Source organism: Mobiluncus mulieris ATCC 35243 (assembly GCF_000160615.1).
GTDB lineage: Bacteria > Actinomycetota > Actinomycetes > Actinomycetales > Actinomycetaceae > Mobiluncus > Mobiluncus mulieris.
The window spans coordinates 108,854-166,524 of sequence record NZ_GG668519.1; the positions used below are offsets into that span (position 1 = coordinate 108,854).

General features: G+C 55.8%; 49 protein-coding genes and 1 pseudogene (1 of these 50 cut by a window edge). 18 read left to right on the plus strand and 32 right to left on the minus strand.

Annotation, left to right across the window (positions count from 1 at the left end):
* Positions 1–80: 80 nt before the first annotated feature.
* The 4 genes from HMPREF0577_RS05520 to HMPREF0577_RS05535 all read right to left on the minus strand — a co-directional run bounded on the left by HMPREF0577_RS05520 (position 81) and on the right by HMPREF0577_RS05535 (position 2,698).
* Positions 81–728: an ABC-2 transporter permease gene (locus HMPREF0577_RS05520; RefSeq protein WP_004012744.1), complete on the minus strand. Its 648-nt coding sequence runs from the start codon at positions 726–728 to the stop codon at positions 81–83.
* Positions 725–1,111, minus strand: a complete 387-nt coding sequence (locus HMPREF0577_RS05525; protein ID WP_004012745.1) for a GntR family transcriptional regulator — start codon at positions 1,109–1,111, stop codon at positions 725–727. The genes HMPREF0577_RS05520 and HMPREF0577_RS05525 overlap by 4 nt, the downstream gene beginning before the upstream one ends.
* Before the next feature lie 70 nt (positions 1,112–1,181).
* Positions 1,182–1,838, minus strand: coding sequence for an ABC-2 transporter permease (locus tag HMPREF0577_RS05530; protein WP_004012746.1), 657 nt, complete (start codon positions 1,836–1,838; stop codon positions 1,182–1,184).
* Complete coding sequence (locus tag HMPREF0577_RS05535) at positions 1,835–2,698, minus strand: ABC transporter ATP-binding protein (RefSeq protein ID WP_004012747.1); 864 nt, start codon at positions 2,696–2,698, stop codon at positions 1,835–1,837. The genes HMPREF0577_RS05530 and HMPREF0577_RS05535 overlap by 4 nt, the downstream gene beginning before the upstream one ends.
* A 193-nt stretch (positions 2,699–2,891) precedes the next feature.
* On the opposite strand from HMPREF0577_RS05535, the pseudogene HMPREF0577_RS12050 reads away from it, so the two are divergent.
* Positions 2,892–3,292, plus strand: a pseudogene (locus tag HMPREF0577_RS12050) (IS1634 family transposase); the annotation flags it as partial.
* Here HMPREF0577_RS12050 and HMPREF0577_RS05540 read toward each other — a convergent pair.
* The 4 genes from HMPREF0577_RS05540 to HMPREF0577_RS05550 form a co-directional block, all read right to left on the minus strand.
* Entirely contained in the window at positions 3,272–3,574 is a 303-nt protein-coding gene (locus HMPREF0577_RS05540; RefSeq protein WP_004012748.1) for a hypothetical protein, read from the minus strand. The pseudogene HMPREF0577_RS12050 and the gene HMPREF0577_RS05540 overlap by 21 nt on opposite strands.
* A gap of 35 nt (positions 3,575–3,609) precedes the next feature.
* Positions 3,610–3,933 carry a hypothetical protein gene (locus tag HMPREF0577_RS11380; RefSeq protein WP_155812128.1) on the minus strand — a complete coding sequence of 108 codons (324 nt, stop codon included), beginning with the start codon at positions 3,931–3,933 and terminating at the stop codon, positions 3,610–3,612.
* Between the two features lie 69 nt (positions 3,934–4,002).
* Positions 4,003–5,217: an NADP-dependent isocitrate dehydrogenase gene (locus HMPREF0577_RS05545; protein WP_004017019.1), complete on the minus strand. Its 1,215-nt coding sequence runs from the start codon at positions 5,215–5,217 to the stop codon at positions 4,003–4,005.
* Positions 5,218–5,382: 165 nt separating this feature from the next.
* Complete coding sequence (locus tag HMPREF0577_RS05550) at positions 5,383–5,880, minus strand: ArsR/SmtB family transcription factor (RefSeq protein ID WP_004015118.1); 498 nt, start codon at positions 5,878–5,880, stop codon at positions 5,383–5,385.
* Positions 5,881–6,076: 196 nt separating this feature from the next.
* Between HMPREF0577_RS05550 and HMPREF0577_RS05555 the strand changes: the two genes are divergently transcribed.
* The 5 genes from HMPREF0577_RS05555 to HMPREF0577_RS05575 all read left to right on the plus strand — a co-directional run bounded on the left by HMPREF0577_RS05555 (position 6,077) and on the right by HMPREF0577_RS05575 (position 12,661).
* Positions 6,077–7,720, plus strand: coding sequence for an ABC transporter substrate-binding protein (locus HMPREF0577_RS05555; RefSeq protein WP_036342513.1), 1,644 nt, complete (start codon positions 6,077–6,079; stop codon positions 7,718–7,720).
* On the plus strand, positions 7,708–8,859 hold the full coding sequence (locus HMPREF0577_RS05560) for an ABC transporter permease (RefSeq protein ID WP_004012753.1): 1,152 nt from the start codon (positions 7,708–7,710) through the stop codon (positions 8,857–8,859). The genes HMPREF0577_RS05555 and HMPREF0577_RS05560 overlap by 13 nt, the downstream gene beginning before the upstream one ends.
* A gap of 55 nt (positions 8,860–8,914) precedes the next feature.
* Positions 8,915–11,551, plus strand: coding sequence for an ABC transporter ATP-binding protein/permease (locus tag HMPREF0577_RS05565; protein WP_248613712.1), 2,637 nt, complete (start codon positions 8,915–8,917; stop codon positions 11,549–11,551).
* Positions 11,552–11,838: 287 nt separating this feature from the next.
* Positions 11,839–12,339 carry a hypothetical protein gene (locus HMPREF0577_RS05570; protein ID WP_004012755.1) on the plus strand — a complete coding sequence of 167 codons (501 nt, stop codon included), beginning with the start codon at positions 11,839–11,841 and terminating at the stop codon, positions 12,337–12,339.
* 94 nt (positions 12,340–12,433) lie between these two features.
* Positions 12,434–12,661 carry a sigma factor-like helix-turn-helix DNA-binding protein gene (locus HMPREF0577_RS05575; protein WP_169305149.1) on the plus strand — a complete coding sequence of 76 codons (228 nt, stop codon included), beginning with the start codon at positions 12,434–12,436 and terminating at the stop codon, positions 12,659–12,661.
* A 206-nt stretch (positions 12,662–12,867) separates the two neighbouring features.
* Here HMPREF0577_RS05575 and HMPREF0577_RS05580 read toward each other — a convergent pair whose 3' ends face one another.
* A complete protein-coding gene (locus HMPREF0577_RS05580; protein ID WP_004012756.1) occupies positions 12,868–13,278 on the minus strand; it encodes an ArsR/SmtB family transcription factor in 411 nt (136 codons plus the stop codon).
* A 281-nt stretch (positions 13,279–13,559) separates the two neighbouring features.
* Here HMPREF0577_RS05580 and HMPREF0577_RS05585 point away from each other — a divergent pair, with 281 nt between their 5' ends.
* Positions 13,560–14,798: an ATP-binding protein gene (locus tag HMPREF0577_RS05585; protein WP_004012757.1), complete on the plus strand. Its 1,239-nt coding sequence runs from the start codon at positions 13,560–13,562 to the stop codon at positions 14,796–14,798.
* Between the two features lie 357 nt (positions 14,799–15,155).
* Here HMPREF0577_RS05585 and HMPREF0577_RS12055 read toward each other — a convergent pair whose 3' ends face one another.
* The 6 genes from HMPREF0577_RS12055 to HMPREF0577_RS05615 form a co-directional block, all read right to left on the minus strand.
* Positions 15,156–15,365, minus strand: a complete 210-nt coding sequence (locus HMPREF0577_RS12055) for a hypothetical protein (protein WP_004012758.1) — start codon at positions 15,363–15,365, stop codon at positions 15,156–15,158.
* 242 nt (positions 15,366–15,607) lie between these two features.
* Entirely contained in the window at positions 15,608–16,033 is a 426-nt protein-coding gene (locus HMPREF0577_RS05595) for an exonuclease domain-containing protein (RefSeq protein ID WP_004017599.1), read from the minus strand.
* 217 nt (positions 16,034–16,250) lie between these two features.
* Positions 16,251–16,544: an addiction module antidote protein gene (locus HMPREF0577_RS05600; RefSeq protein ID WP_004012761.1), complete on the minus strand. Its 294-nt coding sequence runs from the start codon at positions 16,542–16,544 to the stop codon at positions 16,251–16,253.
* The gene (locus HMPREF0577_RS05605; RefSeq protein WP_004012762.1) at positions 16,538–16,849 is read right to left on the minus strand and encodes a type II toxin-antitoxin system RelE/ParE family toxin; all 312 of its coding nucleotides are present in this window, start codon (positions 16,847–16,849) and stop codon (positions 16,538–16,540) included. The genes HMPREF0577_RS05600 and HMPREF0577_RS05605 overlap by 7 nt, the downstream gene beginning before the upstream one ends.
* Positions 16,850–16,972: 123 nt before the next feature.
* Positions 16,973–17,575 carry an alpha/beta fold hydrolase gene (locus tag HMPREF0577_RS05610; protein ID WP_004012763.1) on the minus strand — a complete coding sequence of 201 codons (603 nt, stop codon included), beginning with the start codon at positions 17,573–17,575 and terminating at the stop codon, positions 16,973–16,975.
* Positions 17,576–17,789: 214 nt separating this feature from the next.
* The gene (locus HMPREF0577_RS05615; RefSeq protein WP_004012764.1) at positions 17,790–20,024 is read right to left on the minus strand and encodes an AAA family ATPase; all 2,235 of its coding nucleotides are present in this window, start codon (positions 20,022–20,024) and stop codon (positions 17,790–17,792) included.
* Between the two features lie 279 nt (positions 20,025–20,303).
* Here HMPREF0577_RS05615 and HMPREF0577_RS05620 point away from each other — a divergent pair, with 279 nt between their 5' ends.
* From HMPREF0577_RS05620 to HMPREF0577_RS05640, 5 genes are all read left to right on the plus strand, one after another.
* Entirely contained in the window at positions 20,304–21,875 is a 1,572-nt protein-coding gene (locus HMPREF0577_RS05620) for a xylulokinase (RefSeq protein ID WP_004015132.1), read from the plus strand.
* A 30-nt stretch (positions 21,876–21,905) separates the two neighbouring features.
* Positions 21,906–22,955, plus strand: a complete 1,050-nt coding sequence (locus tag HMPREF0577_RS05625; protein ID WP_004012766.1) for an NAD(P)H-dependent glycerol-3-phosphate dehydrogenase — start codon at positions 21,906–21,908, stop codon at positions 22,953–22,955.
* 44 nt (positions 22,956–22,999) lie between these two features.
* Positions 23,000–23,794, plus strand: a complete 795-nt coding sequence (locus tag HMPREF0577_RS05630; RefSeq protein ID WP_248613713.1) for a DeoR/GlpR family DNA-binding transcription regulator — start codon at positions 23,000–23,002, stop codon at positions 23,792–23,794.
* Between the two features lie 201 nt (positions 23,795–23,995).
* The gene (locus HMPREF0577_RS05635) at positions 23,996–24,895 is read left to right on the plus strand and encodes an ABC transporter ATP-binding protein (RefSeq protein ID WP_004012768.1); all 900 of its coding nucleotides are present in this window, start codon (positions 23,996–23,998) and stop codon (positions 24,893–24,895) included.
* Positions 24,896–27,496, plus strand: a complete 2,601-nt coding sequence (locus tag HMPREF0577_RS05640; RefSeq protein WP_004012769.1) for an FtsX-like permease family protein — start codon at positions 24,896–24,898, stop codon at positions 27,494–27,496.
* A 90-nt stretch (positions 27,497–27,586) separates the two neighbouring features.
* On the opposite strand, the gene HMPREF0577_RS05645 is transcribed toward HMPREF0577_RS05640, so the two are convergent.
* From HMPREF0577_RS05645 to sucC, 5 genes are all read right to left on the minus strand, one after another.
* Complete coding sequence (locus tag HMPREF0577_RS05645) at positions 27,587–28,063, minus strand: hypothetical protein (protein WP_036342519.1); 477 nt, start codon at positions 28,061–28,063, stop codon at positions 27,587–27,589.
* Positions 28,064–28,092: 29 nt separating this feature from the next.
* On the minus strand, positions 28,093–29,937 hold the full coding sequence (locus tag HMPREF0577_RS05650; protein ID WP_004012771.1) for a bifunctional phosphoribosylaminoimidazolecarboxamide formyltransferase/inosine monophosphate cyclohydrolase: 1,845 nt from the start codon (positions 29,935–29,937) through the stop codon (positions 28,093–28,095).
* A 73-nt stretch (positions 29,938–30,010) separates the two neighbouring features.
* Entirely contained in the window at positions 30,011–31,447 is a 1,437-nt protein-coding gene (locus HMPREF0577_RS05655; RefSeq protein ID WP_112664848.1) for a cell division protein PerM, read from the minus strand.
* 92 nt (positions 31,448–31,539) lie between these two features.
* Positions 31,540–32,463 (minus strand): succinate--CoA ligase subunit alpha, encoded by a 924-nt coding sequence (sucD, locus tag HMPREF0577_RS05660; protein WP_004012773.1) that lies wholly within the window; start codon positions 32,461–32,463, stop codon positions 31,540–31,542.
* Positions 32,464–32,480: 17 nt separating this feature from the next.
* The gene (gene sucC / locus HMPREF0577_RS05665) at positions 32,481–33,641 is read right to left on the minus strand and encodes an ADP-forming succinate--CoA ligase subunit beta (RefSeq protein WP_004012774.1); all 1,161 of its coding nucleotides are present in this window, start codon (positions 33,639–33,641) and stop codon (positions 32,481–32,483) included.
* Positions 33,642–33,806: 165 nt separating this feature from the next.
* On the opposite strand from sucC, the gene ppk2 reads away from it, so the two are divergent.
* Positions 33,807–34,742: a polyphosphate kinase 2 gene (ppk2, locus tag HMPREF0577_RS05670; protein ID WP_004015140.1), complete on the plus strand. Its 936-nt coding sequence runs from the start codon at positions 33,807–33,809 to the stop codon at positions 34,740–34,742.
* 3 nt (positions 34,743–34,745) lie between these two features.
* On the opposite strand, the gene HMPREF0577_RS05675 is transcribed toward ppk2, so the two are convergent.
* The 3 genes from HMPREF0577_RS05675 to HMPREF0577_RS05685 form a co-directional block, all read right to left on the minus strand.
* On the minus strand, positions 34,746–37,448 hold the full coding sequence (locus HMPREF0577_RS05675; RefSeq protein WP_004012776.1) for an ATP-dependent helicase: 2,703 nt from the start codon (positions 37,446–37,448) through the stop codon (positions 34,746–34,748).
* Positions 37,449–37,582: 134 nt separating this feature from the next.
* Positions 37,583–38,272 (minus strand): LuxR C-terminal-related transcriptional regulator, encoded by a 690-nt coding sequence (locus tag HMPREF0577_RS05680; protein ID WP_004012777.1) that lies wholly within the window; start codon positions 38,270–38,272, stop codon positions 37,583–37,585.
* Positions 38,269–39,558: an ATP-binding protein gene (locus tag HMPREF0577_RS05685; protein WP_004012778.1), complete on the minus strand. Its 1,290-nt coding sequence runs from the start codon at positions 39,556–39,558 to the stop codon at positions 38,269–38,271. Before HMPREF0577_RS05685 ends, HMPREF0577_RS05680 begins: the two co-directional genes overlap by 4 nt.
* A gap of 114 nt (positions 39,559–39,672) precedes the next feature.
* Here HMPREF0577_RS05685 and HMPREF0577_RS05690 point away from each other — a divergent pair, with 114 nt between their 5' ends.
* Entirely contained in the window at positions 39,673–42,339 is a 2,667-nt protein-coding gene (locus HMPREF0577_RS05690; RefSeq protein WP_248613715.1) for a PspC domain-containing protein, read from the plus strand.
* On the plus strand, positions 42,336–42,749 hold the full coding sequence (locus HMPREF0577_RS05695; protein ID WP_004012782.1) for a hypothetical protein: 414 nt from the start codon (positions 42,336–42,338) through the stop codon (positions 42,747–42,749). Before HMPREF0577_RS05690 ends, HMPREF0577_RS05695 begins: the two co-directional genes overlap by 4 nt.
* A 41-nt stretch (positions 42,750–42,790) precedes the next feature.
* On the opposite strand, the gene cuyB is transcribed toward HMPREF0577_RS05695, so the two are convergent.
* Positions 42,791–43,504, minus strand: a complete 714-nt coding sequence (cuyB, locus tag HMPREF0577_RS05700) for a cysteate racemase (protein WP_004015146.1) — start codon at positions 43,502–43,504, stop codon at positions 42,791–42,793.
* Between the two features lie 133 nt (positions 43,505–43,637).
* Between cuyB and HMPREF0577_RS05705 the strand changes: the two genes are divergently transcribed.
* The gene (locus HMPREF0577_RS05705; RefSeq protein ID WP_004012784.1) at positions 43,638–44,882 is read left to right on the plus strand and encodes a carboxylate--amine ligase; all 1,245 of its coding nucleotides are present in this window, start codon (positions 43,638–43,640) and stop codon (positions 44,880–44,882) included.
* Between the two features lie 184 nt (positions 44,883–45,066).
* On the opposite strand, the gene HMPREF0577_RS05710 is transcribed toward HMPREF0577_RS05705, so the two are convergent.
* A complete protein-coding gene (locus HMPREF0577_RS05710) occupies positions 45,067–47,451 on the minus strand; it encodes a polyribonucleotide nucleotidyltransferase (RefSeq protein WP_004012785.1) in 2,385 nt (794 codons plus the stop codon).
* Positions 47,452–47,677: 226 nt separating this feature from the next.
* A complete protein-coding gene (rpsO, locus tag HMPREF0577_RS05715; RefSeq protein ID WP_004012786.1) occupies positions 47,678–47,947 on the minus strand; it encodes a 30S ribosomal protein S15 in 270 nt (89 codons plus the stop codon).
* Positions 47,948–48,163: 216 nt separating this feature from the next.
* Here rpsO and HMPREF0577_RS05720 point away from each other — a divergent pair, with 216 nt between their 5' ends.
* Both HMPREF0577_RS05720 and HMPREF0577_RS11830 read left to right on the plus strand, forming a co-directional pair.
* Positions 48,164–49,162 (plus strand): bifunctional riboflavin kinase/FAD synthetase, encoded by a 999-nt coding sequence (locus HMPREF0577_RS05720; protein WP_004012787.1) that lies wholly within the window; start codon positions 48,164–48,166, stop codon positions 49,160–49,162.
* A gap of 35 nt (positions 49,163–49,197) precedes the next feature.
* On the plus strand, positions 49,198–49,707 hold the full coding sequence (locus HMPREF0577_RS11830) for an ATP-binding protein (protein WP_004012788.1): 510 nt from the start codon (positions 49,198–49,200) through the stop codon (positions 49,705–49,707).
* Here the strand turns inward: HMPREF0577_RS11830 and HMPREF0577_RS05725 are convergent.
* From HMPREF0577_RS05725 to HMPREF0577_RS05750, 6 genes are all read right to left on the minus strand, one after another.
* Positions 49,637–51,523, minus strand: a complete 1,887-nt coding sequence (locus HMPREF0577_RS05725) for a cell wall-binding repeat-containing protein (RefSeq protein ID WP_004012789.1) — start codon at positions 51,521–51,523, stop codon at positions 49,637–49,639. The two genes, HMPREF0577_RS11830 and HMPREF0577_RS05725, sit on opposite strands and share 71 nt — an antisense overlap.
* 107 nt (positions 51,524–51,630) lie before the next feature.
* A complete protein-coding gene (truB, locus tag HMPREF0577_RS05730; protein WP_004012790.1) occupies positions 51,631–52,746 on the minus strand; it encodes a tRNA pseudouridine(55) synthase TruB in 1,116 nt (371 codons plus the stop codon).
* On the minus strand, positions 52,743–53,174 hold the full coding sequence (gene rbfA, locus HMPREF0577_RS05735; protein ID WP_004012791.1) for a 30S ribosome-binding factor RbfA: 432 nt from the start codon (positions 53,172–53,174) through the stop codon (positions 52,743–52,745). Before rbfA ends, truB begins: the two co-directional genes overlap by 4 nt.
* Positions 53,175–53,193: 19 nt before the next feature.
* Positions 53,194–55,953 carry a translation initiation factor IF-2 gene (infB, locus tag HMPREF0577_RS05740; RefSeq protein ID WP_004012792.1) on the minus strand — a complete coding sequence of 920 codons (2,760 nt, stop codon included), beginning with the start codon at positions 55,951–55,953 and terminating at the stop codon, positions 53,194–53,196.
* A 336-nt stretch (positions 55,954–56,289) separates the two neighbouring features.
* The gene (gene nusA, locus HMPREF0577_RS05745) at positions 56,290–57,273 is read right to left on the minus strand and encodes a transcription termination factor NusA (RefSeq protein ID WP_004012793.1); all 984 of its coding nucleotides are present in this window, start codon (positions 57,271–57,273) and stop codon (positions 56,290–56,292) included.
* Positions 57,274–57,287: 14 nt separating this feature from the next.
* A protein-coding gene (locus HMPREF0577_RS05750; RefSeq protein WP_004012794.1) for a ribosome maturation factor RimP crosses the window boundary here: on the minus strand, positions 57,288–57,671 show its 3' portion. 153 nt of this gene lie beyond the right edge of the window; the window shows 384 of its 537 coding nt (coding positions 154–537); its start codon lies off the right edge, out of view; the stop codon is at positions 57,288–57,290.

Consider the following 57,671-nt stretch of genomic DNA (forward strand, 5'->3'; position numbering starts at 1 on the left):
CTATAAAGCCCAGATTTTCCCCGCAAGTTTTCCCCGGTCACACCGCTTTCCGGGTGGTTTTTCAAGCCACCCAGGTTGACCTAGTTCACTTTGTGCCGGTAAATGGCCAAAGACGCAAAGTAAGAGCCCACATTCAAGGCAATAGTCAACACTAGTAAGCCCCCGGCAATCAGGTTGATTTTACCCGCCAAAACGGCCAGGAGTTGCGCTTTTCCCGCATCGCTTAGCGAGTTGGATCCTATTGACATACCAAATCCCAAAATCATAAAAATAATCACTAAAGGAATGAAGGCTTTTTCCGGCCCCAATAAATAGATACAGGGAGTCAGTAAAGTGGGGAAAAAGGTAGTCGCAAACAAGCAGCCAGCAGCCACCAGTGATACGGTCAACGTCGGTGCGCCCCCAAAATGTAGCGCCACGGAAATCAGTACACTTGCTATCACGCCGATAATCCAAAACCACAGGTAGCGTTCCAGCATCACCAGTGTTTTCTTTATGGGTGCGGATTGCAGATACCGATCTACCTGGAATCTCATATCGGTAATTTGCGTTCCAATCCCTGAAAAAATACCAGTAACGACCAGCACCACCGTGGGCATTCCCAAAATATACTCTAGTTTCCAGCCGACTCGTGGTACTAGCAGCGCAATCTGCAGGACTAGAAAGACTGGGACAATCAAAAATACCCACCGAAACACTATCCAATCCTTGTACAGTAGGGCTTTCATTCATTTCCTCCCGGTTCTTCATCTAGTAGGTCAATCATTTCTAACAGTTCGGCGCGGCTCAGCTGGGCTAATGCCGCGTATTTCAACGCGTCACGCAGCACGGCTTCGAGCTTGCGCAGGTATTCCTCGCGTAGCAGCTCGGAGTTTTGGGCGGCTACGAAACTGCCTTTGCCCACCACCGAGTTGGTAAAACCCTCTTTTTCTAACTCGTCATAGGCACGTTTAGTGGTGATAACACTGACGCGCAGTTCCTTGGCCAGCAGGCGGATTGAGGGAAGTTGCTCCCCCGCCGCCAGTTCGCCGGTAACGATGGCACGTTTTAGCTGGTTTTTGATTTGCAAATAAATCGGGTCATCACTGAAGTTACGGATTTGAATGTCCACTACTCACCTCCGGGGATACCGCAAAGTATTCTTTAACAATGACTTGCAAGCACATCCTCGCCGCCCTTACCTAGTTAGATTTATGCCGGTAGATAGCAAGAGAAGCATAATAAGAAACCACATTCAAGACAATAGCCCCAACTAACAGCACCCACGCGATTAGGTCAGCGTTATTGACCATACTCAGGATAAACAGTTTTGCGGCCTGTTCAATTTCCTTGCTATTTATGGTACCAACAGCGAAGCCGGCACCCGTAGACACCAAGAGCATTACCAGGATTATCAGAGGCACCAAGGCTTTTTCGGGGCCAAGTAGATGCGCAAAAGGAATAGTCAGCGCATTTATCTCGGCCACAGCAAAGAAAAACATGGCAGCTATCAACAACTTAGGTACTTTCAGTTCCGTGAAATACATAGAACCCGCCAGCAGCAAAGTAGCAGCCACTGACCAAATCCAACCGGATAAATAACGTTGAGTGATGATAGTGCTTTTCTTTACGGTTGCTGCCAAAATATAGCGGTCACTGTGTGTCTTTAGGTCGTAGAATTGTGCCCCTGCTCCCATCGTAACTCCGGCAATGAAGAACATGGCAGCTACTATTCTCATCACATAATCCACCCCAACCCCAACAGCGGGAAGCAGCAGCATCTCGAACATCGCCAGACCACCAAGAAAGAGATATGCCCAGCGGTAGCAAATCCAATCTTTATACATCAGGGCTTTCATTTTTCCTCCCCTTTAATCAGATAAACCATGATGTCCTCAATGCTGGGGCGCTCCAGAGTGAAACCGGCGGGAACCCGGTCACGTTCAACCAGCACGGTGTCACCAAACTCGGTGTGACGCCGCCCCAAAATCGCACCAGGAGCAAGTGATGCTAGTTGCTCAGCGTTGGCTTGCAGCAGAGCGTATTTTTCGCTCAGTTCGTCTTTCGCTTCCATCATGAGTAGTTTCCCCTTGTGTATGAAAGCAACATAATCAGCGGCTTTTTGCAAATCCGAAATAATGTGCGAGGAAAACAGCACACTGTGGCTTTCATCCTGCATGAAATCCATAATGATGTCCAACACGTCGTCGCGCACCACCGGGTCAAGCCCCGAGGTGGGTTCGTCCAAGATTAGCAATTCCGCGTGGTGGGACAGGGCGCAAACCATTCCCAGTTTCATTTTCATACCCCGAGAGTATTTCTTTATCCATTTCTTAGGTGGCAGGTCAAAACGCTCGGCCAATCCCCAGAAGGTTTGCGGATGCCAAGCCTCGCCGTAAAGCAGATGGTTAAAGTGTTCCACGTGTTTGAGTTTGAAGTTTTCCGGCAGATACAGGTCGTCAAAAACGAATCCTACCCTTGCCTTGTAAGCTGGGCTGTCCGTGGCGGGGTTATTTCCCAACACCCGGATATTTCCCGCGCTGGGTTCCAAAATTCCGTGCAAAAGCTTCATCGTGGTGCTTTTGCCGGCACCGTTTTCCCCAATCAGCCCCACAAAGCAGCCTCGGGGAATATTTAGAGTTAATGGTCCGAGTTCAAAGGTGCCAAGTTTTTTGACCAGCCCCTCAATCTCGATAGCGTTGGTCGTTGGCGTGTTCATAACCTGACTCCTCTCTTAGTTCGTCTGGTTTTATTCCTACCCGAAGTATACATACCGTTCATGGTGTACATATCTATTATATACACCATGAACGCGGCTTGTCAAGCCCCTAATGAGACCCCCTAGAACTGGCTAAAAAACGCGCAAAACCACTTGCGCTACGCTCGCAGAAAAAACCTGCACTTGACACCATGAGAAAGGCTTCCACCGCGCCGAGCAGTTAGCCAGGTTGAAGGGCTACGTCACCAACATCCCGGTTGCGCTCATGCCCGCTAGTGAGGCCATCGACAACCACGAACTACGGCACGTAGAACATTTGACGCACGTCCAAAACCGATTTACGCGCCCGCCCAATATTCCATCGGCAACACGAGGCCATAGAAACCCACCTGACCATCGTTATAACCGCCATCGTTATAACCGCCCTCGCCGTATCCCGCTATTTGCAACAAAAGACTGGTATCACAGCAAAAAACTCGTCCGCATGCTACGACCAATCCAGAAACAAACCATCCCCTACCAAAGCCACGAAATCCAATCTAGCGACCCCATCACCCCGCAAACCCAAAAAACCTAGACAAACTGGGTCACTAAAGCTGCACGAAACAGGTTGAAATAACTTACTGCATACGTGTCCAAAAATGAGGCCATTAACTCCCCTGGATAATCACCCATTTCTGAAGTTGCTTTTGCATATTGTGTCCAGTTTGATGAATTAATATCGTTTAGATTACCAAAATTTTTAACTGCTTGGGTAATATCAGGATGTTTTTTAACGAAGTCATTAAGAGCTATAATATTATCTTGGAATTCATCACCTCCATATAAAGTAATTACTGACTCTTCTAGCCTAATTTGAAACGAGGGTTTAATCAAGGAAGTCTTCGCCTCAGCAGCTTGATTATTTATTCTTATAGTTGAATCTTCCGCCCGTTTATGTATTCATATTTATCAGTAGAAGTTTTTGAAGGAAATCCACTTTCTAAAGAATAAGCACGAATTCCACCTGCCTGCACCGCTAGTAGCGCCGTTGCACCAGTACCTAGCAGGAATACGGCAACTTTTCCAGTAGTACGTTCGTATTCCATGAAATCTCCTTTGAACTCGGCTCGGTACTGCACGGCACCAACAACGATTTTCGCCGCTCTTCTCAGTGAATCACACCCGCAACCGTCGGCGCTACCGTCAGGTGTCGGTATTTTTATACCGACTTTGAACACAGGTAAATCACGCAATAAATAAGTTTATTTTTGATATTTCCCCAAACAAAGCGCTCTACGTGTGCTTTAGGTGTCATTGTTGGTTTACAGGCGCACACGCAGGTTGTGGTCGAGTACGCTCATGAACTCATCCGTGGTCAGCCACGGCGTATCGTGGCCTACCAGCAGTGCCAAGTCCTTGGTCATCTGGCCGCCCTCCACGGTTTTCACGATCACGTCCTCCAGGGTGCTCGCGAACTCGACCACTTCCGGGGTGCCATCCAGTTTCCCGCGGTGCGCCAGCCCTCGCGTCCAGGCGTAGATGGAGGCAATCGGGTTGGTAGAGGTTTTTTCCCCCCGCTGCCAAGCGCGAAAATGCCGGGTCACCGTGCCGTGAGCCGCCTCGGCCTCTACCGTGCGCCCATCCGGAGTCATCAACACCGAGGTCATCAAACCCAGGGAGCCGAAACCCTGGGCCACCGTGTCGGACTGCACGTCACCGTCGTAGTTCTTGCACGCCCAAATATAGCCGCCCTCCCACTTTAAAGAACTGGCCACCATGTCGTCTATCAGGCGGTGTTCATAGCTCAAGCCCGCAGCCGCGAAACGTTCGCGGAACTCACCGTCGAAAACCGCCGCGAAAATATCCTTAAACTGACCATCGTAGGCCTTTAAAATCGTGTTCTTCGTGGACAGATATACCGGATATCCCCGGTCAAGCCCGTAGGTGAAACATGCCCGGGCGAAATCGCGAATCGAATCATTGAAGTTGTACATTCCCAAAGCCACTCCCCCACCCTCGGGCATATGGATAAGCTCGTGGCGGATAGGTTCACCGCCGTCATCGGGAGTCCAAGAAATCATCACCGTGCCCGCCCCGGGAACCTTGAAATCCGTGGCCTTGTACTGATCGCCAAAAGCGTGGCGCGCCACGACAATCGGTTTATTCCATCCCGGCACCAGACGGGGCACGTTTTGCATAATAATCGGTTCGCGGAAAATCACGCCGCCCAGGATATTGCGAATCGTCCCGTTGGGGCTCTTCCACATATGTTTGAGTCCAAATTCCTTGACCCGCGCCTCGTCTGGGGTAATAGTCGCGCACTTTACCCCCACCCCGTATTCTTTGATGGCGTTCGCCGCGTCAACGGTAACTTGATCGTCAGTGGCATCGCGGTTTTCAATCCCCAGGTCGAAGTACTTCAAATCCACGTCCACATAGGGCAAAATCAGTTTTTCACGAATCTCTCGCCAAATAATCCGGGTCATTTCGTCGCCGTCGAGCTCCACCACCGGGTTTTTCACCTTGATTTTCGCCATATTTTTGCTCCTTTTCGCACCGTTGCCCCCGTCAGGATTTTTCCAGGGTTCTTTCTTGAATGCGATTTTACTCGACATCAAGATAAATTGCGAAGTTTGGGGCTGGCACCTCATGAAAATGGCACCTCATGCAACCAAGCACCCCCAGCGAGACACCACTACCCGCTACACGTGAGTGTGCCCAATAAAATGCAGCATCTGGTGGGCGGCCGTGTCCTTCAAGGTGTAGCGCATCAAGCGTCCAGCGCGTTGCGCACTGACCCAACCTTCGTCACGTAACACCCGCAGGGCTTGCGAGGCCGCTGTCTGGGTAATACCCGCCGCCTTGGCTAAGTCTTGCACGCAAGAACCGGGGTAAATATGCATATAGGACAGCAGTTTCAGCCGGGTCAAGTCGGCCAGCAGCTCGAATCGCGGAGCCCAGGTGGTAGCGATTTGATCAATGTCCACCGGTTGCATCGGGGTTTTCGCGGGTCGCCCGTGGTGGGTGTGGTAGTCGTCGTGGTGGGTGGCGAGGGTGGCCTCGGGTTCATGAGGGGCTGGTTCGGATTCATGAGGCGTTATCTCGATATCCGCCGCGCATTGACGCCCCGACCCGGTTCCGTGTGGATGAGTTAAGGCTTCGCGCAGGGCACGAATCTCGGAGGCGGGCAGATTAGTCATGAAACCTTCCTTTCTGGCACCCTCCAATTGTGTCATTATTCACACAGTTTTGGCACGTTATGCCCAGAATTCAGTGCCGCTTGGATAATTGCCCCAATACTGACCGCATGGTAATATCTTTGCTAACTAACATATGTCCATTCAGACATTATTAGAAAAAGCACTAGAGACAATACGTTACACACAAGGAGCAGCTATGCCTCACCCCGGACACCCCGGAAAAAACACCCTAAAAACCCTCGCAGCCAGCGGTGCCGTCCTGGCGCTAGCGTTGAGCCTCACCGCCTGTCAAGAAGGAGCCCCCGCGAAAAAAACTGCCACCGATGCCGGCCAAACGACTGCTGCGGATGAAATCACCTTGGCGGATGCCTATGAACTTGGTGGATACAATCCCACCAACGGCTACGCGGAACTGGGCGTATCCCCCATGTATGAAGGCCTACTGGGCTTGGAAAGCAAAGACCCGCATAAGCTGCCGCAACTGCGCCCGGTTTTGGCCACCGCTATGCCAACCTCTAATGCCGATAAGACCGAGTGGACCGTGGAAGTACGCAGCGGCGTGAAATTCTCGGACGGCAGCGACTTCGACGCTCAAGACGTGGTGGCAAACTACAAAGAAGTTATGAATCCCGCCACCGCCTCCGAAATCGGGGCTTCGTACGAGATGGTCGATCAGATCAACGCGGACGGAAACAAAGTCACTTTCAAACTAAAGTACCCCTATCCGGATTTCCCTTCTCGCCTGCTGCTGGGACTGGCACCTAGTGAATACATGAAAGGCGGGCTGGCCAGTGAATCCCCGCTGAACACCAAACCCGTGGGCACCGGACCGTACGTCCTGGAAAAACTCGACAGCCAGAAAGCCGTGTGGGCAGCCAACCCCAATTATTGGGGAAAGGCACCGCAGGTCAAGAAACTGACCACGGTTTATGTGCCCGACGACGCCGCTCGCGTCTCTCGGATTCGCACCAAGGAATTCGCCGGGTCGATTATCCCCCCAGCCTTGGCGAACAGCTTGAAAAACCTGGAAGGATACAAAGTAGTACACGCGGATTCAGCGGACTGGCGCGGGGTCAGCTTCCCCGGTTCCAATGCATTTTGCGCCGATCCGCAAGCCCGGATCGCCCTGAACGAAGCCGTAAACCGCAAAGAAATCATTGAAAAAGTCCTGTTCGGGGCGGGTAAACCGGCTTCCACCCCGGTTTCTGCAGTTTACGAGGCTTACGACCCCGAAGCCCAGTTCAAATTCGACCTGGAAGGCGCCAAGAAACGCCTGGATGCGGCCGGCTGGAAACCCGGCGCAGACGGGATTCGCGAAAAAGACGGCCAGCGTGCCGCTTTCACCCTGGCCTATACCTCTAACGACACGGTACGCCGCGATTTGTCGGTAGCTTTCGCCGCCGCGATGAAACCACTGGGCGTAGACGTGAAACTGGAAGGCACCACTTGGGATGCCCTAGAAGGACGCCTGGACAAAGTCGGAATCCTGCTGGGTGGCGGCGACAAGCCGTACTCCATCGACACCCAGGTATACTCGATTCTGCACACCCGCGAAGCAAACACCTCGCAATACGACAACCCCGGCAACTACGGCTCGCCGGAAATGGATAAAATCCTGGAACAGGCACGCCAATCCGGGGATGAATCCGAACGCGTGAAGCTCTACCAACAAGCCCAAAAGCAGTATTTGGCAGCCCCAAACCACGTATTCCTGGCATTCTTGCAGCACACCTATGTCACCCGTGACGATGGTTGGAAAACCGGGAATCTGACGGTAGAGCCGCACTCCCACGGCGTAAACTGGGGTCCGTGGTGGAACCTGGGACAATGGGAGAAATAAAACCAAGTTACAACGTGGCCGCTGCGTCCGAGTCGTACCACGATTCGGACGCGTCCCGCGTGTCGGAAACACTCAGGAAAGCCCCTCATGAACCGTCAAAAATAACCGACAAGGCCACCGAAGCAACCGAAGCAACCACCACCGGAGCCTCGCTGCGCCAGGCTCGCCGCCGGGAGCGCCGCCACCAGGTACTGGTTTTGGTGCGCAACCGCCTGTTGGTGCTGCCGGTGTTACTGGTAGCCATTTCATTAGGGGTTTTCCTGCTCGCCGCCGTTTCCCCCCTAAACCCACTGGTGGCGTACCTAGGCGATCGCTACCAGTTCCTCAGCGCCACCCAACGGGAATCCATCGCGAAGGCCCTAAATCTGAATCAATCCTGGCACGGAGCCTGGCTGGCTTGGACGAGCGACCTGGTACACGGCAATTTGGGGTTTTCCCGCACCTATAACCAGCCGGTTGCCCAAGTTCTGGCCGAGCGTTTCGAAGCCACCCTGGTGCTGTCCGGCGTAGGGCTGGCCTTGGCTTTTGTGCTGAGTATCCTGCTGGGAATGCTGGGCTTGCGCTGGAACTGGCTGGGTCGCGTGTTCCAAATCCTTATGCTGTTTATCCAGGCCATCCCGCCATTTGTGCTGGCGCTCGGAGCCATGCTGTTCCTGGCTTTGGGCACCGGGTGGTTCCCCGCCGGGGGGCGCAGCGCCCCAGACGCGGCGACTCCCTGGGAGTGGTCGTATCTGATTTTGCCGGCCAGCGTGTTGGCGCTAAGCCAAATGCCGTGGATGTTGTTAACCTTGTGGGAACGCGCCCAAGAAAATCTGCATTCCGACTGGTGGAAGGCCGGGATTGGGCGCGGGATTCCCAAAGGCACTCTAATCCGCCGCTACGTCCTGCCCCTGTCGCTGGCTCCCACCATCACCATGGTGGGAATGCGCCTGCCGGAACTGATTGTCGGCGCGGTGCTGGTCGAAGAAGTGTTTTCTTGGGGTGGGCTGGCGGCAGCGCTGGTGGCCTCCGCCAAGGGACTGGATTTACCGCTGTTGACCTTCCTGACTTTAGCCTCGGCGGCGCTGGTGATTATCGGCAACCTGGTGGCCGATGTCTTGTATCTCTATTTCGATCCGCGGGTGCGATATGTTTCATAAATCTTGGTTAAAAGCGTTTGTTCCCCACCGGCTAGCGCTTTATGGACTGGTAGTAATGGTGGTCTACGCAGTAGTGCTGCCATTTTTTGCCACTGCGGATTCCCACGAGGCCAATCTCGCCCAGGCGCGCCTGGCACCCAGTGCCTCTCACTGGTTTGGAACCGATGCCGCCGGGCATGATTTGTTGGTGCGCGTGGCACTGGGGCTTCGGGTAAGCCTGATTGTGGCGGCCGCTTGCGCCGTGATTTCCACTGTTATCGGAGTGCTGATAGGTGCCGTGGCGGCGGCGTGGGGCGGGAAAACCGACTCGCTCCTCATGCGCTTTACCGATACCATTAACGCCTTGCCCCAGCTGCTGCTGGGCATTGCGATTGTGGCGTTTTACCCCGGTTCTCTCGTGGCTATTATCGCCTCGATTGCCTTGGTGCATTGGTCGCCGGTGGCGCGTATTGTGCGCTCGATTGCGCTGTCTACCCGCGAATTGGAATATGTAGAGGCCGCGTATCTGGCGGGCGCGAGCCACTGGCAAGTGGCGCGGCGCCACCTGTTACCCTCGGTGTTCGGCCAGATGAAAGTCAGCGTCGTATTGCTGTTCCCCCACGCGATTTGGCATGAATCCACCCTGTCTTTCCTGGGGTTGGGGATTTCCCCCGACCAGCCTTCGCTGGGGACCCTGCTGGAGGTGGCGCGCACCGAAATCCTGATTGGGTGCTGGTGGGAGCTGGTGTTTCCGGCGGGAGCTTTAGTGTTGTTGAGCCTGCTGATTTTCGGGTGGGCTTCCGGTTTGGGCAAGCCCGCGCGGGGCAAGTCGGAACGCCCCACGCAGACCGCGCAGTTGCCGGGTGATTTGAGCGCTACCGTCACCGAACCGCCGTTTCATGAGGTGCCAGCCGGGGATTCGGACGAAATCACAACCCCGCCCGCCCTGGAATTCCGGGATTTGAGCGTGATTATCCCCAGCTCTGGTCGAAACTGCGACCAGCAAACTCATGAAACCCCAGCAGAGGCAGGCACCGATGAAACAGAACCGGGAGCCACCCCCGACACGCGGTGCGACCTGGTTTTAGAAAACCACGTGAACCTGCAGGTCAGCCCCGGCGAGCTGCACGTACTGCTGGGACAATCCGGGGCGGGGAAATCGATTCTGGCCAAGGCCGCCACGGGAATGTTGCCCGGAAGAATGCAGGTCAGCGGGGAAATCAGCGTGGCCGGGATACGGCTGTATGGCAAAAACTGCCCGTGGCAACAAGTGCGCGGGCACCTGATTGCCGTGGCCGCCCAATCCAGTGCCACCGCTTTTGCCCCGAACCATACCATTGGCAACCAACTAGGGGAAGCCGTAAAGATATTGCGTCGCCGCGATGTGACGGGGGCGCTTCATGAGGTGCCAACCGCAGAACCGGGCTCAATGGTAGCAAGCGGCTCGTCTCTCCGAGGGGAACCCACGCTTTCTCAACCGGGGCAAGGCTCACTTACGGATGCTGCATCCGCATCCAAATCCGCGTCCAATACTGTGGCTGAATTGTGCGAAATGACGGGATTCCCCCCGGATTCTCTGTCGGCTTATCCCCACGAGTTATCCGGTGGCATGTTGACCCGCGCCAACTTGGCACTGGCCTTGGCGGGGAACCCCACAGTTTTAATTGCCGACGAGGTTACGGCTGGCCTGGACGAGGCACGCCGCAACCAGATTTGGCAGCTGTTACGTGTTTTGGCAGACCGGGGTATTGCGGTGCTGACCATCACCCACGATTTGGCTATGCTGCTGGATTTGCCGCTGGCAGACCAGATAACTGTGCTGGGCGCGGGTCGGGTTTTGGAGCAAGGCTCAGCCACGCAGGTGCTGGGCAGCCCGCGCCACGTTTATACCCAGGAGTTATTGGCGGCTTTGCCGAGGAATTTGGCGCGGGTCGGGGTTGCTGTTTCCGGGAAGACTCCGGATTCAGGCTCCCGGGGTGAATCCGGGCTGGCACCTCGTGAACCCGACACGAACCGCGAAACCGTATTGGAAGTAAACGACCTGGCGGCCGGATACCACGGGGTTCCGGTGGTCAGTGGATTCAACCTGTGCCTGCACCGGGGCGAAACCGTGGGGTGGTTCGGGGACTCGGGCTGCGGCAAGACCACGACGGCTCGAGCGATTGCCGGGCGCCTTGCTCCCCTGGCGGGACAGATTCGCTGGGGGACACGGACGGAAAATGCGGTGTCAGCGGCAGCGGGCGAAAATCTCGTGCCCGGAAAACGCACTCACACGGCGGCGCGTCCTGAAGCGGCAAGGCATCCCGGAGTGGCGATGCTGTTCCAGTCGCCTCGACGCTCGGTGAATCCGCGTTGGACACTGCGCCAAATCATAGAGGAGCCGTTGCTTTACGCGGGTATTCCGCAAGACGTGCAGCATCGGCGTTGCGCAGAGATTTGTGGGGAACTGGGGATTCCACCCGGATTCATGAGGCGCTTCCCGGCGGAAGTGTCCGAGGGTCAGTTGCAACGCATTGCCTTGGCCAGGTGTTTGTTGACCGAGCCAACGGTGCTGATTTGTGACGAAGCCACCGCCATGCTCGATGCCTTTAGTACCGCCAGCCTGGTGCGAGCGATTCAACGGCGCTCAGCGCGGGGACTCGCGGTTATCGCGATTAGCCACGACCGGGAACTGCTGGATTACTGGGCCGACCGCAGCCTAAACCTGGGTTGAACAGCTTGCGGGCAACCCCATACCGGCTCTTCGCATGTAAGTGTGAAGTCGGCGTTTCGGCATATTGTAAACATTGAATGTACTGGTATGTCGGTATCAAACGTCGAGCCATCACACAAAGTCAACATGTGCTAATGAGGTAAAAGTGCGGGTCATCCACGGTTACTGTCATGGGATCCCAATTTTGGGACTGGTCGTGCCCTGTACAAACTGGATGAGTATTGTATAGAATTAAATTGCTGTATAGCACAGTTAATAAGCTATCCCAAATTTACAGAGGGATAAAAATGAGAAAGAAATTTGTTTTAACCTTGTTGTTTGCATCCATGCCACGCTGTTTCCCATGGCTGTCAGTAGCCTCGGACGCATCTGTGGCACCCGAAATCAAGGAGTTACAAGATAAGGATACAGGAGTGGTTCTTAAAGTTTGGAGCGAAGGGAACTGTGAAAAATTCGGAGTACAAGAATTTGTTCCAGGTAGTGACGAACATAGAATTAACGTAAAGTACGACATTAGTACAAAATGTGAGGTTTTGAATTTTAAGGTTCAGAAATTACCGAAATCACAGAGTAAGAATAACATAAAAGGTATCAGTAAAGCCTCTGATAGCTGCAAAACTGTTTACTCGGAACAAATGCTGAAAGACCCCGTCAATTTGGTGATATCTAAGCTGACAACATCTAGCGTTATGTGTTGGAACGGTCATACGTCTTATTTTAGCGCACCAAGAAGCGCTGAGGCAACTGCCCCACTGGCTTGGAACCATGTCTCGGACTCTGCCTGTTGACTTTTGTTGCATTCAGGGATACCCTAGAGCTCTATAGCATAAGGAGATCACAAGAGCTGCAGATGCAATGCATGACATCTTGATAAGGACTGCCATGGCTTCAGATATAGCTGCAAATAAGGCAAAATCTGCCAAAGTGCGTGATACAAGTATCCATGCCTCACAATCACAAGAAAATCTGCCTGACCCAAACGATTTTCTCGCTAAAGTTGAGTCTCTTCCACCACGATACAGAAAGGTAATGCTTGGTATGGCTCAAGGTTCCACAAACCGTGAGATTGCACGACAGCTTGGCATTACCGAATCAAGCGCAGCCACCTAGGCCAAAGAGGTGATCAAAGTCATGGGACTTCGTCGCATTGAGCTTGCTGCAAACGCTACGAAGTTTGGATTGTTGTAGCTCTAAATAGTAGTTTGAGGGAACGGGACTGCGGTGGGATTCTTGGACTGGATTTGGACTGGGAAGGAGTATCGCATGTTTAGTGCCGAGCAGCGTCGTGTGGCTATCGAGTTGTTCATTAAGTATGATTACAGCGCTATGGCTATTATCCGGGAGTTGGGTTGCCCTTCTCCGAACTCGCGGCGGGAGTGTGGACACCTGGGATGGGTGGGGATTTCTCCCATCATTCGACTGGCTTGAAATACTGCTAATGAAACCAGTTCCCGAGCGTCTTCACTGGTCAGGCTATAGAAGACTTTGTTGCCTTCCTGGCGGGGACTCACGATTTTGCCCCACCGCAGTTTTGCCAGGTGCTGGGATACCGCTGTGGGGGTTTTATGCACCAGTTCTGCCAGGTCGTTTACCGATTTTTCGCCTTCCCGCAGTACCAAAATCAGCCGTACCCGGGTACTGTCGGACAGGAGCCGAAATACCTCGGCGGCGAATTCCACATAGTCGCTGTCTAGGCTAGAAGTACATCTCTTAGTATCTTCATTCATACGAAGATACTAAGAGATCTGGAACCGCTTCTGTAAGAGAATTCCCGAAATTATTTCAAAACGCTACGTACAGAACTCCGGGAAAGGCGGCTGATAAAAAGAAAAACGGGTACCGCAGTCGGGAGAAAATGCACCGGGAGGCTCGAAATCCAGGGTTTTTGGGCAAAATCTCTCGACTCCGGTACACCTAGGCCGGTATAGCCCACCAGAGCCCCGCCAGATAGCTATAATCTGTTTTAGGAAAGTGCCCAAAATGGCAAAATTCTAAAATAGGAGGGCTTGTGGAGTTTCAGCGTGACGCATACTTGCGGCGGCTCATTGCCCGCCAACACAACGGCTTAGTCAAGGTAATAACCGGAGCTAGGCGCTGCGGCAAGTCCTACCTGTTGTTTAAACTGTTCCAGCGTCACCTGTTGGAATCGGGGGTGCAAGAATCCCAAATTATTCCCGTACAGTTGGACGATTTTCAAAACCGTGAACTGCGCGTCCCCGAGTCCTGCAACGACTACGTACGCCACCGGATCAAAGGCCAGAATCAGTATTACCTGCTGTTGGACGAGGTACAATTGATGGCGGATTTCGAGGACGTACTCAACGGGTTTTTACACATTCCGAATCTGGATGTCTATGTCACTGGTTCCAACTCGCGATTTCTTTCCACCGATGTGATTACCGAGTTTCGCGGACGCGGCGATGAAGTTCGCGTCCATCCGCTCTCGTTTAGTGAATACCACCAAACTCTGGGCGGAGACTGGGAAGATAACTGGAATGACTACATGACTTTCGGGGGAATGCCCTACGTGGCGACGCTGGTCGAAGAAAAAGAAAAAACGGCTTATCTGCAAAGATTATTTCAAGAAATCTATCTGCGCGATATTGTGGAACGATACCAGATTCGCAACGAAGCGGAGTTCTCTGAACTGGTGGATGTGGTGGCTTCCAGCGTGGGCTCACTGACGAATCCCGCCAAGTTGGCACGCACTTTCGCCAGCGAAAAACATGTCGAGCTCAGCGCCCCCAGTATCAAGAAATACCTTGACTATCTGGAGGATGCTTTTATTATCACGCCCGCCAAACGCTATGATGTGAAGGGTCGTAAACATATTGGGTCTCCCCTGAAGTATTACTTCGAGGACGTGGGTTTGCGCAACGCCCGGCTTAACTTCCGCCAACAAGAACCTACGCACCTGATGGAAAATACCATCTATAACGAGCTGATTATCCGGGGTTTTTCCGTGGACGTAGGCATCGTGAAGATGCGCGAGAGTGGGACACATAAACAGGTGGAAATTGATTTCATAGCCAACGAAGGCAGCAAGCGCTACTACCTGCAATCTGCTTTTGCCTTGCCAGATGCGGCAAAACGCGAACAAGAAAAACGGCCCCTCATGAACACCGCCGATTCATTCAAAAAAATCATCGTGGTGGGCGGAAACCCCCGCCTGACCCGCGACGAAAAAGGCATCGTCACTATCGGACTCAAAGAATTCCTGCTCGCCCCCAACAGCCTCGATCTCTAGCCCGGCTGGCTTTCTTTCGCGCGCGTTCATGAGGTGCCAGTCGGGATTCCCGATGTAAGCTTGAGTGCTGTCCCAGCCAAAATCCCAGTCTTCATACTCAAACAAACTGAGGCACCACACCCGTTTCACGCTCAATATATGTAAGGTACGCCGCCGGTTTGAAACACCATATTTTATGGTGTAAAACCAGGTCATTACGACCTTTCCGGAGCAGTCCAGGGTCGGTCTTCGCTTACCACCATCGCTCCCAGAGGTCACCCGTGGATTTGGGGTAACCGGCAGAATTATGTGTCTTTTCCCGGGCGCGTTGTTATCGGGGTTAAGTAACATTTTGTGTGTCTTTTCCCGGGCGTGTCGTTATTGTATGGTTCCTTTGCGGATGGAGATGTCGAGGTGGTAGTCGGTTTGGGTGAGGTTGATGCCGACATCCCATAGTGCGGGTTCGGGTTTAGGTTCTCTGGTTTGTGGTTTGGCCTGGGGGTTTAGGTGTTCGGGCTTGATGAGCAGGTGCGGGATAACGGGATTTTCACTGTGTAGGTAGCACCACCACTCGACGGCGCGTCTCATATGGTTTTCGGACAAGCCTCGGTGGCTGCGGATTAGCGCCTTGATTTGGGCGTTTATGCCGCCTTCCAGCGCGTTTGTAGTTGATGGTAGCGGCAGAAGTGGCTTGGGCTTGCAGATGAGGGTTCAGGAAAGCGAACAGGGTGCCTCTACGGGTCTGGCTTGCTAAGAGGTTGTAGGCTTTACGGGCGTTTTGATGTGTGTACCACCACTCCTGGTTTGATCTAACCCAGGAGGGGACATCATCAGGGAGTATTTCGCTGCGGCGTTTTCCCTTTGGCCAACTTGTCAGCCAGAATCTTTCTCGCCAGACGAACCGTACAGAAACGCCGATTAGGAATCTCCTCCGTGCCGTACAAACTAGCCAAGTCAGAGAGCACATAGCCATCAAAAGCCATGTTGTGAGCCACAATCGGCCTATCACCAATGAAAGTCATCACTTGGTCTGCGATGTCTGACCACTGCGGCGCATCTTGGACGTCCTCCGAAGTAATACCGTGTACCCACACATTAGCAGGATTGAAATAATCAACTTCTGGGTGAGGACGTAGCAATTTGTAGTAGCTGTCCGAAAGCTTCCCTTCACCATCAAAGGAAACCAATCCCACCGCACAGGCAGAACGACGCTGTTCATTGGCAGTCTCAAAATCGATAGCAACAAATTCACGCATAGGCATCCTCCAACTCTGGCAACAGCCAATTACTGTGGCAATTCTAAATGACCAACAATCCGAAAATAGGCGCTTCGCATCCAGAAAAGTCAAGATTCAATGTCGAAGGGGATCGAATCGTTACGGAACGTGGCTCGAATTCCCGGCTGGCACCTCATGAAATCTAAGCCTCGGGAGTCAGAGGAGGGTGCCCCAGCAGGAAAATCACCGGCGCGAGTCAGACCACGACCGGAGATTTGATTTCTAGCTGCAAGCCCATCGCGGCGAGTACTTTGGTGACGGTTCGCCAAGAAGGATTGCCATCCGCAGCCAGCGACTTATACAAGGACTCACGTCCTACACCTGCCTGGAGGGCAACCGCAGCCACCCCCCGCGCCTTCGCCACATCACCCAGCGCCGCTTGCAATACTGCGGGATTCCCGTCCTCAAGTGCCGCATTAAGATACGCCACGACATCAGCCTCGGTCTCTAAGTATTCACTGGCATCCCAGTCACTGATTTTCACTACCATGAATCCTCCCTAATAATTTCTGCCACCAAATCCTTGGCTTTATCGATATCACGCTGTTGTGTTGATTTGTCGCCACCCACTACCAGCAACATAATCTTGCTACCCTTGGTCACGTAATAAACCCGGTAACTCGGACCGACATGTATTCGCAGCTCAAAGATGCCGCTACCAACCGGCTTAGTGTCGCCCACAACCTCGTCAGACAGCCGACACCGCTGCAAAGCAATGTTGATTCGTGCTCTAGCCTGGACATCCTTGAGACGACGGAACCAACGCTGATACACGTCAGTCTGTTTGATTTCCACCAAATTAGTGTATCCCAGAGGATACAAAATAGCAACGACGGGTGCACCTCAACCAATCTAGCCTAAACCACGCCCGGAAAAGGCGCGTTCGCCCACTAAAGAGGCCTGATGAAATCCCAAAACCTAAAGGGCAAGATGCCTCTTTAGCCCGGCCGCAAAGCAACCGGGATTGTCTTGATGCCACTGGTGGCGGGCACCGGGGACTATCACCAGTCGCGCCCCCGGAATTGCCGCTGCAATATCCCGAGCGGCCGCCAGGTTCGCCCAGTCTTTCGCCCCGCAAGCCACTGTGGTGGGAACCGCGATATTCCCCAGTCCAGCAGTCAAATCCAGGTTCGCAACCGTCCGTAACACAGCTAGTAGTTCTGCTTTACTAACCCCCGGTGGGCACACCGTTTTCGCCGGTAGTACCCGCATCAGTGCAGATTGCACCCGCATCAACACCTGCGGAGGTTTTGCTTGCGGCGCCGACACAAACAGCGAAGCAACTTTGTCGGGGTACTGACAAGTTAGGTTCAGCGCGACGATAGCACCCAGCGATAAACCCACCAGGTGAACAGGCCTCTCCAACGATGCAGCCACGCGCTGTGTGACTGCCTCCAGCGACCAGTCCGCTGTTTCCGCCCCCACGCCGAACACTGCCGCAGTTCGCCCTTCGATTTCAGGTAGTAGCTCAATCACAGGGCGCCAGGCGGCCTCGGTTTCACCCAGACCGGGCAAAAACATCACACGCGGCCTGCCGCCAGTATTACTAGACGCAAAGAATCCGTTGCGTTTCCCCCGTTTTCCATACATGCAATTTATCCTTCTATGGTCACTTCCCGTTGAGCTTCCACAACTCCGTTTAATGGATTCCTGATAGTTGCCAGTGTCATTCGTTAATTTTTGAATCTAAATGATGGATTCTGTGACAGACTCGGATCCGGAGGGTTGTGGCAACTTATCTGCCGTTTACAAAATGCAGGAAATCCTCGGCGCTAATTACGGGTTTTCCCCAGCGCGCCGCGTTCTTTGCCTTATTAGACATAGTCGCCACGTCAGCGGCCACCAAGCAGTCACAACGGGTTTTCGTGACATTATTCACGGGATGGAACCCGGCAGCCCACGCGATTTCTTCCATTTCTTCACGTTCATAAACCACGCCGTCCAGCATCGCCGTGCCAGTGAAACATATTCGCACCCCAGGGCTCAACACGGCTGCGGCCGGGGGCGCGTCACCGGCGCGAACTCGTTTCACACTCACCCCGTAAGCCCGCTCGAAATCGGCCAGCGCCGTCTCGGTTTCCACGCAAACCGGGTGCCCCGCGAATTTTTCTTCCAACATCGCCGCCACGTCAGCAGCCTCGCCGTAAGGCATAATCATCAAATCATCCGTCATCTGATAGCCCGTATAAGACACTTCCAGCGGCTGATATTCCACCGCTGGTTGCGTCGTGCCGCCCTCCAACGCCGCCGTAAGAGTCAACTGGGCTCGCTCTCCCGCGCGCATCCCGGCGCGAAACTCCCGCCCACCACCGGAACCATCGGCCGGGGTAACAATTTTTTCCAAACCACTGACCATTCCGTTGCGTTTCAGCTCGGTGTCCAAAATCCCCAGCATTGCCTCGGCATCACTGGAAACCAAGCCGTAGCCGCTGATGGCATCCTCTAAGAACGGCCACGCCTGTGCCAGGGTCGGAGCCGACTGCAGCTGGCTGGCTCCCAGACCGTAAACTGCGGCGGAATCCCCCACATCTCGGGTGGGGTTCACCAGGGTGCTGGTCACAGATCCGTCGGGGAAGGCGACGGCGACCTCGATGGGACGCACAAATCCGTCGGATTGTCCCACCAACACGGCTTCTATCGCACACAGCCGGGTGGTTTCGCGACGAGTGGAACCACTCAAAAACTCCCTGACACGGTGGTCAATCTTCAGGTCTTTAGCGTAAATCCGCCGGTGTAACACCAGGCCTTCCAGCGAGGTGCAACGCGACAAGGCCACATAGAGTTGCCCCGTGGCGCGCGTCCCACCCGTCAGGTCAATCACGGCACGATCCAGGGTTTGACCTTGGGATTTGTGAATCGTCACCGCCCAGGCCAGTTTGAAGGGAAACTGGGTGAACGACCCCACCAGGTGATGTTGAATATCGCGACCAATCACTTCGGGACGGGTAATCTCCCAAGTGTAGGGCTCGACCGCAACCGTATTCCCGTTGCGCAACCGCACGTAGACGCATCCCCCCAGGCCACCAGGATCGGCGGGGTCAATGTCGATATCCACAATCACGCCCATTGACCCGTTGACCCAACGCCCGGCCGCATCGTTGTTCAACAGCATGATTTGTGCCCCGATTTTGAAATACAGGGTTTCTTCAGTGGCGCGGGCACTGCGGTCTATTTCGCCACTAATTTCCGCATTGGCCACAAAAATCTGGCCGTCCAGGCATTCCAAAGCACGGCGATTACGTGCGCTAACAATATTGTTGGTCGTCGCCAACGTAAGCCAAAATTCGTCTTTCGGGGGTTCAAAATCCCGGTCGAAATGGGCATTTAGTGCCGCCTGCACGCCTTTGGTCATCCGTCCTTCGCGAATAGCATTGAGGATATCCACCAAAACGGTGTCTCCGATCTGGCGAAACACTGTCTCCAAGGACACCACGTTGAAAAGGTCAAGATTGAAGTTTTCGGCGGAAAAGAAGTACGGGGTGTGGTATACCGTCTGGAAATACTCGGTTTCCGCTTCGGTGACCACCGGCGGCAGTTGATATAAATCCCCCACCAGCACCAGTTGGATTCCCCCGAAAGGCCGCCCCGGGTGTGGGCCGTATTGTTGCAAGGCCAGGGCTATCGAGTCAAACAGGTCGGCTCGCACCATCGAGGCTTCGTCAATAATCAAGGTTTCCAGTTTTGCGATGGTTTTCACGAATTTTCCGGGTTTGGCTCGTCCGCTGGCGACATCACTCGGGGTGACGTTGGGACCGAAGGAAAACAGCCGGTGCAGGGTGTATCCGCCGACGTTTAGCGCCGCCACGCCGGTTGGTGCCGCGACAACGGTACGTCGCTTTTCATGAGTCGCCATGAAGTGGCGAATCAAAGTCGATTTCCCCGTTCCCGCCTTGCCGGTTAGGAACAGGTTTTCCCCTCGATCCAGGCAGTCTAACGCCCGAGCGAAGTCCTCGGTAATAGTAAGAGCCATGTACCAAATTATATGTTTCGCGTGACCGTGGTGGAGTCATGGACACATCAGACCACATTTCCGATATCTCGACATCGAGATAAGCCTGTGACCTGGGTTTCACCCAGCCTTATATATTAACAAAGTGCTTATGGGTCCATCGAACCTGACCTAACATGTTTTCTGTTATTTTTCACAAAAAAATCGTTAAGTTGTGATACACTGGCTGTTAGCCGCGTCAAAACCGGCACGACTCCCCCTATAAATCGATTGCTTTTCAACGACGAGAAGAGGAAAAATATGAGTGAAAAAAAGCATCTAACAGACGGCCCCTTGGTACTGGCTCTGGATTCTTCCACCACCTCCACCAAGGCGATAGTGGTGGATGCGGCTGGAAACGTCTGGTACACCGCCAAGGAAAACATCCAACTCCACACCCCCGCCATGGATTACTATGAGCACAACCCAATTCGATGGTGGGAAACCAGCCGTGCAGTGTTGGCACAGGTAACCAGCCAGCTCAGCCCGGCGCAACGCGAACGCGTAGCAGCTATCGGATTAACCCACCAACGCGAAACTTTTGCCCCCTTTGACAAGAATGGACAGCCGCTTCGCAACGGAATTTTGTGGCTAGACGGGCGTGCCACCGAACAAATCCGACGCTACGGTAACGACCACATCCACGAGCTATCAGGCAAACCTGCCGGAGTGACCCCGGGAATCTACAAGATGGCCTGGGTCAAAGAGCACGAACCCGAAATCTTCCAGAATGCTTACAAGGTAATGGACGTACACGGATACATTGCCTGGCAGCTGACCGGAAAGCCCGTGTCCTCCCAAGCCGCAGCCGATTCCCTGGGACTGTTTGACATTCAAAAACGCGACTGGGCACCGGAATTGTTGGAAATCGCCGGGGTGAAACGCGAACAAATGCCTGATTTGGTGGTTCCATCTCATGAAATGGGAACCCTCAAACGTGAGCTGGCCGAAGAATGGGGCATCAAACCTGTACCCATCATCGCCGGCTTGGGCGATGGACAGGCCGCCGGCATCGGCGCAGCGGCGGTCACTCCCGATGTCGGATTCCTGAACCTGGGCACGGCGGTAAACGCCGGCGTAGAATCCCCGATTTACAAGTACGACAAAGTCTTCCGCACTCACGTATCGGGCATCCCCGACAACTACGTCTTCGAAGTGCTACAGTCTTCCGGCTCCTACTTGGCGGGTTGGTTCCGTGAAACCCTGGGTGATCCGAAACTGTTGGGTGAACCTGACCCCGCTCTCGACGAAGCCGCCGCGAAAATTCCACCCGGCTGCGAAGGCTTGGTCACCTTACCGTATTGGAATGCGGTGCAATCCCCGTATTGGGACTCGGTGGCACGTGGAGCTGTCGTGGGATGGCGCGGCACGCACTCCCGCGCACATATGTACCGCTCGATTTTGGAATCCATCGGTTTCGAGATGCGCTTCAACCTGGACTCACTGGAGCGCGGCACCGGTACCAAGATTACCTCACTGCGAGCCATGGGCGGAGGCACCCGTTCGAAACTGTGGCGTCAAATCATGGCTGACACTACGGCTTTGCCGATAACCATCTGCCTCGAAGATGAAATCTCGGCTTTGGGTGCGGCCGTACTAGCCATGGCCTCCACGGGAGTTTATGGCGATAACGATGTCGCCAACGCGGCACGGCACATGGCTCAATACGGCGAGACTATTGAGCCCGATATGGATAAACACGAACAATACCGAGACGTAGCCAAGATACAACGCACTTTGTACCCCAAGCTTAAGGATACTTTTGAAAGCCTCTATGAACTGGCTCAGAAATACCCTTCAACCAGGCCAAAGTCCCCCGCTGCGGAATTATAGATTGCAACTCATGAAAAGAAAGGAAAACTGATGTCCACAATAACGATTTTAGGAGCCGGAGCCATGGGCTCGGCGCTGTGCACCCCGATGATTGATGCCGGATGGGAGGTGCGATTGTGGGGCACCTGGCTAGACGACCATCTGTTAGACGCGGTCAAAGCAGGCAAAAACCATCCCCGTACCAACGAGCCCTTGGCGCAAGGTGTTAAGCTCTACCGCAGCGACGAACTGGAAAAAGCCTTGGACAGCGCGAATGTGGTGGTCATGTCTGTCGCCTCGGTGGGGGTAGCGAAAGTCACCGAATTGGCACTACCTGGCATTGTCAAGGCTGATGCTCTATGGCTAACTTCCAAGGGCTTTTGTGCCAAAGAAGACGGCGAGATTCAACTGCTGCCCGACGCGATTCGCCGCATCGCTGCCACACAAGGTTACGACCAGCTCCCTCCGATAGTGGCGATTGCGGGTCCGGTGAAAGCCAATGAATGCGCCGCTCGTGAACCTACCGCCACGATTTTCGGGTGCCGCGATGGACAGGTGTCGCTGCGATATGCCCGGCAGGCACGCAGCCAGACCTATGCCATCGAAGCTAGTGACGACGAAGTTGGGGTAGAGATTTGCGCTCCGATGAAGAATGTTTACGCCATCGCGCTGGGGATTGCTGACGGTTTACAAGAAGCCACCGGGGTACCACATCACAATCTGAAAGCCGCGACTTTCTCTCAGGCGGTGCGTGAGATGTCGTTGTTGGGGGCTGCATTAGGTGCCAAGGAATCCACCGCATTCGGCTTGGCGGGCGTGGGAGATTTGGAGGTCACCGGCCTGTCAGGACGTAACAAGTTCTACGGGGTACGCCTGGGACGCGGAGAGAATCCACAAGAAGCTCTGGACGAGATGGCTCGCTTGGAACAAACTGTCGAAGGCGTACCGGCAGCTGCTTTGGCGCAGAAATTCGTGTCCCAAAAAGCCCCGAATCTGGTTGAAAAACTACCATTGCTACAAGCGGTGGTACGGATTTTGGATGGTAAAGTCGAGGATGTCAAGAGCTTGGTCGGCCAGGCGGTGCTGCCCGTGAAACCTTAAAAGTCAATTTTGTCTATGGTATTTTCTAGAAGGTAATTCCCTTTTTGAAAACTGTAGAGGTGGCAATGCCGGTAACGAACCTAGATCCCGAGTCACGGCGACGAAAAATAGTCGCCGTCGTGACTCGGGAAGGTTCTTGTCACATTGACGACTTGGCTCAAATGTTCCAGGTGTCCGCGATGACGGTTTACCGTGATATAGCGGATTTGGAGCATCTGCAGCTGGTAACGCTCCGACGCGGCGAGGTGCAAGCCGCCCAGACTTCGCTGAGTGAGGCCGCTGCAACGGTACGCCTGGGTGCAAAATCGGATTTGAAGCACCGCCTCAGTGACAGGGCACGTAGCTATCTGCGGCGGGGACAGTCAATTATGGTTGACGACTCGTCCTCTACAGTGCCACTGATTTCGGATTTAGCGGATTTGTGCCCAATTACCGTGGCGACGAATGCCGAATTTGTGGCGCAAAGGTTGCGGCTGCAAGAAGGGGTAAAGCTATTACTGTTAGGGGGCGAATACGAGAGTTGGGCCGAGGCGTATTTCGGGGAGTTGACCGAGGCTTCGATTTCTCGGTTGCAGGTGGATTGGCTAATAATGTCGGTTTCCGCTATCACCGACGGGTATTGTTATCACCCCCAAGAGAACGTAGCGCGCACTAAACGCCAGATGATTGCGGCCGCACGCCAGCGTATTCTAGTGGCAGATTGCTCTAAGTTCTCTCGAGCCGCGCTCTACAAGATTGGCTCTTTGACCGACTTTGACATTGTTATCACCGATGCACAAACTCCCCCGGAAATCGTGGCGGCCATGCGGAAATCTGGCCTGCAGGTGGATGTTGTGTAGCGGTTCGCCGCAGTCGGTTGCGTGTGTCCATCTTGGCGGCTTCATGAGGTGCCATCCCCGATTTTGAGCGTCAATCGGAAACCATGCCAGTCCCTTGTTTCAGGGATGCCTAGGGTTTTTTCAGGGGTGTCCCCGATAGCGCGCCGCGATGCGGCGCGCTTAGTCTGGAATTACTTGATTCGAACGAAGGAGTAATTACCAATGAACGCTTCCACCCCGCAAACACCTCATGAAAACGGCTTCGCGCCCCTAAACGCAACCGCACCAGTCAGCCCCGTCGCTAACCCAGCCGGCAACTCAATCGGCGACCCAGCAGGGCTCGGGGCAAGCAACGCTAGCCCTTCGGGATTCGCCGCGCCCGTGCCAACTCCCGATGTGACCGAAACGCCCCGCTCCGCTATTGCGACCCTGGCCGATGTAACCAAGGTGTATGGGAAGGGCCAAAACGCCGTCACAGCGTTGAACCACGTGAACCTGGGGATTCGTGCCCAAGAATGCACCGTGATTATGGGACCATCCGGGTCGGGTAAATCCACGCTGCTGCACGTTTTAGCCGGGCTGGATGCGGTTACTTCCGGCACTATTACCGTGGGTGGTACCGAGATTACACGCTTGCCGGACAAGCCACTGACGAAGTGGCGTCGCGAACAGATTGGCTTCGTGTTCCAGTCTTTTAACCTGGTGCCCACCTTAGATGCGCGGGCAAATATCGAGCTGCCGCTGCGTCTGGCCGGGAAAACTGTTGACCCAGATTGGTTCCAGGCTATTGTCGAATCCTTGAATCTTGGTCAGCGCCTGCGCCACAAGCCCTGGGAGCTCTCCGGGGGTCAGGTGCAGCGCGTGGCGGTGGCGCGAGCCTTGTTGTCGCGACCGGCAATCTTGGTGGCCGACGAGCCGACGGGTAACTTGGATTCGGTTTCCTCAGCGGAGGTTTTGGGACTGCTGGGCAAGGCCGTAAAGGACTTTGGGCAAACCGTGGTGATGGTGACTCATGACCGGCGAGCGGCGGCGATTGGCGACCGGGTGCTGGTGGTTAAAGACGGCCAGATTGTCCACGACCTCGCCCATCCCAGTGCTGACCAGATTGCGCAGGTGGCCTAAATGCGCGGATTACTCTCAGCGAATTTACGAGCCGCGAAGTCCAGTTACGTGGCCACCGCCCTGGCGATTGCCCTGGCAGTAGCATTTTTGCTGACCTGCCTGGGACTCGCGGGCGGCATGAAAGTGAAAATGGCGCACAATCTGGCACACAATGTGACCGGTGCCGAAATCGTGGCCAGTATTAAACCCAATAGCTCTGTGGACGTAAAGGAAGGCCAACCCGGCCCCCTCGACCTGGTGGCTAAGGATTTGTCTGTCGCTCACCGGGAGTGGGAAATCCTCACCCGCTCCCGTTTTGCCGCACAAATCAGCAAGCAAAACCATTCCAACCACAGCGAGGTGCTGGGATTAGCCCAGCCACGCTTTGATTCCGGCGAACTAGCCAAAGGCACTCGCCCCAAAGCTGACACAGAAATCGGCTTGGATGCTTCGATTGCGAAAACCCTGGGAGTTGGGATTCAAGACCAGGTAAACGTGGAAACTTATGACCCGAAAACAGAGCAAACCGTGACCCAAAACTTCACGGTGGCGGGGATTTACAAGGCTTTACCGGGGGCTTTCCCGACCTCTTATGTCACCAGTGCGCGACTGCAAGAGTGGCAAGGGAAAAATCCAATCAGCAATTTGCTGCTCGTGGCCTCCCCGAACGGAGAACTGGGCGGCGGCGCTTCCCAGGCGCAAGCATTAAACGAAATCCGCAATCTCCTCGCAAAACACCACGCCACCGAAGCAATCGATGTCGCCACCTTTAACCAATATCTCTCTGACCAGGTAGATCGCATGATTGGCGGAAACGGGCTGCTGGTGATTCTGTTGGTGTTCCCGCTCTTGGCCGGGGTAACCGCGATTATCGTGGTGTCGGTTACCTACAGTGTGCTGCTGACACGGCGGCGCCGCACCCTCGCCCTGCTACGCGCGGTCGGAGCCACCAAAGGACAGCTGCGTCGTCTATTTTTGAAAGAAACCCTGCTGGTCGGAGCGATTTCCTCGCTGTTGGGGATAGGCATCGGCACCCTTGCCACCGGGATAATAAACCACGAAAGTGACCTGACTCGCACCTGGGGCGAATCTTTCGGGGTGATTGACTGGCCAATGCTCCTAGCCTGTTTCCTCAGTGGCCTGATTATTTCAGTTTTGGCCGGATACGCCCCGGCACGCCAAGTCTCTAAGGTCACCCCGATGCAGGCTTTGGCCGAGGAAGACCCCTATGCGGTGGTGCAAAAACGCCGAATTGTGAAAACCGGCTGTGGCGCGTTCCTGTTCCTGGCCGGCACGGCAATCATGGTGTGGGCCACGATGCAGTCCTATCACCTCATGCATCCCGGCGAGACCAGCGACACTTTCAATAATTCGGCGGCCACAATGTTTTTCCTACTGGCTATGTTTAGTGGGGCGCTGTCGTTTCTCGGCCTGCTGTTGCTCACCGCTGTGGTACTGCCCTATCTCACCGCCGCTTTGGGGCGGCTTTCCCCCAAAAACGCTATGATTTGGCGGCTCGCAGCGGAAAATACCCGGCGCAATCCTCGCCGCACCGGCGCCACCGGCGCGGCGCTGACCTTGGGGGTAACCCTGGTGGTGATGATGCTCACCGGAGCCGCCTCGATGGAAGCCACCGCCCAATACACAATAAATACCAAGAAACCCCTGGATTTCACGCTGTATTCCGTGGATGCTCCCTTGACCGAGGACACTATCGCTCGCGCCGAGCAAGTGAAAAACATCGAGAAAGTCGCGCCGGTTCCGGCCTTGAAAGGCCAGGTTACCTTGAATAAGCCAAGCGATAAATACTATTTCCCCTATGAGCCGAACACCACAGTGCTCCTGGCCGAAGACGTGGCGGCGGACGATATTTCTCGCGCTCCCTTGACCCACCCGCAACCGGGTCAGATTGTAATCCCCAATCTCGATAAACACCTGGTGGGTAAAACCGTCACCGTGACCTGCGGGGACAAGACCCTCAAATTCAAAACCCTAAGTGGCAACTTGAGTTTTGTACAACTGCATCCCGCTGACCTCGCGAAACTGCGTAGCGCGGATAATCTACCCTATACTCAGGCGTTTTACGCCAAAATCAAGGACGGCATAACTTCTGCCGAGGTGGAGCAAATCGCCAGCGACCTGATGGCGCTAAACCCCGAGTTGCGACTGGAAAGTGAGGCTTTTATGCGCGTCATGTTCACCGAGATGTTGCAGGCCATCATGTGGGGTGCCGTAGCGATGCTGGGAGTATCGGTGGTGGTGTCCCTGGTGGGGGTGGCAAACACGCTGGGCTTGTCCGTGTTAGAGCGGCGGCGCGAAAACGGTTTGCTGCGCGCCCTGGGTCTGACCCGGTCGATGATGCGGCTGATGTTGACCTTCGAGGCATTCCTGCTGGGTGTCGGTGGGGTCGTTATCGGTCTGTTGGCCGGGATAGGTTACGCTGTGGCCGGGATTTATGCCCTGCCCATTGGGTTCGAGGACGACGCCCCGCTGGTACTGGTGGTTCCTGGACTGGCTTGGGGTGCGGTCGCTGTGGTTTTGGTGGTGGCAGTGCTGGCCTCGGTGTGGCCGGCCCGCAGTGCCGCGAAAGTCAGTCCCGTAGAGGCTTTGGCACACGACTAAGCCGGAATTGCAGTGGCACCTCGTGAAACGGTTCACGTTTCACGAGGTGCCATCCGGGTTTAAGCCGTATATTTCTAAAATCGCCCTTCCCTAGTGGCTGAGCGTCAAGTACACCACTAGCGTTGCAATCAATCCGCCGGCTAGAATCAACACCGTCACGTCAAACACCGTGCCACGCGCCCGAATCCAGGAGCGGCGATTACTAATCCGCCAGGACACTACCAGCAGCATCAACACCACCAGTCCTCCGCTGGCAATTTGCCACCAACCCGCGACCGCAGCCGCAAACACCGCGATGATGCCCAAGCCTAACACCCACACTTGCCAGTGGGCGTGGGCATCGAAGGGGTGGGGGGTGTCTTCATGAGGTGTCACCTGGGGTTGTGGCTCAGGCACCGAATCCAGGCTGCGCCAGGTTTTCGGGGTTATCGGCAAGACGATGGAGTCTGCGGGTATCGGTGGCTTGCAATCCGGGAGGATTGGCGGCTCCCCGGGATTTAGGGATGCCGGTGGAACCGGGGGAAGTACTCCCCCGGTTCCACTTTGTTTGTCAGTTTTCGCCTGCAATTCCGACTAGCACCTCATGAACTCTATACCTAGTGGAAGAAGTGACGCACCCCGGTAGAGTACATGGTGATTCCGGCCGCCTCGCAAGCCGCGATGGTTTCATCATCACGAATCGAACCACCGGGTTGGACGATGGCTTTCACACCCGCGTCAATCAGAAGCTGCGGTCCGTCCGCGAACGGAAAGAATGCATCCGAAGCGGCCACGGCTCCGCGAGCCCGCTGCGGGGCATTAGCCACTACCAAGTCCTCGGCGCGAGCCCCACCGGCCACATCGGTTTGCTGTCCCGCAGCCGCATCCCCGGTTTCGCGTCCCCCCAAGGTATTGGCGCGTTCCACCGCCAGGCGGCAGGAATCCACTCGGTTAACCTGCCCCATACCGACCCCCACGGTGGCACCGTTTTTAACCAGCAGAATCGCATTAGACTTGGTGGCACGAATAGTTTTCCAGGCGAACTCCAAATCCTGCATCGTCGCTTCGTCTACGTCCGGGCCACACATCTTGGTCCAGCCTTCGCGAGAGTCCCCCGGCGCATCCACGTCGTCGCGTTGTTGGGCAAGGTAGCCGCCACTGATTTGGTGTATCTCTAGCGAGCCACGCACCGGCGGAGTCACTCGCAGTACCCGCATATTCTTTTTGCGCGCCAAGACTTTTACAGCTCCCGGCTCGAAGGAAGGAGCCAAAACCACCTCGGTGAAAATCGGAACAATCTGTTCAGCCAGTTCGACGCTGACCGGACGATTCACCGCGATAACCCCACCGAAGGCCGAAACCGGGTCGCAGGCATGGGCTTTGCGGTGCGCCTCGACTACATCCTTACCGATGGCTATTCCGCAAGGGTTGCAGTGTTTAATAATCGCCACGCACGGTTCTTTGTGGTCATAGGCCGCGCGAATCGCCGCATCCCCATCGGAGTAGTTGTTGTAAGACATTTCCTTGCCGTGCAGCTGAATCGCATAGGCAATCCCCGGAAGTGGCGCTGCTTGCGGGTCGGCACCGACTCGATCGCATTCCTCGATATCATCCAGGTCAGGGTGCGGGGCACATTCCGGACAAGGACAGTCATCCGAATTATCCGCCAACTCGGTGGTGAGCTGATTCATATCCACGTACAAAGCGGCCGCTTGGTGGGGGTTTTCCCCGTAACGCAGGGTTTTCACCTGGTCACCAGACATTTCCAGCCACTCTGGCAGGGGGGAATCCTCGGGTTCTTGGTCGTCATCAGGGTCGATGCCCATGGCTTCCAGAGCGAAACGCGTCAGTTGTTCGTCAAACCACGAGGCCACCGCCGCGTCATACTCAGAGGTATGCGCGAAGGCTTCCGCCGCGAGAATCCGCCGTTCCCTCAGGTCAAAACCTCCGTTCTTCGCGGCATCTATCACTTTCTCGTAGATTGCCGGGGAAGTCACCACCGCCACCGAAGCGTGGTTCTTGCCGGCCGCCCGCACCATCGCCGGGCCGCCAATATCAATCTGTTCCACGCATTCTTCAAAACTTGCTCCGGATGCCACCGTTTGGGCGAAGGGATACAGATTACAAACCACCAGGTCAATGGGTTCGATGCCCAGCTTCTTCATCTGTGCCACATGTTCAGTTTTGCGCCGATCGGCCAAAATCCCGCCATGGATTTTGGGATGCAGCGTTTTGACACGCCCCTCGAAGCATTCCTGGAACCCGGTTACAGCTTCGACCGGGGTGACGGGCAGTCCCGCTGCGGCAATTTTCGCCGCTGTAGATCCGGTAGAGAGAATCTCGACGCCGGCAGCCACCAGTTCTTTCGCGAGTTCTTCGAGTCCGGTTTTATCCCAGACACTAATCAGAGCCCGCTTAATCGGGACTTGGGTGGCACTATCACGTTCGATTGATTCGTTCACGGTTCGCCTTCCTTTTTGAGTTTTGCTCGATATTTAAACAATTACACACCACATTTTACCCGATGGTAAGTTTTCACATGTTCAGTTCAGTGGTGGGCAGCGCATCCACATTCTTTCCCGTTATTTTGTAGGAAAACCGGGTGGCTGCCACCGCGACGCGTCGATGCGCCAAAACCAGCGTAGCACCGAAAGGTACCCCCCAGGCAATCACCCCCGCATAAAGCGTGGCCGGAGTGGGGCCAACCGCAATGAGCCGACCCGGCCCGAGACTGCCGCTGACCGCCGAAATTATTACGAACCCGCCCCCCAGTAATATGGCCAGCATCAAAGCCAGAGACAACATCGTGTCGCTCAATGGCACCTCATGACGCCGACTCATGAGTAGCCCCCCAAGAATCCCCGCGATAACCGGAATCGCGACGGGCCACCAGCCCACAGGAGTATGCGGTAGCCACGCGAGGAACGGCACCGGCGGTAAATCGCCGCTGATAACCTGACCGGGCGAGAACACCGTATTTTGACCCACCGTGAAGCCCGAACCCACCAGCCAACTCGCCGTCCACCCCAGCAAGGTCGGTAGATACGCCAAAACCCCGAAGGCCAGCGCCACCGAACCGACCCAATCCGGATGCAGACTGACCCAAATACGGGTCATGTCCCCCCACCCGCAGACGACTCCAGCCAGCAATGCGAGAGCGGAAACTCCCAGCGTTATTCGACTCAGGACTCGTACCAGGCGCCCGGTCAACACCAACCACGGCCACGGTTCACCGCCAGGAAATACCTCCCCCAAATTCCACCACGACAAGCGGCGTGCCACCGCCAGGAACACCACCAGCGCGAAAATTCCCAGCGTCACGAAAGCCGTCCACACACTCAAGTGGGTTCTAGCCCACCCCAGACACAGTCCGGCGGGCAAAACGAAAGCCAACAACCCCCACAGTAAAGCCCACGGACTAGCCGGTTTCGCGGCACGCAGCGAGACCGTCAGCAACACCCCCACCAGACAGGTTAAGCCCCAAGGCACCAGCGAGAACTTTAGGGTGGTAGCGGTGAAAGTAGCGCCGAAGCTCATAGCGAAAGCCCCATTTCCTACCATCATAGCATCGCGCCAAGTAGTGGCCGCCATAGCCGGCTGACTGGCGGTGAGCACCCAGGAAACCACCGCCAACATCACCAGCAGCGCCCAGAAAACCAGCCAGGACTGAAAGCCCAGCCATAAAGCACGCCAGGTTCCGGCGGGGAAAAGTTCGTGGCGAGCGGGTTTAGTAAATAAAACACGCCATTGGCGGATTGAGGTCGATATGCCAGGTGCAGAAAGGCGAGTTTGGCTGTCTGCCGTATTTGAACCGCTTGAATCGGAAGGAATATCCTCCCCGATAACCAGGTTAGAGGCACGCCTCGAGTCGCCTCGCGAGCTGATTCTGCCCGGTCGTTTCGAACCCCGCGAGGGCACAGTCGGGAAATCACGAGTGTCTTTCCGACGACGTTTCCCCCCGTTAATGTCCATCTTTACCAGTATAAAGGCTCGTGCCCCGCCGGAGTTGGCAGGGCACGCAAAAACGGCTAAAAACCGCGTATGCTGGAGCAAGTTAGGAAGTGCTAACGGGCGCTCATGATTTCGCGGGCAATCCGCGCGGTTTCCGAAGGGGTTTTACCCACCTTTACCCCTACCGCCTCTAGGGCTTCCTTTTTGGCCGCAGCTGTCCCCGAAGAGCCCGAAACAATCGCTCCGGCATGTCCCATGGTTTTGCCTTCCGGGGCGGTGAAACCCGCCACGTAGGCCACCACCGGCTTGGTGACGTGTTCCTTGATGTAGGTGGCCGCGCGTTCCTCGGCATCTCCCCCGATTTCACCAATCATCACAATTAGCTTGGTTTCCGGATCTTGCTCGAAGGCCGCGAGCGCGTCAATATGCGTGGTACCGATAATCGGGTCGCCGCCAATCCCGATACAGGTGGTAAAGCCCAAATCGCGCAGTTCATACATCATCTGGTAGGTCAAGGTTCCAGATTTCGACACCAAACCGAGATGCCCGCGCGGGGTGATATCCCCGGGGGTAATTCCCACATTTGACTTACCGGGACTGATAATTCCCGGACAGTTCGGCCCGATAACCCGCACCCCGCGTTCCCGGGCATAGGCCAAGGCGAAGTTCGCGTCTTGTACCGGAATATGCTCGGTGATGACCACCACCAAATCCAGTCCCGCATCCACGGCTTCAAGAATCGCCCCCTTGGCGGCAACTGGGGGCACGAAGATTACCGAGGTATTCGCACCGGTCGCGGCCTTTGCTTCGGCTACAGTGCCATAAACTGGGATGCTAACGGTACCGCCCTGGAGCTGCTCAGCCAGTGGCCCATAGGGGGTGATATCGAAATCGATACTGGTGCCGGCTTTTTTAGGGTTTGTGCCCGCCACAATCTTGGTGCCATAAGCCAACATACGCGTGGTGTGTTTACGCCCCTCTGAGCCGGTCATGCCCTGGACAATAATCTTGGAGTTTTCGTTTAGAAAAATCGACATTTACGTTCCCCTTTCCCTTACTTTGCGGCCAGTTCGGCGGCTTTGTCGGCCGCTTCGTCCATGGTTTGCACCATGGTAATCAGCGGGTGGTTAGCAGTCCCGAGGATGTCGCGTCCCTCGCTCACCTTGTTGCCATCCAGGCGTACCACGAGGGGCTTATTGGCACTGTCCCCCAAAATCTCTAAGGCACCCAGAATGCCTTTCGCGACTTCATCACAGGCGGTAATGCCCCCAAACACATTGACGAAACAGGATTTTACTTGCGGGTCAGTGAGAATTACTTCCAAGCCTTTAGCCATGACTTCGGCCGAGGCACCCCCGCCAATGTCTAAGAAGTTCGCGGGTCGAGTACCGTATTTTTCCCCGGCATAGGCCACCACATCCAGGGTGGACATAACCAATCCCGCCCCATTACCGACAATCCCGACTTGCCCATCGAGGCGCACGTAGTTCAACCCGGCTTCTTGGGCTTTTAGCTCGCGTTGATCGGCGTCTTTTTGGTCAACCAGTTCGGAGTGTTCCGGGTGGCGGTAGCGGGCATTATCATCCAAGGTCACCTTGGCATCGAGCGCAATAATGTCTCCGGCCGGGGTTTGCACCAAGGGGTTTACCTCTACCAAAGTGGCATCCTCGTCAACATAGGTCTGCCACAGTTTCAAAATGACCGGGACAACTTTCGATCCGGTTTCCGGGTCAAAGCCGGCTTGCTGGGTAATCTCCGTGGCTAAGGTTTCGTCCATGCCAGTGCGGGGAATCGGCACTTTCGCCAAGGCTTCGGGTTTTTCCTTGGCCAAACGCTCGATTTCCATCCCCCCTTCCACCGAACACATGGCAAGATTTTGGCGGTTAGCCCGGTCGAGCAGGATAGAGAAGTAAAACTCCCGTTCGATATCCACCCCCTCAGCTATCAGGACGCGATGTACCGGATGGCCTTTAATGTCCATCCCCAAAATATTTTGCGCCATGGTTTCGGCCTCGCCCGCGCTGCGAGCCAGTTTCACCCCTCCGGCTTTGCCACGTCCCCCGGTCTTCACCTGGGCTTTCACCACCGCCAACTCGGCACCCAGCTCCCGGTATGCCGCCGAAGCTTCCGCCGGAGTACTGGCAACGATTCCGCGCTGCACCGGGACTCCATTCTTGGCGAACAGACCTTTTGCTTGATATTCATACAGATCCACGCTTTTCCTTCCTCGTGTATTTATCTCGACATCGAGAGATTACCTTTAGTGTAACTCATGTCTCGTCGAACTGCTTCATTTTGTCACAGATTTTTCGCATGCCTCGACATATTTCGGGATATCCTGGAAAGGAAGCGCTTAGCCAAACATGCAAAGGAGCAACTCATGAACCACGACCACAGCGCAACCGACCCCGAACTGCGCTACACCAAGGTTCCCAACAAGATTTACGAAACCGAGATGTACCGGCTGCAAACCGAACTGGCGAAGTTGCAGCGCTGGGTGAAAACCACCGGAGCCCGCATCGTCGTAATCTTCGAAGGACGCGACGCGGCTGGCAAAGGTGGCACAATCAAGCGCCTGACCGAATACCTTTCCCCACGGGTGGCTCGCGTGGTAGCCCTCCCCACCCCCACCGAAAGGGAAAAAACCCAATGGTATTTCCAGCGCTATATCTCCCATCTGCCCGCAGCCGGGGAAATCGTGATTTTCGACCGGTCTTGGTACAACCGCGCCGGGGTGGAAAAAGTCATGGGTTTCGCCACCCCCAGCCAGGTCAAACAGTTCATGCAACAATGCCCCACCTTTGAACGAATGCTGGTAGAAGACGGAATCTACCTGCGCAAATACTGGTTCAGCGTCTCAGACAAGGAACAATACGACCGGTTCCAACGTCGCTTGAACGACCCCTTGCGCCAGTGGAAACTTTCCCCTATGGATTTGGAATCCATCAGTCGCTGGGAGGATTATTCACGCGCCAAGGATGAGATGCTGGTACACACCGATACGACAACCTGCCCGTGGTACCATGTACCCTCGGATTCCAAGAAAGCCGCGCGGCTGAACATGATTTCGCATTTCTTGGGTTCCATCCCATATACGGATATGACCGACGAAAGCACGCCGATTCGACTGCCCGACCGCCCACCTTCCACCGGTTATGTGCGCCCACCCCTGGCGACTTCGCAGTATGTGCCCGACCATGCCGCCGAGGTTGTCGCCCTGGTGCGACGCGGCGAATCCCCCTTTGTCTTGCCGGATACTCCCGTAGAGCCGGAACGCAAGTCAAAGAAAAAGAAGAAAAAGCACCACAAAGACTGAAGACTACTGCGGGGTGAGCGGCGCAAACTTGAGCAGCAAACGCTTGGTGGCGCCGGTCTTGAACTTGACCCGGGCAATAGCGCCCGTGCCTTCGCCTTCGAGTCCGAGCACCTTGCCGTCCCCGTAAATGTCGTGGTGGACTTGCTGACCGACGTGTAGCGCCGGGATTTCGGCGGCCGCCTTGGGTTTAGCGCTTTTCTTGGGTTGGCTAGACTCGCCGGATTCACGCAGCGAACGCGCGGTGGTAATCGAGTTCGTAAAGCGAGCGGTATCGGAATCGTGACCATCCCGGCGGGCGGAAATCTTTTTGCGGGAAAACCCACCAGAATAACCGCCATAGCCCAAACCACGTCCTGAGGGCGTGAAACCGGAAGCATAGCCGGCGGAGCGACGCGACCCGTACCCGTAGCTGTCCTCCGCAGCAACACCGCGCGAAGCCAAACCGCCATAAAGATCCATGTCGGTCAGTTCCCGCCGATTATCCACGTACTGCGCCGGAATATCGTTCAAAAACCGCGAGGCCGGCATATTCATGGTGTCCCCAAATACCGTCCTAGCCGCCGCTCGCGTGAGGTACAGCTGCCGACGGGCTCGGGTGACCGCCACGTAGGCCAAACGGCGTTCCTCTTCGATGGCCTCGGGGTCGTCGAGGGAACGGGAGTGTGGGAACAGCCCGTCTTCCATGCCGGTGACGAACACGGTGTTGAATTCGAGTCCTTTCGCGGTGTGTACCGTCATCAAGGTGACCTCGGGTTTGGTTTCGGGGGCGGGGTTGGGGTGGTCGCCCGATGCTTCGCTTACGTTGGTTTCGGGTTCACGAGGCGCCATTTCCTTAGCAGCCACTTCCTTGGAACCTTGGTCGGGCAGCTGATCCGTATCCGCCACCAGCGAGATTCTTTCCAAGAAATCCGCGAGCCTCGAGTCCGGTTCCGACAAAGAAAATTCTTCGGCCACGGCGTGTAGTTCCAGCAGGTTTTCAATCCGCGCATCGTCTTGGGGGTTATTGGAAGCGCGTAGCTTCGGCAGATAGCCGCTGTCCTCTAGGGCGGTACCGAGGATTTCATCCAGTGGAGCCCCGGCTTCGTCCAGGCCCCGCAGGTTATCCAAGAGATTCACTAGGCTCGCCAACGCGGTGGTGGCTTTGGCCGAGAGTTGCCCCTCATGAACCCCACCCGTTATAAACCCGCGCATGGCCTGACCGAAAGACGTGCCGGAAAGGCGTGCGGCCTCGCGGATTTTGGTTTGCGCCACGTCCCCGAGTCCACGTTTGGGCTCGTTGAGGATTCTAAGTAGGTTTCCGTCATCGGCCGGATTCGCCGCCGCTGTCAGATACGCGATGGCATCTTTGATTTCCTTACGGTCATAGAACTTGGTTCCCCCCACCACCCGGTAGGGCACGTTTTCCCGAGTCAGCATTTCTTCCAGGGCGCGTGACTGGGAATTCGTACGGTAAAACACCGCGAATTCGTCCCAAGGGGTGCCCGCCGTGTGGGCATCGCGGATTTCGCGAATAATAAACGCGGCTTCATCTCGTTCGGTGTCGGCGGCGAACATAATCGCTTTGGGACCGTCCCCGGCCTCGGTCCACAGGTTCTTCTTATGTCGCCCGGAATTCTCGGAAATAATCGCGTTCGCCACCGAAAGAATCGTCCCGGTGGAGCGATAGTTTTGTTCCAGATACACAGTGGTGGCACCGGGGAAATCTTGCTCGAATTCCTCGATGTTGCGGATGGTGGCTCCTCGAAAGGCGTAAATCGACTGGTCGGAATCCCCCACTACGGTCAGTCCAGCCCCGGGATGTGCCCCCAGCGCCCCGTCCAAGCGCGGGTCTCCCAACGGGTCGCGAGCCAACAAACGTACCAGCTGGTATTGCGCCGGATTGGTGTCCTGGTACTCGTCAACCAGGACGTATCGGAATTTATCACGGTATTTAGCGAGGATTTCGGGGTGGCGTCGCCACAGATAGACCACTTCGGCAATCAAATCGTCAAAGTCAAACGCATTGGCGCGTCGAAGTAGTTGCTGGTATTCCGCGTAAATCTCGGCCGTGAGTTGTGAAATCTTGTCGGGCGCGGCCATCTCGGCAAATGTGGCCGGCTCTACCAATTCGTTCTTCGCGTTCGATATCCTAGCCGCGAAAGACTTCGGAGTGAAGCGTTTCGGGTCGAGCCCTCGCCCTTTGATAATCCGGGTCAACAGGGCTTTCGTGTCGGCCGTGTCATAGATAGAAAACGAGCGGGTAATACCCAAGGTTTCGGCCTCGGCGCGCAAAATCCGCACACAAGAGGAGTGGAACGTAGAAACCCACATGTATTTCGCGGCGTTACCCACCAGGGTTTCCACGCGTTCGCGCATCTCGCCAGCGGCCTTATTGGTAAATGTAATCGCTAGAATCTCCCAGGGGCGAACCCGCCCGGTGGCCAACAGCCAGGCAATCCGGCGGGTCAGCACGCGGGTTTTCCCCGATCCCGCCCCGGCCATCACCAAAAGTGCCCCGCCCGGATGCGTCACCGCCTGGTATTGGGCGGGGTTTAAGCCTTTGGTGATGGCGGTGATTCTTTCCTCTCGCCAGGTCTCGAGGTTTGGGGCGGTTTCAGTGGGGTTTAGTGGGGGTTCATGAGTGGAGGATCCGGGCAGCGCCGCACTGTTGGGAATGCTAGCCCCCCTGGATCCGGAAAGTGACAAAGCCGAAAATAGGTCATTCACTGCGGTTTACCCCCTGTTTAACGCTTGCAATTTGATCCGATGTAACCGCGAATACGGATGCCATTATTTCCTTTCTAAAACTCCCCGATCAATCCTAGACTGTTTTCGCCACCCCGTTAAACCTGAATCCGTACTCAGTTGATTCGGCGTTCCGCCGCCCAGCGTGAGAGCTCATAGCGGTTGGAAAGCTGCAGTTTGCGCAGCACCGCCGAGACATGACTTTCCACAGTTTTCACTGAAATATACAGCTCCGAGGCAATTTCCTTATAAGCGTAACCGCGAGCTATCAGACGCATTACCTCGAATTCGCGGCTGGTCAGCGAGTCGAGCTCGTTGTCGGTTTCGACAATCTCGGAACGAGTGGCCCCAAAGGCATCCAGGACGAAACCCGCCAGCCGCGGGGAAAAAGCCGCATCCCCCTCGGCCACCCGAATAATCGAGTCAACCAAGTCTGGGGTGGAAATGGTTTTGGTGACATATCCGCGTGCCCCGGCACGGATTACCGCCACCACGTCTTCGGCGGCGTCCGAGACCGAAAGTGCCAAGAACTTGGTGGCTTCGTTTCCCGGGGCAGCGGCAACTTCCGCGCCCCCACCGCCGTGTCCACCGGGTAGGTGCACATCCAGCAAGGCCACCTGGGGTTTAATCTTGGTCACCGCCGCAATGGCTTCTTCTACGGTGGCCGCTTCCCCCACTATCTGCACTTGTTGGGGATACTTAGCCAGCTCAGAACATACCCCGGCTCGAAACAGGCCATGGTCGTCAATCACCAACACCGTCACCGGCTGCTGGATGCCGTCTGTCGTTTCTGGATTTTGACTCATTGTCGTTTCACTTCCATCTGTACCTCGGTGCCGTTTTTGTTGCTGCGGATTTTGGCGTGTCCCCCGTGTCGTTCCAGACGCTCGATAATCGATTCTTTCACACCATGGTGTCCTTCGGGAATATCATCCACCTGGAAGCCCGTCCCATGGTCACGCACGAAGCAATTGGCGGTGTCCGCACCGATTTCAAGATACACCGAAAACGCGGGGGCGGCGTGTTGCGCGGCGTTGTTTAAGGCTTCCCGAGTGGCTGCCACTAATGAATCCGACCACGCCCCTGGCGGGGCATCCCCCACTGTCACGGTTTCAAAAACCACTCCATAGCGATCCTCGATCTCGCCGATTATGTCTTTAATAACCTGCACCAGGGATTGGCTGACATCCGGGCGGTCTTCATAGAGCCAGGCGCGCAGTTGGCGTTCCTCGGCGCGAGCCAGTTGCGCTACTTCGGCGGGGTTGTGTGCCCGGGCGCGGATTAATGCCAGAGTTTGCAACACGGAGTCATGCAAATGGGCCGCCATATCGGCGCGCAGGGTTTGCCGGGTTTGTTCCGCTAGGCTGGTCTTGAAATCGTTCCAAAACCGTGCCCACAAGGGCAGCCCCGCTAGGCTCAGCAAGGCAATCACGACCAAGGTCATCGCCCCGCCTTTGAGGGCGTCCTTCCAAGACAGGGTGCCACCGACCCATACCATGACCCCGAGTACCACGGCGATTACACCGGGGCCTGCCAACAACAGGAAGCGTGAAAGTTCCAGGCGCGAACCGTCCTGTTTCGAGGCTCCCGCCCAAATCATGGACACCCCGCCCATCACCAAAATCGCCACCATTGCGGGGCGCCCTCGCGTTAAAGCTTCCGGCCCTTCCCAGGCACCCACTATCGCTAAAACAATCAAGCCCAGCGCCAATAGCACCACCGGCATAATCGCCAGGTAGGGGTTTTTCTCGGATTTACGCGTGGAATGAGCCAGGCGTAGCGGCTCGGCCAGCCGGGATTCGCCGGCAGGCAAGGCCTGATGCGCCCAAGGGTTTCCCGGCGGCACAAAAACCCAAAACCACAAATAGAGCAGGATTCCCACTCCTATGAAAGGACTGGACAACACGAAAATCGCCCGCATTATCCAGGGGTTTATCCGCAGATGAGCGGCCAGTCCGGCGGCTACCCCAGCCAAAATCCTTCCTTGACTGCGGGTGGCTCCATCATTCGCTTGGGGGCGGCACAGTGGCAGACGCGCCGCGCTCTGCCCAGCGGCGGGATTGGCGGTTGGCGGCCAGGATTTTTCACTCATGTATTTAGTGTGCCACGAGCCTGGGAGCGAAAAAATCGGATTCGGGGATAACTCAGGGTACAACCAGGGGAACCCCTTATGGTTTCAGTCTGGAATCCGGTAAAGAATAGAAACATGGATGAAAATAATGCCGCGAATTCCCTGCCCGATGCCACTGAGTCTGCGCCTGACGCCGCTAATGGTGCGCCTCGTGCCGAGCCAGCACCTCATGAAGCTGGAAACACCGACACCAACCAAAACAGCGCGCCTCGTGCCGAGTCAGCACCTCATGAAACCGAAAGCAACCCCGCCGACGCAACGAACACGACCAGCGCGACCGACAGCGCCGCCAACCCGAGCAGCGCCGCCAACCCGCCCGACAGTTCCGGCGCGGCCGAGGCTCCCAACACAGACATCCCCACCGACACCTTCGCGACCGGAAACCACCAAGTCCCGCCGCCCCGCCTGGGATTCTTTGACCGGCTGCGGGCTGCCACCTGGAAACGCCTCGAGACCAACAAGGTCGCCGGCGGCGTATGCGCCGGACTCGCCGAAAAAATGGGTATCGACCCGATAATAGTGCGAGGCATCGCCGTAGTGCTGATACTCTTTACCGGCCTCGGCATGTTGGCCTACGGCCTGGCCTGGCTGCTGTTGCCCGAGAAAACCGCCGGCCGCACCCTGTTCGAAGACGCTAGATACGGGCAAGCCCAGCCGATAATGGCCTTCCCGATTCTGTTGGCTGTGCTGGGATTTTTCCGGGTTTTTCCCGAAATCAACGTGTTTACGCAGCCTTTCGGCATTACCCCCTTAGCGTGGGTTTTCGGAGGATTCGGATGGGTTTCCCACCTGAGCGACTACTTTGGTTCCAGTGCGATACCTGCCATCTTTATCTTCTTGGCATTTATAGCTGCGGGCAGCATCGTTATTTGCGCCACGATTTGGGTCTGTATGCTGTTTTACCGGCGCAAATACAACCAGGCTTGGACGGTAGGGCTGCTGGTTGGTTTCGGTTCCCTGTTGGGTACCATCGCCGAAGTCATCCTGATTAACTCTCTGGGTAATTTCCCGGCATTCCCGCTTTTCACCATGACTTTTATGGGCGTTTTGGGAATATCCCCGATTTCCATCCCGGCCTTCATTATTTGTGCGGTGGTGGGAGCCAGCAAGCGTAATACCCCGCCTTACCAGCCGGGTTACGCTCCTGGTGCCGGGGCGGTTCCCGCCAACACGGTTCCCACCAGCGCAAATCCCGCCGGGGGCACCTTTGTGTGCAGCACTTCCTCCGCCGGTAGCCCTGGCTTTGCTGGTGGCGACTCCGGCTTGCCGCAGGGTGTTTCCCCCGCCAGCGCGACACCAGCGGCTCCCTATACTTCTTATGTGGCGGGGATTCATGAGGTGCCAGCCCCAAATACGGCGCAACCGGAGACTACCGCCCCTGGATTTACCCAACCTAGCTATGCCCCGCCGGTACCGACGACAGTTGCAGCGCTTCCCCCGCGACCGGAGCGGGTGGCCGGGCCGTCTCGAGCCTTTAACCTGGCAATCGCGGGTCTGGTGCTACTGGTGATTTTCGCCGGCAATCTAGCCCAGTATTTCCAGCTTTGGCCACGCCCGGAACAGTATTGGCTGGTAAATACGGGGGCTATCACGGTTGTGCTTGGGGTCGGAATGCTGGTGTTGACTTTGCGACGCCGGCGCACTTCCTGGCTAGCCTGGGTCACCCCATTGGTGGTGTTTTTGGCGCTGGTGCCGTCATTAGTCGCCGCCGAGATTGCTCCCGAGGTGCGCGGTCTGACTAAAAACTGGAGCTGGGAAAACTTGCCCTCGGTTTTGGACGACCATGAAATGACCCTGTATCCCGGGGATTCCGTGCAAGGGGTAGATGCGAATTACAATATCGATTTGCGTGGACAAAAAGACACCGACCCGATAGAGGCGCAAAGCGTCAGTGGCATCATCAATATTTATCTCCATCCCGACCAGCCGGTGCGGGTAAAAATGCAACAGTTTTCCGGCGAGATTCGGCTCTCGGCGATGAATTCGTGGACGGAACCGGGCAACCCTAAACGTGGTTTCTTGCAACGGGCTCGCACTGACACAAAGCGACCCCAGTATTTGAGTGCCGATGGCACCCGGCGGGTGCTGTTCACCGACCGGGCGTTGCAGGTGGAAACCAGAAAGGTGATTTGGGGGGCTAAGGCTGCCAAAGGGAAAACCTACCTCTTAGAGAACGCCGCCGCCCAGGGGAAAGTCGATGTGCAAGAGATTACGGTAGCCTGCGTGGATTGTACGGTGTCTATTTACGAGCGTCCCTCCGAGGTGCTGTGGAATGGTAAGGTTCTGCCCGATGGGCATTTCCTAATCAACTATTGGTTGGATGAAAACTCTCAGCGGCAAGAATTGGACAATGGCAATGCACTTCCCCCCGTTTTAGCCGCCCGAATAGCCACGCGGACAGATCGTTTAGCTGGCCTGCCGGCAAAAGAGATTGCCCCCAGAGTGGATTCCCATAAGCCCTTGACCCTAACTGAGGTACAAGACGGCGCCTTGGGACCGTGGGAGGATAAGAATAACGATGGTTTCAATGACCTTTATCAGCCCGGCGGCTCACAGTGGAAAACCGGAGACACCTTATTCAATCCGAAAACCGGCGCTCCACTGCCTTATCAGCCGAAAAAGCCCCACTTAGACGATACGGTTTCGGAATCCCGAGACGATTCCGAAACCGAGGAACAAGATAATTCCGAGGAAAACGATGAAACTGAGGACACCGACCCAGATGAAGGGATGCCATCATGAACGAAACTGAAAATCCTAGTATTACCCCCGCCGGGGAAGCCGACTCCGTTGCACCACCCAGCGCCGGCTGGGTTATGCCCACTGCTGCTGCGGTGCATGAGGAGCCAGCCGAAACTCCACGCGATTCTTTGGAAGCCTCCGCCCCGTCTCCAATCACGAGCCTCGACTTTGGAGATGGCAAGGTAGCTGACAAAATGCCCGACACGGCTAAACCAAAAACAACACCCCAATTGAAAGAAAAGCTGGGGCTAGTGGACTTGACCTTTTCAATTGTGTTTATCGTTGTGGGTCTGGCGGCTATCGCCATCGCCCTGGGCGCAAAAATCGACCTGTGGGAGCTCAACTTAGCCCTGCTGGGCACCGCCGGTGTGGTGCTGCTGCTTGGCGCTTTTATCACTGCCCGCAAGTAAATCACGCCAGTACACCGGAGTTTCACGGGAAGTTCCGGGTTTCACAATCCTGGTCGCAGTTGTTTACCGGCCTTAATCACGGTGAGCCTGGCCAGGGTGGCTAGGGAGTCCACAATGGTGGGGTCGGTTATCTGCAGGTCTTTATAAACCACAGAGAGTTCCGTGCACCCACAGATAACTGCATCCGCCTCGTTTTGGCGCAGTTTATTGATAATTCCGAAAAACAGCTCTCGACTTACGGGTTGGCCGGCTTTCACATAGCCATAGATAATTCCCGAAATCTCTTTTTGTAACTGTGCCGAGGGCACCAGGGCTTCGTATCCAGCCAGTTGCAGGGTTTCCTGGTATATTTCCGAGGCGATAGTACCTTCGGTGGCCATAATTGCCACTCGTTTGATTCCGCCAGCGTTTTTTCTGCCGATTTCGGCCACGGTTTCCGTCACGATATTAACTACTTCAATATCTACTGCCTCTACCACGGCCTGCAAAAAATTAGTGGCGGTATTGCAAGGAATCACCAGGAATTCCGCTCCAGCGTCCTGCAATTTTCGGGCATCTGCGGCCATAATCGGGGCGGGCGATTCGCCCCCGTCCAGGAGGGCAGCGGTTCGGTCAGGGGTGGAAGAATGCTGAGTTATAATCAAATCCACATTGTCCTGGTCGCTTTGGGCTTGGGTAAAATCAACAACCGTTTTCAGGAAATACACCGTCGCCAGTGGCCCCAGACCCCCCAGCACCCCCACGGTTCGATTCATAGCTGTGCCTCCTTGGAATCTAGTGCCTATACCGGATATCTTCTGAACGAATACATTACCAGCCATTCCTAACTAAGGACTTTATCCTAGGCAGTCTCGCTGACAATACTAGGCAACGTGTATAATCTGAGGAGTGACATCAGTAGGTAAAGCTCTCGATTTTTTGCCCCTAATTCTGGGTACCGACAACAACGCCTATGGCGTGGCTCGAGCTATCTATGAAAACTATGGCATAAAAAGTGTTTGTCTGGGCAAACGAGGGTTGGGCTACACTTCCGATTCCAAAATTCTTACTCGAGTGCTCAATCTGCGCATGGGTGAGGACAAAGTTCTGCTGGATACTCTAGAGCAGCTTTCGGTTCGCTACCCTGAGGTCAAGAAAATTATTATTCCCTGCGGGGACAGCTACGCCCAACAGGTTTCCCGTAATAAACAACTCTTGGAATCGCGGGGGTTTCTCTTCAGCGCTGTCGATGCCGGACTGCAAAAGCGTTTGGAAAACAAGTTGGATTTCTATTCAGTTTGCGAGCAATACGGCTTGGCTTACCCCAAGACTTTTGTGATTACCGAAAAGATGGTTTCCGCCGGCGATGTTCAGCTACCCTTCGATTTTCCGGTGGCTTTGAAGGCCAATGATTCCATCGCCTATCTGGGGCTGAATTTCGCGGGTAAAAGGAAGGCCTATCGTATCGAGAATTCTGGGGAACTCAATGATGCCCTGCACCGGATTTATGCCGCTGGATATACCGGCAAGATGGTGGCTCAGGATTTTATTCCTGGTGATTGCGCCCAGATGGCGGTGTTGAATGCTTATGTGTCTCGCAGTGGCCAAGTCCGGATGATGTGTTTCGGGCAATGTGTCTTGGATGCGGTGTTACCGGCAGAAATCGGAAATTATCATGCGCTTTATACCACCGATGGTTCCGAGGTTTACCCCGTGTTCCAGCGTTTCTTAGAAGAAATCGGCTACACCGGTTTCGCTAATTTTGATTTGAAGCGTGACCCGCGCGACGGGGTGTACAAGGTGTTTGAAATTAATTTGCGCCAAGGCCGCAGTTCTTTTCACATGGATTTGGGGGGCTGCAATTTCATTACCTATTTGATAGACGATTTACTAGGTTTGGATGACGGAAGCAAACCGGCGCATCTGCATACGGAAACTGGGAAAATGTGGCTCTATGTTTCGCCTTTCCTGGTGAAACGCTATGCGCCCCCTGCTATCCGCCAGCAAGCTTTGGAAGTCCTGCGGCGCGGCTACGGTTTCACTCAGTGGTATGAAAAGGATCGGACGTGGCTTCGTTGGTTGCGTTACCACCGCGAGCGACTTTCGAGTCTTAAAAGCTACTGGCATTACGCTAGGCGCCCCGGTCGCGCTTAGTTTCCAGTCATGCTTTCGCCGGCGGGTTCATGAGGTGCCATTTTTCTTTCGGCTTTTTACTGTAACGGCACCTGATGAAAATCCAGATAAACAGAGCCACCAAAAGTCAACCCTGCCACATAAGCTTAAGTGGTTTCGGCCTGGCATGATGCCAGGCCGAAACCACATTCCCTAGTTTAAGAATTTAGTACTGGATATCTCCAAAGTCGCGATCCTCGTCCGGATGCGCCCGGCGCGTGCGACGACGCGCCCGTTCCCGATGGCGAGGTTCCCCATCACGATCACCCAAATCGCGGCGTTCGCGGCGAGGTTCACGCGACTCACAGCCTTCATTTTCGCCAGATTCACCGGAATTTTCATCCGCTGTCGTGACTGCTTCATCGTCCACCACCGCGAGCAAGCTGAGCTTACCGCGCTGGTCGATTTCACCGATTTCAACCTGGACTTGCTGTCCAACCTGGAGGACATCCTCGACATTCTCAACTCGCTTGCCACCAACCAGGCGGCGAATCTGAGAGATATGCAGCAAACCGTCCTTGCCGGGAGTCAAGGAAATAAACGCCCCGAAGGTGGTAGTTTTCACCACTGTCCCCACGAAACGCTCCCCTACCTCTGGCATCTGGGGATTCGCGATGGCGTTGACTGCATCGCGAGCAGCCTCGGCCGCCGGTCCATTATCAGCACCGATATACACCGTGCCGTCATCCTCAATGGTCAGCTCTGCGCCGGTGTCCTCTTGAATCTGGTTAATCATCTTGCCTTTCGGCCCGATAACCTCACCAATCTTGTCCACCGGAATATTAACCGTAATAATTCGCGGCGCGGTTGGTGCCAGCTCGTCAGGTGTATCAATCGCGGCGTGCATCACATCCAGAATCTTCAAACGGGCATCACGCGCCTGACCCAAGGCTCCCACCAGCACATCGGAAGGAATCCCGTCCAACTTCGTATCCAACTGCAAGGCAGTGATGAATTCTTTGGTTCCAGCGACTTTAAAGTCCATGTCGCCAAAGGCATCCTCAGCACCCAGGATATCAGTCAAGGTCGCGAAGTGTGTCTGGCCGTCCTCGCCTGGTTCACTCATGAGCCCCATGGCGATACCAGCGATAGGAGCCCGCAGCGGCACTCCAGCATTCAACAGCGACAGAGTAGAAGCGCACACCGAACCCATCGAAGACGAACCATTGGACCCCATAATCTCAGAGACCTGGCGAATCGCGTAGGGGAACTCCTCGCGCGAGGGAATTACTGGAACCAAAGCCATCTCGGCCAGGTGTCCATGCCCGATTTCACGACGTTTGGGCGAGCCCACCCGCCCGGTTTCACCCGTGCAATAGGGCGGGAAATTGTACTGGTGCATATAACGCTTGTGGGTAATCGGACTCAAGTTATCCAACTGTTGTTCCATGCGCAACATATTCAGCGTGGTCACACCCAACACTTGAGTTTCCCCGCGCTGGAACAAAGCCGACCCGTGAACCCGCGGCAGCACCTCTACTTCAGCAGCTAAGGAACGAATATCCTTGCAACCACGTCCGTCAATCCGCTTGCCCTCGTGCAGTACCCGGGCACGCACCAGTTTCTTTTCCAAAGCCTTGAAAGCAGCCTTAAGTTCCTTTTCTTGCTCCTCGAACTCGCCACCTTCCACGGTCAATTTTTCGATAGCCGCATCACGAATCTCAGTTTCCCGGTTTTCGCGGGTCTGCTTGTCGGCAATTTGAATTGCCTCGGACAAATCCGCCTCAACTTCGGCTTTCATCGCCTCGAAGTGGTTATCCTCGTAGTCTGGGAACAACGGGTATTCTGCGGTTTCTTTCGCTGCCTTTGCGGCCACCTCAGACTGAGCGCGGCACAGTTCGCGAATTACTGGTTTCGCGGCTTCCAGGGCACCAGCCACGACTTCCTCGGTTGGCGCTTGCTGACCGGCCTGAATCAGCTCCCAGGCGTTGTCACCACCACCGGCTTCTACCATCATGATGGCCACGTCCTCGCCAACTACGCGACCGGCTACCACCATGTTAAATGTCGCCTGTTCCATCTGGGGATAGGTCGGGAAAGCCACCCACTGCCCGTCAATCAGGCTCAGGCGGGTACCACCAATCGGCCCGGAGAAAGGCAAGCCAGCTAACTGGGTAGACATGGATGAAGCGTTAATAGCCACCACATCATAGGCCTCGTCGGGATGAATCGCCATAACGGTGTCTACAACCTGAACTTCATTGCGCAGCCCCTTCACAAACGCAGGGCGCAGTGGGCGGTCAATTAGACGCGCCGCTAAAATCGACTCCGTGCCGGGACGCCCCTCACGACGGAAGAACGAACCGGGAATCCGACCCGCCGCATACTGTTTCTCTTCGACATCAACTGTCAAAGGAAAGAAATCAAACTGGTCTTTGGGTTGCTTACCCACAGTGGTTGCGGCGAACACCACAGTTTCCCCATCCAAGGTCACCATCGCCGAACCGGCAGCTTGGCGTGCCAGCAAGCCAGTTTCGAAGCGCAATACACGCTTCCCAAATTTTCCATTGTCAATAACTGCCTCGGCAGCCGTAATTTCAGGACCCTCCAAAGGAGCCCTCCTCTTCTCTTTTGGTAGCGTCGGCGGTCATCGATCGAGACCCACGGGCGGTCTTTCTTCACGGAAAGCTTCCGTACCACTGGCCACGTCCGGAGGTCACTACCGAGGACCGAAAGACGCTGATTCTAACTTTTACTAACACATCATCGAGATGTTCAAACTACCTCAATGACATAAAATAGGGCTGACTGGATGTATCCAGTCAGCCCTGCTACAACTATCGACGCAGACCGAGACGGTCTTTCAGACTACGGTAGCGTTCGATGTCGACTTCCTGCAAGTAACCCAGCAGACGCTTACGCTGGCCAACTAGCAGCATCAAACCACGACGGGAATGATGATCATGCTGATGCGTTTTGAAGTGCTCGGTCAAATCCTTGATGCGTTTGCTCAACAAAGCAACCTGCACTTCCGGCGAACCGGTGTCACCCGGATGGGTTGCATATTCAGCAATAATCGCGTCTTTTTCTTCCTTAGTGAGTGCCACTGGCTCTCCTCTTTCTCGTTGCGCGCAGCGCCGGGGCTTTTCCCCACCGCATCCAAGGCGCGGCCGACATGACGGCTTTATAAGTTTAGCACTAGGGTCAATAACCTGACGAATCCCCAGGGTACACCCCATAATTTACGTCACTTTGCAAATGGCACCTCATGAACCCGCCCCGCCCTGGGGAAACCACCGCCCTCACGTTTTTGCTAGGGTAAGATGGTGCAAATTTTTCATGAGTCGCCATCTAAATTCGGCCCCTCCGTCGTAACTATTGGAACTTTCGACGGGGTTCACATGGGGCACCAACAGATTATTCGCCAAGTGGTGGAACTGGCGCGCGAAAACCACCTCAATTCCCTCGCTTTGACCTTCGACCCGCTGCCACGCCAGGTGCACCAACCATCCCCGGGCAATAAGCTGATTTGTACCCTGGGCGACCGGCTCTTATTCCTGGCGGCGCTAGGTTTGGATGCGACTTGGGTGCAACACTACGACCTGGATTTCGCGGCGCTTACGCCAAAGGATTTCGTGGTGAAATGCCTGGTGGAACCGTTACAACCGCGAATTATTGTGGTGGGTAAGGACACACGTTTCGGGGCGCAAAACTCCGGGAATATCGTCACTTTAACCGAGCTGGGAGCAAAATACGGCTTCGCCGTTCAGGTCGTCCCCGACATTATCGACCCAATTACCTCAAAACGCTGGTCGTCATCATGGGTGCGGCGCCTTTTAGAGGCCGGTAACGTGGATCAGGCCGGCTATGTTTTGGGGCGACCGCACCAGGTGCGCGGCCTAGTAGTACATGGCAAACAACGTGGCCGCCAGCTGGGTTTCCCCACCGCCAATCTAGACGCGGAATATGTAGAGGCGATTCCCGCTGACGGGGTGTACGCGGGGTGGGTGCGTCGAGCTTATCCCCACGGGTCGAATCATCCCACTTCTCTAGAGGCTCTGCCCGCCGCGATTTCGGTGGGGACTTCCCCGCACTTCGGGGATGTGGGGCGCACCGTCGAAGCCCATGTCCTGGGGCGTTCCGATTTAAACCTTTATGGCGAAGAAATCGTGGTTCAGTTCGTACACCGTATCCGGGAAAACCGCGCTTTTGAGTCCCTCGATGCCCTGCTTTCCCGCATGGATCAAGACCTGTTGGAAACCGCAACCGTGCTGGGTGTCCCCCACGCCACTCGCCTAGCCCCCGACGCCGTCACTGTTTAGTGACAGGGTAAAAGTGCCGGAATCCGGCCTGAGTCGTGTCGACCGGCTCGGCTACCCCTTTCGATGCCGCCGGGTTGCACAGCGGAGCCGGACGAGTACTGTCACTGCGGATGCGACCCATGAGCCTATTCGAGCGGGGAATTGTCGAATCTAGCGTCAGTTTCGGGAAGCTCCTCATGAACCCGAAGCAACAGATTACCGGTCACACAGACTTCGACCTGGCGAATTACTGCCGCGCTATCGCTCGTAGCGGGTTTCCTGGAATCACGGAAAAACCGGCCGAAGTCACCCAAGAGTTGCTCGATTCGTACCTGCGCCTGATTGCCGACCGGGATTTACCGGACTACGGGGCAACTGTGCGCCGCCCCGAGGCTTTACGTCGTCCCCTTGGCACTATTGGGCGCGTGACGGCGGCGGGAGTGTACTGTGGAGTAAATCAAGCCAAAAAAAGTGTGTCCGCAATCCAAACAAACACTAGCGCTGCAAGAGGCTGCCAATCTGGTTGGCGACGAAACGCGACACCGCGCCCAATCCGCCAGCAATAGTGTAGGACACACTCGGATGAGCCCGCACGAAGGCCGCTAAACTGGGGTTTAACTGGTTCGGCGCGGTCAACAAAATCCCTTTGCCTGCCGCGTAGGCATAGCCCGCGCCGGCCAGGCCATCGGCAAACACCGTGCCGGAAGCCACCAAGTATCCGCCATTCCCAGCACCGAAATTCTCGGCCAACCGGGTCGCGGTCTCATAGCGATTCGCCCCCACAATCCCCTGAGCGGATTCCATGACCGCACCCAGCCCGAAATCCCCACTGGCTCTAAGCGCGGCATAGGATCGTCCGCCCACCGCCCACAAGCGGAGCTTTCCGCCCAGCTTAGCCACACTGTTCCCCAGGGAAGACAGGGCTTGACGGGTCGCCGGAGGAATCGACTGACCCCTCGTGAACAGAATCACCCCGTGACGCGCGGCGACCACCGGACCGGCCGCAATCGCGTCGGGAATATTGGGATCACTGGTAGCGTCCACCAGAAACACGTCCAAATCTTTCAAAGGCACTGAAACAGACGATTTGGCATAGTTCAAACCAACGGCTAGTTCGGCCACCCGAGCGGCCGTCGCAAAGCGATCCGCGCCCGACAGAGGTTCCACACTCACCCCGACACTGGCCAAATCCTGAACCTGCGCCGGGTTCAAAGCCACCCCGCCGCCAACCACGTATACCTGTTTGCGCCCCGAGGTCTTGATGGCATCCACCACTTCGGATTCCACCGCGCCACTATTGCCCATCGACAGCAGAATCGTCGCGCCGCGCGCGCCCACCAAAGCCGCTGAGCTCAGGGCGTCGGGGGCTTTAGTACCCGTGGTCAACACTACGGCATCCCCACTGCCCCCACTCGCCCCGTGCAGCGCCAACGCAGTTGTCACACGGTTCGCCCCCGAAATCCGTTCCAAACGTGATTCAAAGGGATATTCCACAACATTCATAGTGACCTGTCCCAGCCGCACCTGGGCGATATCCTGGAGCCATCCCGCCAGCGGCAAGACTGAACCGAAATAAGCCGCCTCGGCATTACCCCCAATCAAAGTACCCACAACCTGGCCATTTACCACCAGCGGCCCGCCGGAATCCCCATGTTCCGTAGTAACCCCAGGCCATTGGACTTTGTAGCTCAACTGGCCAGTGGCTTGCGCACCGGAACAGTTCGCGGTAAACCGCGAGGGGTCTTCTTTACCGACCACCGTGAAACAACTGGATACAATCCGCTGTTGGGTATTTTGCAAGACGTTTCCGCTGCCGCCCCATCCGTATTCAATACCCACATCGCCGATTCGAGGCTGGCCTTGCGCCAGTCGTGCCGGGGTTACCCCCGCCGCCGGGTCTTTGAGGTGCAGCAAGGCCGCGTCGAACTCGGGGTGAACCTTGTAGTCGTCTACTGGGGCAGAACCAATCCGTTTCGACCCAAAAGAAATATTGATATAGCGGGGGGTTTTCGCAGTGCAATGCTTCGCGGTCAACACCCAAGACGGATCAACCAGGATTCCGGTGCAAATCGAACCAGTGTTGTCATAGTTGGTAATGGAAATATAGGACAACCAGTCGGTGCCGCCCCCGGTGGCGGTGGTGCCACCGCCTATCATAAGTTCGCCGTTTTCCAAAGTGAGCATGGCACGGTTCGCAGCGGCTTCATGAGGTGCTTGCCCGGATTCACCCGTAGTTTCACTGGCGGCCGTGGTGGCAATCTGGGGGGCGTACAGGGGTTCATAGCCGCCGGCTGGAGCACTGCTGGCGTTAACCCCGAATCCTCCGAAAGCCACCAGGCTGGCTGTCATTATCCATCCGATGCGACCTAGTTTCGTGGTCATGTTCTTTCCCCTTTTTCACCGTTTACTCACTAAGTCTAGCAAGTCTCAGCCCTCGCAGTGTCCGCTTCCAGACATACCTAGACTCGTTCTCCACATTGCACAGCAACTCATGAAGCCGCAACCGCTGGGCGCAGCACCCAAGTCGGCTTCACCCGTATCGCCGTATCGCCCACCCGAGGTGTCACTAAAGCTATGACTTGACCAGCTTCGTCCAGCGCCGCCGCGAGCGGCTGGTTGTTATTGTATAACGCCGGGGACGGGGACGGCAGGGTGACGGTTTGTCCATACCCCAGTGCCCGCGCCTGTGTTTCGTCTAACTCTAAGGTGGGGAACAGCGCTTTCACCGCCGCATCCAAAGGAATAATGGAAATTATGCCCTGCGTTGCGACTTCCTCGCCAAGCTCAGCTAGGTTGCGTGCCGCCTCCAGTCCATAGTTCCCCACTCGGGTGCGGCGCAATGCGGTCAAGTGTGCCCCGGTGCCAAGGTCTCGCCCCAGGTCGCGAGCCAGGGCGCGGATATAGGTTCCCGCCGAGCATTCCACGGCGATATCCACGTCCGCCACCGTCACGCGCCCCCCATCAGCTGCGGCTAGTGCCGCCCCTCCCCCAGTTGCCCCGGGGTTTTCTCCGCCCGGGTTTCTCGGGGTCGTCTCTTGCGCCGCGCGGCCGATGCTTACGTCGATTTCATGAGGTGCCAACCCGGATTCCAGCTCCAGGCGAGAAATCGTGACTGGCCGGGATTTCAGTTTCACGTCCTGGCCTTGGCGGGCGAGCGCATACGCCCGTTGACCCGCCACTTTGATGGCGGAAAAACTAGAAGGCACCTGGTGAATCGCTCCCCGGTATGCCCCTAATGAATCCGCCAAAACCGAACCGGTCAATCCGCCCGCCCCTGCTGCGCCCACCACGGTGCCCGCAGCGTCGTCGGTGTCAGTAGACACCCCGAAACGCACCCGCGCCACATAAGCCTTGTCGGAGGAACCCAAGTATTGCAACAGTTTCGTGGCCTTACCCAAGGCGAAAATCAGCAAGCCCGTCGCCATCGGATCCAAAGTCCCGGCGTAGCCGACTTTTTTTTGTCCCGCTATGCGGCGCACCCGGGAGAGCACTTGGTTAGAGGTCAAGCCCTGGGGTTTATCCACCACCAGCAAGCCCGCCCCACAGTCTGCGCCGCGCGGCAACTCGCCCGGATTGGGAGGCAGAAAATCAACTGCCGCGTTCATTCTGCTTCGCTGTTACGCGGTTTTTTGTACGGGTCAGCCTCGCCAGCATAGGTCTTGCCTTTGCGTGCCGCCAGTTGAGCATCGGCTTGTTGCGCGGCCGCCAAAGCATTCTCTACCGCCGCCGCCTGGGCGGGCAGCGGGTCGGGGCAAAACTCCAGGGTGGGGGTCAGTCTGGTGCCCAGATTCTTTCCCACCCGGGAACGAATCACCCCTTTGGCAGAGGCCAGCGCAGCGGCGCTCGCGTTTTGGGCGGAGTCATTGCCGTAGGCAGTGTAGTACACCTTGGCATGTTGTAAATCCCCCGTGACCTCAACCGAGGTTACGGTGACGAATCCGAGACGCGGGTCTTTAATCGAGCCGTTATTCAACATGCTGGCTACCGTCGTCATGATATTCGCCGCGACTTTTTCGCGTCGGGTTTCATCCATGATTACCTCCTAAACCAGACTAGTTACGCGGAATTTCCTTCATCTCCCAGGTTTCGATACGGTCGCCAACCTGAATGTCTTTAAAGTCCAAGCCAATACCGCATTCGAATCCCTCGCGAACCTCGGTGACATCGTCTTTCTCGCGGCGCAGCGAGTGAATCGACAGCTCCTGGTTGACCACGACACCTTCACGCACCAAGCGGGCTTTCGTGCCGCGTTTGATGGTGCCAGATTTGACGATACAACCCGCGATATTGCCGAACTTCGAGGACTTGAAGACCTGGAGGATTTCGGCCGAACCCAAATCGTGTTCCTCGTAGATGGGTTTCAACATACCTTTCAAAGAATTCTCGACATCCTCGATGACCTGGTAAATCACCGAGTAGAACTTCATGTCTACGCCCTGGGCATCGGCGTATTCCGCGACGCGTTCGGCCGGGCGCACATTGAAACCAATAATCACGGCATTATCCACTGTCGCCAAATTCACATCGTTTTGGGTAATAGCACCCACGCCACGGTGAATAATCCGCAAGCCCACTTCGTCACCCACGTCAATCTTCAACAGGGAATCTTCCAGGGCTTCCACGGAGCCGGACACATCACCCTTGATAATCAGGTTCAACATGTCGACCTTGCCAGCCTTTAGCGCTTCGTCGAAGGACTCCAGGGTGACCCGCTTACGACGCTTGGCCAACAGTGCCGCCCGTTCCACTGCCGCGCGTTTATCCGCAATCTGTCGGGCAGTACGGTCGTCCTCGGCCACCAGGAAAGAATCGCCCGCGCGGGGCACCGAGGTGAGACCCAGTACCTGTACGGGAGTAGACGGCCCGGCTTCATCCACATTCTGGCCGCGCTCATTAAACATGGCTCGCACCCGCCCATAGGCGGTACCAGCCACAATCGCATCCCCGACCCGCAGGGTGCCACGCTGTACCAGCACAGTGGCCACCGCGCCGCGTCCTTTGTCCAGATTCGCTTCAATCGCCACCCCACGAGCCGGCGCATCCGGGTTGGCTTTCAGTTCCAGCACCGCGTCAGCCGTCAACAGCACCGCATCTAGCAGTTCCGTAATCCCCTGGCGTTGCTTGGCTGAAATCTCGACGAACATGGTGTCTCCGCCGTATTCTTCCGGCAGCACGCCATACTCGCTCATCTGGGCTTTTACTTTGTCAGGATTGGCTTCGGGCTTGTCGATTTTATTAACCGCCACCACAATCGGCACCTCGGCGGCTTTCGCGTGGTTAATCGCCTCGACTGTCTGGGGCATCACCCCGTCATCGGCGGCCACCACGATAATCGCAATATCCGTGACTTCCGCACCGCGCGCCCGCATCGCGGTGAAGGCCTCGTGACCAGGGGTGTCGATAAAAGTAATCCGGCGTCCCTTGTCAGCCTTTTTCAAAGTAACCTGATAGGCACCAATATGCTGGGTAATCCCACCGTATTCGCCTTCAACCACATCAGTATTACGAATCGCATCCAGTAACTTGGTTTTACCGTGGTCGACATGCCCCATCACGGTGACCACGGGAGGACGTGTCTCAAGGGAATCAATATCATCGAGTTCCTCGGCCTCTAAGTCAATGTCGAAAGACTCCAGGATGTCACGATCTTCATCCTCGGGGGACACAATTGTAATGTCATAGCCCAGTTCCGTGCCCAACAGCTTAAAGGTGTCTTCATCCAAGGACTGATTAGCGGTGGCCATCTCGCCCATGTGGAACAAGACCGTGACCAGCGCAGCGGGGTTCACATGTATCTTTTCTGCGAAATCAGCCAAAGATGCCCCGGAGCGAATCCGGATTTCCTCACCGTTACCCTTAGGAATGGAAACCCCACCGATTACGGGTGCGCTTTGCTCTTCGATTTCTTGGCGTTTCTCGCGGCGCGCCTTGGACTTCTTGGATTTGCCGCGCCCGAAAGCCCCCTGGGTGGAGCCGCGTCCCCCTCGACCCCGGTTGGTAGGAGGAGCTGCAAAGTTACGCTGGGAATCACCGCCGTGTCCGCCGCGACCCCCACGTCCGGGGTGGCTGGGGGCATTGCCCTGTCCGTCGCCAGCCCCACGCGCGTGATCACCAGGTTTGGGTCGGGCTCCCCCCGAGGCAGGTCGGGGCATGCCCTGTGCCGAAGCAAAGGGATTGTTCCCGGGACGCCCGCGCCTAGAGCCGGGTTTGACTCCCCCCGTGCCTCCCGGACGGGGCATTCCCTGTGAAGAGGCGAAGGGGTTGTTTCCGGGACGAACTTGACCAGGTTTAGGCATGCGGGCTCCCGGTTTGGGAATTGCACGTCCCGGGGCGCTCGTGTTGGGAGCGGTGGGTTTCGCACTCGGAGTGGGTACCGGAGCCGTCGGGGTTGTTTCGATTGGGGTGGCGGCGCGCGGAGTTGACTCTGGGGTTTTTTCGACAGCTTCAGCTTCCACGCTCGGGGTTTCACCGACTTCATGAGGGGCTTCCCGCTTGGGCTCGCTCGCCCCCTCATCACGGACTTCCTCGGTTTCCACAGTATCGACCGCAGTAGTGTCCGTCATAGCCGGAGCTACTGTCGGTTTCTTAGTAATATCCGCTGCTGCTTTTTCTGCCGCTTTCGCTGCTTTCTTAGCAGCTTCCGGACTGAATTTACCCAGCTTCTTTTCTTCGAAATGCTTGGTTATTTTCTTAACCACCGGGCTTTCTACCACGGAGGACGCCGATTTAACGAACTCCCCCGCGTCCTTCAAGACATCAAGCATCGTCTTAGAATCAGTCCCGAGCTTTTTTGCAAGCTCATGCACGCGCATTCGTGCCACGTTTCTCCTTGTCCTTCACCGGTCTGCCCGGTAAAAGACAGACCCTCAATCGTTGGTACTCATCGGGTACTCATCGGGTGCCCAACATCTTCCAACCCGCTTCCTTAGGTCATTGCGAAACGCCCCGAAGCTCGTGCTTTTGGTGGAACGTTTCTATCGGATGATACTCATAGCGCCTCATGAACCCAACAGGAGCGAGGCCAAAAAAGCGCCGGAAACAGTATACCTAACTTAACGCGCAGTAACTAACCCGCCCAAAAGCACAGCTTCCCCGCCGCAAAGCGACGAGGACAGCCGGGCTAGTACTATAAACCGATGCGCCGCTTATTATGCTGAAGTCGCACCAACCTCAGAATCCGAATGGATATCGATGCCCCAACCCGTCAACCGGGAAGCCAGGCGGGCGTTTTGACCTTCTTTACCGATAGCCAAGGACTGTTGGAAATCGGGCACCACCACCCGCGCCAAACGACGATCTTCATCCAAAACTCGAACCGAGACGACTTTCGCGGGGCTCAACGCATTAGCAATGAACTCTACCGGATTATCAGACCAATCAATAATGTCGATTTTCTCGCCGTTCAACTCGTTCATCACCGCTCGTACCCTAGAGCCATTCGGACCAATACAAGCCCCCTTCGGGTTCATACCTTTTTCTAGGGCTCGCACCGCTATCTTGGTGCGGTGACCCGGTTCGCGCGCCACCGATTCGATAACCACCAGCCCCTTTTCAATTTCGGGAACCTCGCGATTAAACAGGCCCTGCACCAAACCGGGATGGGTGCGGGAAAGCTCGATATGCGGGCCTTTCATACCCCTCGCCGCGCTCAAAACATAGACACGAATCCGCTCTCCATCGCGGAAATGTTCACCCGGAGCCTGTTCGGCGGGGGGAATAACTCCCTCGATATCCCCCAGGTCTACCGCAATGAACTTCGGGTCTCGAGCTGCAACGACGACCCCGGACACTACCTGGCCGATGCGTTCCTTAAAATCCCCCAAGACTTGCTTGTCTTCTTCCTCTTGGAATCGTTGGATAATCACCGATTTAACAGTGGCGGCAGCGGTACGCCCAAAATCCTCGGGGGTAACTTCGACATCACCCAAAGCATTACCCTCTTCGTCGAGTTCAGTCACCCACACTTTGACTTCTCCAGTTTTACGGTCAACCTCGACACGAGCCGGTGCTTTGACCCCCGACTGGTTGCGGTAAGCCTTTAACAAGGCCTCCTCTACTGTGGCCACGAGCGATTCAAAATCCATGCCTTTTTCCGCCTCTACCAGGCGCAAGGCAGTCATGTCGATTTGCATTCTTTCCCTCCGTATTAACTTTTTCGATTATTTTTCCGGCCGGTTTTCACGGATTTTTTCGGCGCATTGCCAGTTCCGAATAAAACCACTGTCCGAGCTGATTGTAATGCACTGAAGGAAATAGTTTCCTGTTTTCCGTCTTCTTCCCAGGTAAAATCAGTTTCCCCAGCGGCCAGAATTCTCCCCACACGTTTCTGACCCGCCACCGTAATCTCTGCGTCACGCCCCACCGCCCGAACAAACAGACGCGGATTATCCAAGGCGTGTTCCGCCCCCAGTGTGGAAACCTCGAGATTGTACTTACCTTCCACCGGGTCAGCACTGTCCATAAGTCGCGAAATTTCTTGACTGGCTGCCTCGAGGCGTTCAAAACCGATTTCGCCGCTACCCGCCGGTAA

What these genes read in the sequence shown, in the direction of transcription:
- HMPREF0577_RS05520 (WP_004012744.1), bottom strand. Translation starts at nt 728, where the DNA reads ATGAAAGCCCTACTGTACAAGGATTGGATAGTGTTTCGGTGGGTATTT.
- HMPREF0577_RS05530 (WP_004012746.1), bottom strand. Translation starts at nt 1,838, where the DNA reads ATGAAAGCCCTGATGTATAAAGATTGGATTTGCTACCGCTGGGCATAT.
- HMPREF0577_RS05535 (WP_004012747.1), bottom strand. Translation starts at nt 2,698, where the DNA reads ATGAACACGCCAACGACCAACGCTATCGAGATTGAGGGGCTGGTCAAA.
- HMPREF0577_RS05545 (WP_004017019.1), bottom strand. Translation starts at nt 5,217, where the DNA reads ATGGCGAAAATCAAGGTGAAAAACCCGGTGGTGGAGCTCGACGGCGAC.
- HMPREF0577_RS05550 (WP_004015118.1), bottom strand. Translation starts at nt 5,880, where the DNA reads ATGACTAATCTGCCCGCCTCCGAGATTCGTGCCCTGCGCGAAGCCTTA.
- HMPREF0577_RS05555 (WP_036342513.1), top strand. Translation starts at nt 6,077, where the DNA reads ATGCCTCACCCCGGACACCCCGGAAAAAACACCCTAAAAACCCTCGCA.
- HMPREF0577_RS05560 (WP_004012753.1), top strand. Translation starts at nt 7,708, where the DNA reads ATGGGAGAAATAAAACCAAGTTACAACGTGGCCGCTGCGTCCGAGTCG.
- HMPREF0577_RS05565 (WP_248613712.1), top strand. Translation starts at nt 8,915, where the DNA reads ATGGTGGTCTACGCAGTAGTGCTGCCATTTTTTGCCACTGCGGATTCC.
- HMPREF0577_RS05570 (WP_004012755.1), top strand. Translation starts at nt 11,839, where the DNA reads ATGAGAAAGAAATTTGTTTTAACCTTGTTGTTTGCATCCATGCCACGC.
- HMPREF0577_RS05575 (WP_169305149.1), top strand. Translation starts at nt 12,434, where the DNA reads ATGGCTTCAGATATAGCTGCAAATAAGGCAAAATCTGCCAAAGTGCGT.
- HMPREF0577_RS05580 (WP_004012756.1), bottom strand. Translation starts at nt 13,278, where the DNA reads ATGAATGAAGATACTAAGAGATGTACTTCTAGCCTAGACAGCGACTAT.
- HMPREF0577_RS12055 (WP_004012758.1), bottom strand. Translation starts at nt 15,365, where the DNA reads ATGAGACGCGCCGTCGAGTGGTGGTGCTACCTACACAGTGAAAATCCC.
- HMPREF0577_RS05595 (WP_004017599.1), bottom strand. Translation starts at nt 16,033, where the DNA reads ATGCGTGAATTTGTTGCTATCGATTTTGAGACTGCCAATGAACAGCGT.
- HMPREF0577_RS05600 (WP_004012761.1), bottom strand. Translation starts at nt 16,544, where the DNA reads ATGGTAGTGAAAATCAGTGACTGGGATGCCAGTGAATACTTAGAGACC.
- HMPREF0577_RS05610 (WP_004012763.1), bottom strand. Translation starts at nt 17,575, where the DNA reads ATGTTTTTGCCCGGTCTGGGTGAAACCGAGGCCGCCTGGCGCCCTGTG.
- HMPREF0577_RS05615 (WP_004012764.1), bottom strand. Translation starts at nt 20,024, where the DNA reads ATGGCTCTTACTATTACCGAGGACTTCGCTCGGGCGTTAGACTGCCTG.
- HMPREF0577_RS05620 (WP_004015132.1), top strand. Translation starts at nt 20,304, where the DNA reads ATGAGTGAAAAAAAGCATCTAACAGACGGCCCCTTGGTACTGGCTCTG.
- HMPREF0577_RS05625 (WP_004012766.1), top strand. Translation starts at nt 21,906, where the DNA reads ATGTCCACAATAACGATTTTAGGAGCCGGAGCCATGGGCTCGGCGCTG.
- HMPREF0577_RS05635 (WP_004012768.1), top strand. Translation starts at nt 23,996, where the DNA reads ATGAACGCTTCCACCCCGCAAACACCTCATGAAAACGGCTTCGCGCCC.
- HMPREF0577_RS05640 (WP_004012769.1), top strand. Translation starts at nt 24,896, where the DNA reads ATGCGCGGATTACTCTCAGCGAATTTACGAGCCGCGAAGTCCAGTTAC.
- HMPREF0577_RS05655 (WP_112664848.1), bottom strand. Translation starts at nt 31,447, where the DNA reads ATGGACATTAACGGGGGGAAACGTCGTCGGAAAGACACTCGTGATTTC.
- sucD (WP_004012773.1), bottom strand. Translation starts at nt 32,463, where the DNA reads ATGTCGATTTTTCTAAACGAAAACTCCAAGATTATTGTCCAGGGCATG.
- ppk2 (WP_004015140.1), top strand. Translation starts at nt 33,807, where the DNA reads ATGAACCACGACCACAGCGCAACCGACCCCGAACTGCGCTACACCAAG.
- HMPREF0577_RS05680 (WP_004012777.1), bottom strand. Translation starts at nt 38,272, where the DNA reads ATGAGTCAAAATCCAGAAACGACAGACGGCATCCAGCAGCCGGTGACG.
- HMPREF0577_RS05685 (WP_004012778.1), bottom strand. Translation starts at nt 39,558, where the DNA reads ATGAGTGAAAAATCCTGGCCGCCAACCGCCAATCCCGCCGCTGGGCAG.
- HMPREF0577_RS05690 (WP_248613715.1), top strand. Translation starts at nt 39,673, where the DNA reads ATGGATGAAAATAATGCCGCGAATTCCCTGCCCGATGCCACTGAGTCT.
- HMPREF0577_RS05695 (WP_004012782.1), top strand. Translation starts at nt 42,336, where the DNA reads ATGAACGAAACTGAAAATCCTAGTATTACCCCCGCCGGGGAAGCCGAC.
- cuyB (WP_004015146.1), bottom strand. Translation starts at nt 43,504, where the DNA reads ATGAATCGAACCGTGGGGGTGCTGGGGGGTCTGGGGCCACTGGCGACG.
- HMPREF0577_RS05720 (WP_004012787.1), top strand. Translation starts at nt 48,164, where the DNA reads ATGGTGCAAATTTTTCATGAGTCGCCATCTAAATTCGGCCCCTCCGTC.
- HMPREF0577_RS05725 (WP_004012789.1), bottom strand. Translation starts at nt 51,523, where the DNA reads ATGACCACGAAACTAGGTCGCATCGGATGGATAATGACAGCCAGCCTG.
- truB (WP_004012790.1), bottom strand. Translation starts at nt 52,746, where the DNA reads ATGAACGCGGCAGTTGATTTTCTGCCTCCCAATCCGGGCGAGTTGCCG.
- rbfA (WP_004012791.1), bottom strand. Translation starts at nt 53,174, where the DNA reads ATGGATGAAACCCGACGCGAAAAAGTCGCGGCGAATATCATGACGACG.
- infB (WP_004012792.1), bottom strand. Translation starts at nt 55,953, where the DNA reads ATGCGCGTGCATGAGCTTGCAAAAAAGCTCGGGACTGATTCTAAGACG.
- nusA (WP_004012793.1), bottom strand. Translation starts at nt 57,273, where the DNA reads ATGCAAATCGACATGACTGCCTTGCGCCTGGTAGAGGCGGAAAAAGGC.